We start from the raw sequence: 47,038 nt of genomic DNA on the forward strand, positions 1-47,038 counted from the left end.
GAGGAGTACCGCATCAACGGTCGCCTCTACATGGTCAAGGTGACCCCGCCGCATGGCGTACCCTACTACCTCGTCGACGAAAAGGGCGATGGCGTAATGGTGCGTTGGCAACAGGCTACGCCATCGCTGTCGGTGCCAATGTGGGTTATCCGCTCCTGGTAAGCCCCCGCGTGCAGCTTAGCTGATGTCGGTTTTCACCCCTGTCACTGCCGAGTCCCTGTCCGACTGGCTCGGTGGCTATGCCATTGGCCGGCTGGTGGAACACCAGGGCATCAGTGCCGGTGTCCAGAACACCAACTTCTTCGTCACGACCACCCTCGGGCGTTATGTGCTGACGCTGTTCGAGTCGATCCCGCGCGCCGAGCTACCCTATTACCTTTACCTTATGGCCCATCTCGCGCATCACGGCCTGCCGGTGCCGGCACCGGTCGCCGATCGCAACAACGAGTATCTGGGCACGCTGAGCGACAAACCCGCGGCACTGGTCGCGCGGCTTTCCGGGCGCTCGGTGATGGAGCCGACCGCACAGCATTGCGCCAAGGTCGGTGCGATGCTTGCCGGGCTTCACCTCGCGGGCCAGTCGTACGGGCGCCGCCAGGAGAATCCACGCGGCGCACACTGGAGAACCCGCACCGCCGCCCGCGTACGTCCCCACCTCGACGCCTCCGGGCGCGAACTGCTCGACGCGGAACTCGCCTTTCAGGCCCAACAGCGCTACGACGCCCTGCCCCGCGGCGCGATTCACGCCGATCTCTTTCGCGACAACGTGCTCTGGGATGGCGACTACATCGGCGGCGTCATCGACTTCTACTTTGCCGGAAATGACGCGCTGCTGTTCGATGTCGCGGTGACTGCAAACGACTGGTGCACTGAACCCGACGGCAGCTTCGACCCCGATCGCAGCCAGGCTCTGCTCGCCGCCTATCATGCCGAGCGCCCCTTCACCCGCGCAGAGCTCGACGCCTGGCAGCCAATGCTGCGAGCCGCCGCGCTTCGCTTCTGGCTGTCACGCGCGGAAGACTTTCACTTGCCCAAGCCAGGCGAAATGGTGCTGGTCAAGAATCCGGACGAATACCAGGACATTCTTCGTCTTCGCATCGCGCACGGCTGCCCGATGCCACCAGGCAGTTGAACACTTCGCCTCCGCCCTACTCCAACTCCGAACCCATTCGACACACTCATTCGATGCAAGCACGACAATTCCCCATGCAGCGCGGCCTGGAATGGCTGCGGGAAGGCGTAGGTCTGTGGCGCCGCAACCCGGCACTGCTGACCTTCGCCTCCTTCGGCTATCTGCTGATACTCCTCATCCTCAGTTCGGTGCCACTCATCGGCCAGGCGGCAGCGTCGCTGATCATGCCGGTGTTGTCACTCGGCGTGCTCAATACCTGCCGCACCATCGACGAGGGGCGCAAAGGCGGACCGGATCTCCTCTTCTCGGGCTTCAAGACCAACCTCGGTTCGCTCGTGGCCATCGGCGGCATCTACCTGATCGCCAGCCTGCTCGTGATCCTGATCACCTCGCTGGTTGACGGCGGCGCACTGATGAGTGTGCTGCGCAGCGCCACCATGGCCGAAGAAGGCACACCACCGCCGAATCTCACCTTCTCGTTGCTCACCGCACTGACGTTGTCCACCCCGGTGATCATGGCTTACTGGTTCGCGCCGGTGCTTGCCGGCTGGTGGCAGCAACCGGCCGCCAAGGCCATGTTCTTCAGCTTTTATGCCTGCCTGCGCAACTGGCGGCCGTTCGTCGCCTACGCAGTGACCATGCTGATCATGATCGGTGTGCTGCCCAGCCTCCTCATTGCCTTTGTCGGCACCATCGTGCCGCCGCTGTCGACGCTACTGGTGCTGGTGCTGCCACTGTTCCTGGTGCCGGTGGTTTTTGCCAGTTTCTACATCAACGCCCGAGACGTCTTCGGCCCGACCGCAGTTGATGAGCGCATTGGCGACTGAGCTCGCTCCGCTCGGCCTGCTTGGCGGCACCTTCGATCCGGTGCACTTCGGCCATCTTCGGCTCGCCGAGGAGGCACGGGAGGCGCTCGGCCTTTCCGAAATCGCGCTGATTCCCGCTGGCGACCCGCCACACAGGAGTACGCCGCTCTCGTCGGCAGAACACCGGCTCGCCCTCGTCCGTCACGCCGTCTCCGGCAACCCGGCGCTGTCGGTGGACGACGGTGAGGTACTTGCGGGGGGCAAGAGCTACACTGTGGTGACGCTCGAGCGATTGCGCGCAAAGCACGGGCGTCGGCCGCTGGTACTCATTCTTGGTGCCGATGCCTTCAACGGCTTGCACCGCTGGCATCGTTGGACCGAATTGTTCGAACTGGCGCACATTGCAGTCGCCAATCGCCCCGGCACAGCGCCTCACGGCAGGCGCTGGCCCGAGGTGCTCGACGAAACACTGGCCGCCGCCTGCGAAGGTCGAATCCAACGCGACCCGCGCTGTCTCCCCGACAGCGCGGCCGGCAAGGTCGTGCCGTTCGACATGACGCCGCTCGCCATTTCCGCATCGCTCATCCGCGATCTCATCCGCTCCGGCCACAGCGCACGCTACCTGTTGCCGGATTCCGTTCTCGACTATATTGGCTCGAAGGGGCTTTACCGCTGACCCAATGGACATTCGCAAACTAGAGAAAATCGTCGTCTCCGCACTGGAAGACATCAAGGGCGAAGAAATCGAGGTGATCAACACCTCCAAGCTCACACCACTGTTCGACCGCGTCGTGCTCGCCAGCGCCGACTCCAATCGCCAGACCCGCGCGCTTGCACGCAACGTCGCGGAGAAGGTCAAGGAGGCCGGCGGCGAAGTGCTGAGCGTCGAAGGCGAGGAAACCGGTGAATGGGTCCTCGTCGATCTCGGCGACATCGTCGTTCACGTCATGCAACCGGCAGTTCGGGCTCACTACCGCCTGGAAGAGCTCTGGACGAACACGCCAGCGTCTCGTAGCGGCGCGCGCACCGGCACCACTGGCCGCTGACCGGGCGCGCCGATGAAACTGCTCGTGGTGGCGGTCGGCACCCGTATGCCCGGTTGGGTGACCGACGGCTTCGACGAGTACGCCAAGCGGATGCCACGCGAGCTGCCTCTGCAACTCGTGGAGGTCAAGGCCGAGCCGCGCAGCGGCGGCAAACCGGTTGACGCGATGAAAACACTGGAAGCCTCGCGTGTCCGCGCAGCGCTGCCCGACCGATGTCGCCGGGTCGTTCTGGACGAGCACGGCAAGGATCTCACCACGGCCGAACTGGCACGACGCCTGACCGGTTGGCAGCAGGACAGCCTGGACGTGGCCCTGATCATCGGCGGCCCCGACGGCCTGGCAGACGACCTCAAGCGCGATGCGGACGAGAAGATCCGCCTGTCCAGCCTCACGCTGCCTCACGCAATGGTGCGCCCGCTGCTCGCGGAAGCGATTTATCGTGCATGGACGGTCACGCGCAATCACCCTTATCATCGCGAGTAGTCTTCCAAGGAATCCTAAATGGTCAACCGGATCTATCTTGCCTCGCGAAGCCCGCGGCGCCGTGAGCTGCTGCGTCAGATCGGCGTCCGCTTCGAGTTGCTCGTGTTTCGCGGCGGTGAGCGCGGAGAGGACGCGGATGTGGACGAAACGCCCTTCCCGGATGAATCGGTGGAACGCTACGTCGAGCGCATCGCCCTGTCCAAGGCCGAGGCCGGATTCCGTCGCCTGAGATGGCGCCACCTCCCTAACCTCCCGGTGCTGGCGGCCGACACCACGCTGGAGCTGAACGGCCAGATCATCGGCAAGCCCGAATCGGCCGCTGACGCACAGGCTATCCTGGAGCGCCTTTCCGGTCGCGAGCACCGTGTGCTCACTGCCATTGCAATGAGCGATGGCGAACGTACCCGCAGCGCTCTCAGCATCAGCCAGGTGCGCTTTCGGAAGCTGGAGACCGGCGAGATCCGCAGCTACGTCGCCACCGGCGAGCCGATGGACAAGGCCGGTGCCTACGGCATCCAGGGGCGGGCCGCGGTGTTCATCGAGGACATCCACGGCAGCTACAGCGGTATCATGGGTCTGCCGCTGTTCGAAACCGCACAGCTACTGGATACCTTCGGCTATCCTGTGCTGAAGTAGGCACACCACGTGCCTGCCGCTCCGGGCACGGGGCGGCAGGCACGCGATGGAGCATGCGCAATGGCTGACCACCGGACTGCCATTGCGCATTTTCCATTGAAGAGGGGCGTTCTCCAGGCCCCGCCAACAACATGAGCATCGACTTTCTGATCAACTGCACCCCGCAGGAAACCCGGGTTGCACTGGTCGAGCAAGGCGTCGTGCAGGAATTGCACGTCGAACGCACGGCCAACCGCGGTATCGTCGGCAACATCTATCTCGGCCGTGTGGTCCGTGTACTGCCCGGCATGCAGTCGGCTTTCATCGACATCGGCCTGGACCGCACCGCCTTTCTGCATGTCGCCGACATCTGGACCGAACGCGGCAACGGTGAAGCCGGGCGCCCGATCGAGCGCATTCTGAGCGAAGGCCAGAACCTCACCGTGCAGGTGCTCAAAGACCCTCTCGGCACAAAGGGCGCGCGCTTGTCTACGCAGATCAGCATCGCCGGACGACTGCTGGTCTATCTGCCACAGGAAAAACACATTGGCATTTCCCAGCGCATCGAAGACGAGGCCGAGCGGGAGTCTCTGCGCGAACGCCTCGGCCATCTCGTGCCGGAAGACGAGAACGGCGGTTTCATCGTGCGCACCATGGCGGAGACCGCTTCGGATGACGAACTCGCGTCCGACATCGCCTATCTGCGCAAGCTTTGGCGCGAGATTCAGCAGCGCGCCACAGGCCGCACGCCACCAAGCCTGCTGCACGAAGACCTGGATCTGGGTCAGCGCGTGCTGCGCGACCTGGTGACCGACGACACGAGCCGAATCCTGGTCGACTCACGCGAGAACTTCCAGAAGCTCACCGCGTTCTCGGCCGAATACAGCCCCAAGGTGCTGCCGCTCATCTCGCACTACGCCGGCGAGCGTCCGCTCTTCGACATGCACAACATCGAGGAGGAGATCCAGCGCGCGCTCGCTCGCCGGGTGGATCTGAAGTCGGGCGGTTATCTCATCATCGACCAGACCGAGGCGATGACCACCATCGACGTCAATACCGGCGGCTTCGTCGGCGCTCGCAACTTCGACGACACCATCTTCAAGACCAACCTCGAGGCCACCCAGGCCATCGCCCGCCAGCTGCGTTTGCGCAATCTTGGCGGCATCATCATCGTCGACTTCATCGACATGGAAAACACCGAGCACCGCGAGATGGTGCTGACCGAGTTCCGCAAGGCCTTGTCGCGCGACCACACGCGGATGAGCGTGAACGGCTTTACCGCGCTCGGACTGGTCGAGATGACCCGCAAGCGCACCCGTGAATCGCTCGCCCACCTGCTGTGCGAGCCCTGCCCGACCTGCGAGGGGCGCGGCGAAGTCAAGACCTCACGCACCGTGTGCTACGAGATATTGCGCGAGCTCCTGCGCGAGGCGCGCCAGTTCAACGCCCGCGAGTTTCGCGTGCTGGCTTCGCCCGACGTCGTCGACCTCTTTCTCGACGAGGAGTCGCAGGCGCTGGCAATGCTCTCCGACTTCATCGACAAGAAGATCTCGCTCCACCCGGAGGCAAGCTACACTCAGGAACAGTTCGACATCGTGCTGCTCTGAATCAACATCGAACGCAAGGTCACGCGAGCATGCCACCGCTCGAACCCAGCCGGGAGCGCTACCCGAACCCAATCGCCCGCTACGCAGCGGCAACCCGCCCCGCTTTTCTGTCGGTTACGCTGGTCGCCTGCCTGGTCGGCATCGCAAGTGCCCATGCAGGCGGCGCGGCGCTGAACCTGTTGCACGCGCTGCTCATGATCCTGGTCGCGCTGCTGGTTCACGCCGCAGGAAACGTGATCAACGACTACTTCGATCACGCCAACGGCGCCGACGCGGCCAACACCGGTCGGCTGTTTCCGTTCACGGGTGGTAGCCGCTTCATCCAGAACGGCGTGATCCCCGCTAGTCACATGGGTTTGTTCGCGCTCGGCCTCCTCGTCCTGGCGTTTCCCTTCGGGCTCTGGCTCGCGGCGTCGCAACCCGGTGTGCTGTTGATCGGCCTCGGCGGCGTGCTGCTGGCGTGGGCTTATTCCGCACCACCCTTCAAGCTGGTGTCGCGCGGTCTCGGCGAGGCAGTCATTGTCGCGTGCTGGCTCCTGGTGGTCATCGCGGCAGACCATGTTCAGCGTGGTGAATTCGCGTGGACGCCAGTCGCAGCCGGACTGTCGTATGCGCTGCTGGTCGCAAACGTGCTGTTCATCAACCAGTTCCCGGACCACGAAGGCGACGCCGCTGCCGGCAAACGCACGCTGGTCGTCAGCCTGGGGCCAGAGAGCGCGAAATGGGGCTATTTCGTGATCGCACTCGTCGCCCATGGCTGGCTCGTGGTTCAGATTGAGCGCAACGCCTTGCCCCAGGTCAGCGGGCTGGCGCTACTGACACTGATCATGTCGCTCACCGCAGCGCGTGAACTGAGAGACCATGCCAGCAAACCCACCGAGCTCGCCCGCGCGATCAAGCTCACAATCGGCGCTGCGCTCTTGCATGGCCTGTTGCTGGCCGCCACCATGGCATTCAACTGGCGCGCCTGACGCGCCGCTAAACGGAACCACCACGATGATCGGTCGCATCACTGGCACCCTGCTGGAAAAAAATCCGCCTCAAATCATCGTCGAAGCCAACGGCTTGGGCTATGAGATCGACGTACCGATGAGCACCTTCTACGGCCTGCCTGCCACCGGGCAGCAGGTCAGGCTCTACACGCACTTTGCGGTGCGCGAGGACGGCCACTTTCTCTACGGCTTTGCCACCGAGGACGAACGCGGCGCCTTCCGCCAGTTGCTCAAGGTGTCCGGCATAGGCGCGCGCACCGCGCTGGCGGTGCTCTCCGGCCTGTCGGTGGCCGATCTCGCCAGCGCGGTCACCCTGCAGGAAGCCGGGCGCCTGGTGAAAATTCCCGGCATCGGCAAGAAAACCGCCGAGCGCCTGCTGCTGGAGCTGCGCGACAAGCTCGGCAAGGCCCTGCCCAACCTGCCAGCGGCGGTCGCCATCGCCGGCGGCAGCGCCAGCGACGCCCGCAGCGACATTCTCAACGCCCTGCTCGCACTCGGCTACAACGAACGCGAAGCCCTCGGTGCGATGAAGACCTTGCCGGAGGATGTCGCGGTATCCGAAGGGATTCGCCTCGCCTTGCGACAACTGTCGAAGGTTTGAAGACAGTCTGACGTTTGCTTGACGGAATCCATTTCTGCGCTAGACTGAACATGCACAGCACATGCACAGGATTACGATTATGGCTACCGCAACTGAACGCATCCCGGTATTGGTCACACCCCAGGAGAAAGCGCGCATCGCGATGATGGCGCGTGAGGCCAATCTGTCCATGGGTGAATACCTGCGCCGTGCCGCCGCGTCTTTCAGCCCTTCCGAAGACGAAAGACTGCTGCTTGGCATGATCGACCAGATGACTGCCACCACCGCGAGCGCCAGCAAGGCCATCGACAAGGCCCTGGCTTTCGTCGCCGAGTCCGAGGCCCGCATCGAGGCGCAGGAACGCGAAGCGAGATCGAGCTGATGGGCGTCACCGAGAAGATGTGGGATGCAATCACCACGGTGATCCGCATGAACGACAAGATCGAGCGCATGGCGGACACCATGGTCAACCAGCAACGCAAGATCGAGCAACTCAACGAGCGCGTGATCCGGCTCGAAACCGCGCTCGAAATCGCGCTTTCGCAGGGCGGCAAAGTCCAACGGCGCATCACGCGGACAGACTGAAGCTTTCGGCTCATCCGAGGTGGTACTCTCCCCTTTCGCGGCTTACGCCGCTCCCACACGTGACGGACGCACACCGCGTGCGGCGGGAACCACTGCCTGTGGGAGCGGCGTGAGCCGCGAAAAAAGATCACGAACGCCACACATCCGCCTCTCGCAGACATATTGGGCGAAAATTACGCAATGGCTATCGAAACCGACAAGCTCCAGGCACCGCGCCTGATCTCCCCGCAGACCACCGACCGTCAGGAGGACGCGGTCGAGCGTGCGCTGCGCCCCAAGCGCCTCGCGGAGTATGTTGGCCAAGCCAAGGCGCGGGAGCAATTGGAGATCTTCATCGAGGCGGCGCGCAAGCGCAAAGAGGCGCTGGACCACGTCTTGCTGTTCGGCCCCCCGGGCCTCGGCAAGACAACGCTCGCCCATATCATCGCTGCCGAGATGGGCGTCAATATGCGCCAGACTTCCGGCCCGGTGCTGGAGCGCGCTGGCGACCTGGCGGCATTGCTGACCAACCTCGAGCCGCACGACGTGCTCTTCATCGACGAAATCCACCGTCTTTCACCGGTGGTCGAGGAGATCCTTTACCCCGCGCTGGAAGACTTCCAGATCGACATCATGATCGGCGAGGGTCCTGCGGCTCGATCGGTGAAACTCGACCTTCCCCCCTTCACTCTGGTCGGCGCGACGACCCGGGCGGGCATGCTGACCAACCCGCTGCGCGATCGTTTCGGTATCGTGTCGCGGCTTGAGTTCTACAGCCCGGACGAGCTCGCCTTTATCGTCTCGCGCTCCTCTCGCCTGCTCGACGTCGAGATAGACGACGCCGGTGCCTTCGAGATCGCACGCCGCGCCCGCGGCACACCGCGCATCGCCAACCGTTTGTTGCGCCGGGTGCGGGACTACGCCGAGGTCAAGGCCGGCGGCAGGATCACCGCCGACGTCGCCGATGCGGCGCTGTCGATGCTCGATGTCGACAAGCTCGGCCTGGACGTCATGGACCGCAAGCTGCTGGGCGCGATGCTCGAGAAGTTTGGCGGCGGACCGGTGGGTCTCGACAACCTCGCTGCGGCCATCGGCGAGGCGTCCGACACTATCGAGGACGTGCTCGAGCCGTATCTAATCCAGCAGGGCTATCTACAGCGCACCCCGCGCGGCCGGATGGCCACCGCATCGATCTGGCAGCACTTCGGCCTCGCCCGGCCCGGAAGCGACAACGACCTGTTCCCCGGCGGCTGATACCCCACGGTGCGTACCTTTCTCGCCTTCGTCATCGTGCTGTGTCTGATTGGCGGGTTGTATCTGCTGCAGGGCCCGGACTTCTACTGGCCTGACCGGCGCGACCCGTCTCATGCGGCTTATCTCAGCGGGACCGCCTCGCGGCTGCTCGGCGTTGCCCTGCTGCTGATTGCCGGCCTCGGGGTGATGGCGGCACGCCAGGCTTCACGCGGAACCGGCCGAGCCGCGCCACGCGGCTGGCAAATCCGTTTCTTTGTGCTGACCATGCTCGCGCTCGGGCTCATCGCCATTGCCTTCCAGATGAGCGATTACGGCCCCAACCCGGAGTCGCGCCAACACCTCGAAACGCCGCGCTGACACACCCCGATTTAGTTCAGTTCGAGGGCCAGCCCCTTGAGGTATTCGCCCTCCGGAACTGCGAGCCCAATCGGGTGATCAGCCGCGGCCGACAGGCGATGGATGATGCGCGCGTCCACACCTGCGTCCGACGCCGCACCGGCAACGATCTTCTGGAATAACTCCTGGCCAATGCCGCCGGAACACGAGTAGGTCATCAGAATGCCGCCGGGCGCCAGCAAGCGGAAACCAAACAGGTTGATGTCCTTGTAGGCGCGGGCCGCACGCTGGGCATGGGCTGCGGACGGGGCGAACTTGGGCGGGTCAAGAACGATGAGGTCGAACTGGCGGCCCTCGGCCTTGAAGGCGCGCAGGGCCTCGAATACGTCGGCCTGCATCCACTCGGCGCGCGACGCGTCCAGGCCCGGATTGAGCTCCAGGTTACGGCGCGCCGACGTCAGCGCCGGCCCGGAGGAATCGACCGAGAGCACGCTCGCTGCGCCCCCTGCCAATGCCTGTAGCGAGAAGCCGCCGGTGTAGCAGAAGCAGTTGAGCACCCGTCGGTCACGCGCGAGCAGGCCGGTGAGTTTGCGGTTGTCGCGCTGATCGAGGTAAAAGCCGGTCTTGTGGCCAGCCACCACGTCCACCCCGAGTACCACGCCGTTCTCCTCGATGGTGAGCTCACCGTCCGGCAACTCGCCATAGACGCAAGCACTTGCCGGCTCCAGACCTTCGAGCCCGCGCACTTCTGAGTCCGAGCGCTCATAGACCGCCTTGCAGTCAGTCGCCTTGACCAGCGCAGCGACGATGGCGTCGCGCCACTTGTCGGCACCCGCGCTGGTGAGCTGGATCACGACGACCTCGCCGAAGCGGTCGGCAATGAGGCCCGGCAGACCGTCCGATTCGCCATGGATCAGGCGCACACCGGCCTGCCCGGCAAGCAGCGGGTGCCGTGAGCGCCGCGCCACACACTCGGCCACCTTTCGTTTGAAGAAGGCGTGATCGACCGACTGCGCCTCATCGAAAGTCCCCACCCGGGCACGGATCTGCGAAGCGGGAGACCAGGCTCCCCGCGCGAGCCACCGGCCGTCGGCACTGTGGATGTCGACCGTGTCGCCGGGTCGCGCGCGCCCTTCCAGGCGGTCAACCGAGCCGGCGAAAACCCACGGATGCCGGCGCATCAGCGAGCGCTCCTTGCCGGCGTTCAGAATCAGTTTGGACATAGAGTGAGTGTTCTGAGGCAGCTCAGCGCTTGCGCGCCCTGGGGTGGGCCGCGTCATAGACGCGGGCGAGATGCTGAAAGTCGAGATGGGTATAGACCTGGGTGCTGCGGATGCTCGCGTGGCCCAGCAACTCCTGCACCGCCCGCAGATCTCCGCTGGACTGAAGCACATGGCTTGCGAAGCTGTGACGCAGCATGTGCGGATGGACATGCTGGCCGACACCATGGCGCAGCGTCCAGCGTGTCAGCCGCGCGCCGATCGCGCCCCGGCTCATGCGCCGCCCGTTTCGTGTGACGAACAGAGCGACCTCGTCCCCACAAGCCCATGCGTCACGCTGATCGAGCCACACACGCAAAGCCGCAAGTGCGGGCGCGCCGACCGGCACGGTGCGCGTCTTGCCGCGCTTGCCCGTGACCGTCAGCGTTTCATCGGCCGGGTCGACGCTGCCGATGACATCGAGCGAGGCAAGCTCGGAGACGCGCAGGCCGGCAGAATACATGAGCTCGAACATCGCCTTGTCGCGCAGCTCAAGTCCGTCTTCAGCCTCGGCTTCGAGCATCGCGCAGGTCTGCTCCGGCGTGAGGGTACGCGGCAATGTTCTCGGCGCACGCGGGGCACGAACCCCATCTACCGGGTTGGCTTGCGCGAGCCCCTGGCGGATCAGCCAGCGGTACAAACCACGCCACGCGGAGAGGACGCGTGCGATCGATCGGCCACTCAAGCCGCCTGCGTGGAGACGGGCGGCAAAACGTCGGATATCGTGACGCTCGAGAACGGCAGGCGCGCGACCATTGGCCAACTCGCTCAGACGCAGCAGGTCTCGGCGATAACTCTCGAGGGTCAGCGGAGCGAGCCGGCGCTGGCTGCCCAGATACGCCAGCCAGTTCTCGCAAATCTCGGGCAGCGCGCTCGGCCCCACGTCCTGCATCGGCGACTCACCCCAACTGGCGGCGCAGCGCCGACGCGACAAGGTCGCCGATGCGGTTCAGATAGAGCGTGCCCATTTCCGGATAGAAGCGGTCTTCCTCCTCGCTGGCAAGGACGAGGAGACCGAAAACCTGGGCCTCGCGACGCAAGGGCACCATCGCCACCGAGCGGATGTGGGGGGCTGTCTCGCCCATCCACTGCAGCACCTCGAGGTTGCTCGGAGCACCGCAATAAGGCTGACGCAGGTCGCCGGCGAAAAAGCGTACCGCTTCACTGACCTCGGCAAAGTCTTCGTCGTCACGCGTCAATACGCTGTTCCAGATACGCCAGGCCACATGCGGCACCCGGAAGTCGTCGCGCAGGCTTTCCACCAGCGCATGCCGCACATCTGCATAGCCATCGGCCTCGAGCAGACCGAGACACAGGCGATGAACTTTCTCGCCGATCTCGTCATTCTCCTCGCCGAAACTGATCAATTGGGCGAGCTTGATCTCCAGCGCACGAATCTTGTCCCGCAGTGCATGCAACTGCCGTTCCGCCAGCGTGATGGCCTGACCGCCATGCGGGTGCGGTACCGTGATCTCGGCGAAGATCTCGCCGTGGGCGCTGAGGAAATCGGGATGCTCCCGCAGATAACGCGCGACATCTTCTGCATTCATTTCTCAAGGACTCCTTGTGGTGCGATCGTGAACTCGCCCTCGAATACGGTTTCGGCCGGACCGGTCATGCGTACCGGCGTGCCGGCGCCCTCCCACGCGATCTGCAGCTCCCCGCCACGGGTTTCGACCGTAACCGGGCTCTTGAGCAGGCCGCGCAGCATACCCGCCACCACAGCGGCACAGGCGCCGGTACCACAGGCGAGTGTCTCACCCGCACCACGTTCGAACACGCGCAGGCGTATTCTGTGCGCATCGACGACTTCCATGAAGCCGGCATTGACCCGCGCCGGGAAACGTTCATGGCATTCGATCAGTGGTCCGGTTTCGCCCACCGCGGCGGACGCCACCGAGGCCACGACCTGCACCGCATGCGGATTGCCCATGGATACCGCGGTAATCGCGATGCGATCGCCGTTGGCCAGTTCCAATGGCTGCACCACATCATCCGAGTCTGAGACGAACGGAATCCGGGCCGACGAGAGCACCGGCACGCCCATATCCACGGTGACCAGGCCATCATCCTCCAGGCGCGGGGCAATCACCCCGGCTGCGGTATTGACGCGGATCTCGCGTTTGTCGGTCAGACCTTTGTCATGCACGAATCGCACAAAGCAGCGGGCGCCATTACCGCACTGCTCCACCTCGCCGCCATCGGAATTGAAGATGCGGTAGCGGAAATCCACACCCGGCACATCCGGCGGCTCGACCACGAGCAACTGGTCGCAGCCGACGCCAAAATGACGGTCAGCGATACGACGCACCACAGCCGGAGTCAGATCGACGGACTGACTGATGGCATCGACCACAACGAAATCGTTGCCCAGGCCGTGCATCTTGGTGAAACGGAGGCGCATGATCGGTGAAATCCTTGATTAACCCGCCGATTCTCCCTCAGGCACCCGAGCGCGTCCAGTCAGTAGCGACGAGGCTCGCCCGGCGGACGCGTCTTGAAGCGGCGGTGCACCCAATAGTATTGGTCAGGCATGGTGCGGACTATGGTCTCGATCTCACGGTTCATTCGCGCCGTGTCGGCCTCGATGTCGCCACTGGGGTAGTCCGTCCAGGCCTTGCCAAGTTCGAGCAGGTACCCACCTTGCGGCAGCATGCGGGTCGCACAGTTCACGACTGCGGCGCCGGACACCTTCGCAAGTCGCGGCAAGCCGGTGATCGTCCACGCCTGCACGCCAAAGAAGGGCGCGAAGATCGCATCGCGGGTGCGGAAGTTCATGTCCGGCAGGTAGTAGAACGGTCTTCCCGCCTTGAGCGCCTTGACGGTGGGCCGCACACCCTCATCTCGCGCAAGCAGCAGCTGATCGCCGAAGCGGCTGCGGCCATGGTGAATCCAGCGGTCGAAGACCGGGTCTTTCTGGCGCGCGTAGATACTGACGATGTCGAAGCGCATCGTGATCGCGACTCCTCCGGCATCCAGCCCGACGAAGTGAGGTGCCAGCAGAATGACCGGCCTGCCTTCGGCACGGAGCGCTTCGACATGCTCCAACCCTTCGACCCGGATGAAGCGCTCAAGCCGCTCCCGGGAACCCCACCAGAGCACGCCCCGATCGATGAAGCTTCGACCCAAAAGGCGAAAGTGCGCCTTCACCAGCCGGGTGCGCTCAGCCTCGTCCAGCTCAGGGAAGCACAGCCTGATGTTGGTCGAAGCGACATGGCGCCGGGCGCCGGCAAAGACGTAAAGCAACACGCCGAGGCCGCTGCCGACTCTCGCCAGTGCACCAAAGGGCAGCCAGTGCAACAGCCACAGCAGACCGACCAGCAGCTGGCTCATTCGGCCTCGGCGCCCGGTTCCGGCACGCCGGAAGGACGCTTGTAACGCTTGTACCCCCACAGATACTGTTCGGGACACCGCATGATGAGTTGCTCGATCTCGCGATTGACCGCGACACAGCGCGCCTCCAGGTCACCTTCGATCGGTGCGACGGGTTCGCTCAGGTGCAGCGCATAACCCCGGCCTCTCGGCAGGCGCTCGGCCCAGATCATGATCACCCGCACGCCCTTGACCTCTGACAGACGCGCGGCGAGGGTCATGGTCCACGCCGGCTTGCCGAAGAACGGCGCCCACACGCCCTCGCCCTGCTTGGGCGCCTGATCCGGCAGCATGCCGACCATCTCGCCGCTGCGCAGCGCCTTGACCAGTCGACGTACCCCGGAAACATCGGCGGGTGCGACCTGCACATTGCCACGGGCGCGCCCGGCCTCCATGATCGGTGCGAGCGACGCCTTGCGCGGCGGACGGAACAATACGGTGATCGGACCATGGGTCGAGCAATACTGGGCACACATCTCGAAGCAACCCAGATGCGGCGTCAACAGCAGCACGCTCGCCCCGTCCTGCCGTGCCTGCGCGAGCAACTCACCGCCCTCGACCTGCACGATTCGCGACAAGACCTCTTCCTGTGGTCGCAGCCAGACCCAGGGCAGCTCCAGCATCTGACGGCCGGTTTCCTCGGCGACACGCAACAGCTGCTGCCGCGACGGCTCGTGACCCAGAGCCCGTCCGAGGTTGCGACGCACCTCGTCGCGAAAGGCGGCCGACAAGAGCCAGAACACGCGACCGACCCAACCGCCGATGAGGTGCAGCATGGACAGTGGCAGGCGGGACAGGAGACGGAACAATTTTGCTAGGTTCAAGATTTCCGGGGGCGAAATCAACGGGTTTGTTGGACGCGTTCGCACTTGGTGTGCGGCGATATTCGCGGCGTAAGCCGCAAACCGGGCCGGCAGAGCACGCAACACATCGAGGGGACGGGCGACCAACCAACTCCAGACTTTGCCATTTCCTTGTTTAGACTTATAATTATGACTTACCCGCCGAGTTAACACGACAACTTGCAGGGCGGTAGCGGACTCGGTTCGCTGGAAATACTGCTAAAGCGTCGCCGCTCGACGAAATCCCCGGAGCCGGCAACGCCGGATGCTACCGGGGATTTGCGTTTTTGGAGCATGCATGATGAGCAAGGAATACCTCTTCACGTCGGAATCGGTCTCGGAAGGCCATCCCGACAAAGTCGCCGACCAGGTTTCAGACGGCATTCTCGACGCGATCCTCGCAGAAGACCCTAAGGCGCGCGTCGCCTGCGAAACCATGGTTTCGACCGGCCTCGTCGTGATCTCTGGCGAGATCACCACCACCGCCCACCCAAACTACAAGGAAATCGCGCAGGATGTCATCCGCCGCATCGGCTATGACGACTCCAGCACCGGCTTCGACTACAAGTCGTGCGCGATCCTCACCGCGATCAACCGTCAGTCGCCGGATATCGCCCAGGGCGTGAACGAAGGCGAAGGCCTCGACCTCGACCAGGGCGCGGGCGACCAGGGTCTGATGTTCGGTTACGCATGCAATGAGACGCCTGCGCTGATGCCGCTGCCGATCTACTATGCGCACCGCATCATGCAGCGCCAGGCGGAGCTGCGCAAGGACGGCCGCCTGCCGTGGCTGCGCCCGGACGCCAAGAGCCAGCTCACCGTGCGCCATGTGGGCGGCAAGCCGGTGGCCATCGACACAGTCGTCGTTTCGACCCAGCACAGCCCTGAAGTCTCCCACGCCCAGATCTCGGAGGCGGTCATCGAGGAGATCATCAAGCCGGTACTGCCCAAGGAGCTGATGCAGGGCGAGGTCCGCTACCTGATCAACCCGACCGGACGCTTCGTCGTCGGCGGCCCGCACGGCGACTGCGGCCTGACCGGTCGCAAGATCATCGTCGACACCTACGGCGGCGCAGCCCACCACGGCGGCGGCGCGTTCTCCGGCAAGGATCCGTCCAAGGTCGACCGTTCGGCTGCCTACGCATGCCGCTACGTCGCCAAGAACGTCGTCGCCGCCGGCCTGGCCGAGCGCTGCGAAGTGCAGGTTGCCTATGCAATCGGCGTCGCCAACCCGGTCAGCCTGATGGTCGACACCTTCGGCACCGGTCGCATTCCGGAAGAGCGTATCGAAGAGCTCGTCCGCGCCCACTTCGACCTGCGTCCCAAGGCGATCATCCAGACCCTCGACCTGCTGCGTCCGATCTACTCCAAGACTGCGGCCTACGGCCACTTCGGCCGCGACGAACCGGAGTTCACCTGGGAAGCCACCGACAAGGCAGCCGCACTTCGGGCCGACGCGGGGCTGTAAGCTCCGGTTGGCCGGGAGCGGTGCGTTTCGCTGCGCTCAACACACCCGATGCATCCGTGTCGCATAGGGTGTGTTGAGCCGAAGGTGAAACACATCGGCGCACCTATCCCGCGTCGAGCAACACAAACACAGGAACGGCGTTGTAGACTGCGCATTTTTGCGCTGCCGCAATCATGCTTACCCACGCCGTCTTCTTTCTCATTGGCCTGACCCTGCTCGTCATGGGGGCCGAGGCGCTCGTACGCGGCGCGTCCCGGCTGGCGCTGTCGATGGGCATCTCGCCGCTCGTCGTGGGGCTGACGATCGTGGCCTTTGGCACCAGCACGCCGGAGCTGGCGGTATCGGTGGGCGCTTCGCTCGACGGACGTCCGGACCTTGCAGTCGGCAACGTGATCGGGAGCAACATCGCCAACGTGCTGCTGATTCTCGGTATTGCCGCGCTGATCGCGCCCCTGGTCGTGCATGAGCAGATCATCCGCCAGGAAATTCCGATCATGCTCGGAGCCTCGGTGCTGGTGGTCGTGATGGCACTTGACGGACGCATCACCCGCGTCGAATCGGCGCTGCTGTTCGCACTGGTGATCGGCTACACCTTCTACCTGATCCGGCAGTCCCGGCGCGCCTCCCGCGAGACGGAAGCCGAATACAACGCCGAGATGCCGCCAGACAGCGAATGGGATCGCCACTGGAGCGTTCAGGCCGCGCTCATCGTGATCGGACTCGTTGCGCTGGTGCTGGGCTCGCACTGGCTCGTCGGCGCCGCGGTGGTGTTCGCCCAGGCCTTCGGCGTCAGCGAGCTGGTGATCGGCTTGACCGTGGTTGCGGTCGGCACCTCGATGCCGGAGATCGCCACCTCGATCGTCGCCGCCCTTCGCGGCGAGCGCGACATCGCGGTCGGCAACGTGATCGGCAGCAACGTGTTCAACATTTTTTCAGTACTCGGCTTGACCGGTCTGGTCTCAGCCGGCGGAATACCGATCCCGGAGGCAGCGCGCAATTTCGACCTGTGGGTGATGCTTGCGGTAGCGTTTGCATGCCTGCCCATCATGCTCACCGGGCGTGAAATCGCACGCTGGGAGGGCGCGGTCTTCGTCTGTTACTACGCTGCATACACCGCCTACCTGGTCCTCGCCGCGCAGCATCATGCCTCCCTGCCCATGTTCTCCAACATCATGCTCGGCTATGTGATGCCTCTCACGGTCGTCACCCTCATCATCAGCATCATGCGCCACAACGGCCGGAATTCCGCATCGGGGTGATTTTCCGGTTTCGAGTGCTTCGTATATAATTCAATTCTTTCCGAGGAGCGCTGCAAGGCGTCGAGCTGGAGTTCGTCTCCGCCCGCCCCCAGGCTCGGAAATCAGACAACAGGGGTCAGGACCTGACCCCACAAACGGCGCTCACCTGACCAACCCTGCCGGGTTTGGGACAACGGGTGAGCATGCTGCAAGACCCCTTCCCCGCCCGGCCACAAGCATTGGAGCATTCAATGAACGCTGTGGCTGATTCCAAGGATTTCGTGGTCGCCGACCTGTCGCTGGCCGACTGGGGCCGCAAGGAAATCCGCATTGCCGAAACCGAAATGCCTGGCCTGATGGCAATCCGTGAGGAGTATGCCGCAAGCCAGCCCCTCAAAGGCGCGCGCATCACCGGTTCGCTGCACATGACCATCCAGACTGCGGTGCTGATCGAGACGCTGACCGCACTCGGCGCAGAAGTACGCTGGGCGTCGTGCAACATTTTCTCGACCCAGGACCATGCCGCGGCCGCAATCGCGGCCGACGGCATTCCGGTATTCGCGGTCAAGGGCGAATCGCTTAAGGACTACTGGGACTACACCCATCGCATCTTCGAATGGTCCGACGGCGGCTACTCGAACATGATCCTCGATGATGGCGGCGACGCCACCCTGCTGCTGCATCTGGGCGCCCGCGCCGAGAAAGACATCTCGGTGCTCGCCAAGCCCGGTTCCGAAGAGGAAACTGTGCTGTTCGCGGCGATTCGCGCCAAGCTCGCGATCGACCCGACCTGGTACTCGACCCGTCTCGCACAGATCAAGGGCGTGACCGAGGAAACCACCACCGGCGTGCATCGCCTGTATCAGATGCATGCGCGCGGCGAGCTCAAGTTCCCTGCAATCAACGTCAACGATTCCGTTACCAAGAGCAAGTTCGACAACCTCTACGGCTGCCGCGAATCGCTGGTCGACGGCATCAAGCGTGCGACCGACGTGATGGTGGCCGGCAAGATCGCGGTGGTGTGCGGTTACGGCGACGTCGGCAAGGGCTCGGCGCAGGCGCTGCGCGCCCTGTCGGCCCAGGTGTGGGTCACCGAAATCGACCCGATCTGCGCACTGCAGGCGGCAATGGAAGGCTATCGCGTCGTGACCATGGAGTACGCCGCCGACAAGGCCGACATCTTCGTCACCGCCACCGGCAACTACCATGTGATCACCCATGACCACATGGCGAAGATGAAGGACCAGGCCATCGTCTGCAACATCGGTCACTTCGACAACGAGATCGACGTCGCCGGCATCGAGGGCTACGAGTGGGAAGAGATCAAACCCCAGGTCGATCACGTGATTTTCCCAGATGGCAAGCGGATCATCCTGCTCGCCAAGGGTCGTCTGGTGAACCTCGGCTGCGCAACCGGCCACCCAAGCTACGTGATGAGTTCGTCCTTTGCCAACCAGACGATCGCCCAGATCGAGCTGTTCAAGCACACTGAAAAGTATCCGGTCGGTGTCTACACCCTGCCCAAGCATCTGGACGAGAAGGTCGCACGCCTGCAGCTCAGAAAGCTCGCGGTCGAACTGACCGAGCTTACCGATGAACAAGCAGCGTATATCGGTGTCCCGAAAGAGGGACCGTACAAGACCGACCAGTACCGCTACTGAGCAAACCCGGTTTCGCGGGCACGCGTTCGTGCCCGCGAAACCGGGCGCCGGCGGAAAAGGAGACCGAACGCATGAGCAATATCACGATTCGCCACACTCGCGAGGCAGACATCGCGGAGCTGGTCGCATTGCAGAAGAAATCCTATCCGCCGGAGATGCCGCCCTGGTCACCGGTCAAGTTCGAACACCAGCTCGAGACCTTTCCGCTCGGCCAGATCATCGCTGAGCGCGAAGGGCGAATCGTCGGCTGCGCGAGCTCGCTCGTCGTGATGTGGGACGACTGGTGCGACCAGCATACCTGGAAGGAAATCACCGCCGCCGGCACCTTCCGCAACCATAACCCCGATGGCAAGACACTCTACGGGGCCGAGGTCTTCGTGGACCCTGAGGTTCGCGGCGAGGGCCTCGGGCATGCGCTTTACGAGGGCCGGCGCAGGCTGTGCAGAGCGATGAATCTCAAGCGCATCATCGCCTGCGGGCGTCTGCCCGGTTATCACAAACATGCCGCCGAGATGAGCGCCGAAGACTACGCCAAGCGCGTGGTGTGGGGCGACTTTCGCGATCCGGTGCTCGGGTTCCAGTTGCACGAGGGTTTCCACTACTGCGGCGTGATCGAGGATTACCTGCCTGAAGACCGCGAATCCGGCGGCAACGCGTCACTCATCGTCTGGCTCAATCCGCGCTACGACGCGAGCCGGGCCACCTTGATTCCCGAGGAGGACATTCTATGATCGTGAGAATTGCCGCCGTCCAGTATCTGCTGCGTCAGATCCACGACTGGTCAGGATTCGAGAATCAGGTCCGCTTCGTCATGCAGGCCGCAGGCGACTACCGGCCACACTTCGTCCTCCTGCCGGAGATCTTCACCACCCAGCTACTGTCGTTCATGGACACGCGGGAGCTACCGGCCGCAGTGCGCAACATGCACGACTACACCGCGCGCTACGTCGAGCTGATGCGCGAGCTCGCACAGTACTGGCGAGTCTTCCTGATCGGTGGCAGCCACCCCACGCTACGCGACGGCCAGCTCTACAACACCGCGTATCTGTTCACGCCCGAAGGCGAGGTACACGAACAGGACAAGATTCACCGCACCCGCTGGGAGCGAGAAATGTGGGACACCGCCGCGGGCGACCAGCTCCATCTGTTCGACACGCCCTACGGCAAGATCGCGATCCTGATCTGCTACGACATCGAGTTTCCCGAACTCTCGCGCATGGTGTGCGAGGCCGGTGCCGACATTCTCTTCGTACCGTCGTGCACCGACGACCGCCAGGGTTTTCTGCGGGTGCGCTACTGTTGCCATGCCCGCGCGATCGAGAATCAGGTCTACGTGGCAATGACCAGCACCGTCGGAAACCTGCCGGTCGAGGGGCTGGGAGTACATTACGGGCAGGCAAGCATCATCACACCGTCCGACTTTCCGTTCTCGCGCGACGGCATCGCCGCAGAAGGCACGCCCAACGTCGAGCAGATCGTCATTGCCGACGTCAATATCGACAACCTCACCCAGAACCGGGTCAACGGCACGACGATCCCGCTGTACGACAAGCGACACGACGTGTACGACAACGAAGTGCAGGTCATTCCGATCAGATGAAGCACGTCCCCCTCCCGGCATCGAGCGGTCGCCACTGACATGTCGATGAACTCATTTCATGCGCGGGCGGGACGTCCGGCGCACAAACCGGCAAAAGCCGAGAAGGCCGCCGAGCGCCCGCACGGCATGCAACGGGCCGACGCCTTGCTGGTGGCAAAAGGCCTCGCACCTTCGCGGACCCGGGCACGCCAGCTCATTGATGACGGCAAGGTGCAAGCCGACGGCGAGCGCGTCACCAAGGCAGGGCATCTCCTCCCGGGCAGTACCATGTTTGTCGTCGAGGACGACGAGCAGAGTCGTTTCGTCTCGCGTGGGGCGCTCAAGCTAGAAGCCGCGCTCGATGCCAGCGAACTCGACGTGACCGGCATGACCTGCCTCGACGTCGGGCAAAGCACGGGCGGATTCTCCGACTGCCTGCTGCAACGCGGCGCAGCACGGGTGGTCGGCGTCGAGGTTGGGCACGGTCAACTCCACCCCAGACTGGCCGCCGACCCACGCTGCATCACTCTTGAGGGCATCAATGCTCGTCAACTGAGCGCGGACCTGCTTGCAGAGCATTTCCCCCCCGGGGGCTTCGATTTGATCGTCTGCGACGCGAGTTTCATTTCCCTGCGCCTGCTGATTCCGCGCTGGCCGGCACTGCTCGCCCACGGCGGCCAGATCCTCGCACTCGTCAAGCCACAGTTCGAGGTCGGCCCCGACAAGCTCGCCAAGGGCGGCGTGGTGCGAGACCCATCGCTTTTCGAATGGGTTGAAGACGTGACCCACAAGGCCGCACATGAGGCAGGGCTGGCGGTGCGCGGCTGGTTCGAATCCCCTCTCATCGGCGGCGGCGTCGGCAATATCGACGGCAACCGCGAATTTCTCATCTGGATGCAAAAAGCATGACCCGACCCGAACTCTCGATCGAATTCTTTCCGCCTCAGACACCCGAGGGTGCCGAGAAATTGCGCAGTGTGCGCGAGCAACTGGCGACGCTTGAGCCCACCTTCTTCTCGGTAACCTATGGTGCCGGAGGGTCCACCCGGGAGCGCACGTTTGCCACCGTCCGCGAGATCGCTTCCGCCGGACATGAGGCGGCGCCGCATCTGTCGTGCATTGGTTCGACACGCGACAATATCCGCGAGATTCTCGCAGAGTACGCAGAGGCGGGCATACGGCGAATCGTCGCGCTGCGAGGCGATTTGCCCTCTGGTGTCGGCGCCTCGGGGGAGTTCCGCTATGCCAACGAACTGGTGGAATTCATCCGCTCGGAGACCGGCGACCGGTTCATCATCGAGGTGGCCGCCTATCCGGAGTGGCATCCACAGGCGCGCACGCCGCACGACGACCTGCTTGCCTTCAAGCGCAAGGTCGACGCCGGGGCGAACTCCTCGATCACCCAGTACTTCTACAACATCGACGCCTACCGCCACTTCGTGGACGAGGTTCGCGGCCTCGGTCTGGAGATCCCGGTCGTGCCGGGGATCATGCCGATCAGCAGCTTCGCCAAGCTCGCCCGGTTCTCCGATGCCTGCGGCGCCGAGATCCCGCGCTGGATGCGTCGCAAATTCGAGAGCTTCGGCGATGACAGCGACTCGATACGCGCCTTCGGTCTCGACGTGGTCACCGAGCTGTGCGCACGCCTGATCGACGACGGCGTGCCCGGCTTGCACTTCTACAGCATGAACCAGGCGGGCCCTACGATGGAAATCTGCAAGCGCCTTGGGCTTCAACCCGGTGCGTGAGGTCGGTTGTTGCCGCACAAATGCGACATAGTGCACTCATGCGCACAATGCAATGAGTGCGAATTCCGTGAAAAGCAGGATAATTGTCGCAAAAAACTACAATCGTCGCATTTGACAAAATGGCTCCACACATCCCATCCGACGACGCACGCCGCCATCTCGATGAAGGTCGTCATGCCCTCCTCGAAATGCTCGAGCGTTTCGCACGTCAGCACGGCATGAGCGACCCCGACGGACTCGCCTTCATGCGCACGGCCGCGGAACAGGCTCACGACGTCCGGGCCGGGTTACGGGGTGCGCGCGGATTCGAGCAGGCGCGGGATCTCACCTCGTCTCGAATCACCTTGGTGGACGACGCGGAACTTGAATTCGGGCTCGAACTCGAGCGGTTTACTCGCGACGTCAAGGAAGCAACCGAAGCAGGTCTCGCTCATCTGCACCTGCGCTACCTGAGTTTACTCAGCGCCGACGCCGAAGCGTTCAACGAGACACCGGTGGGACCGGAAACAGTCTGCAGCGCCCTGAGCGCGCTCGTTGATTCACAGGTGCTTGCACCTGACGAACGCAGTCAATTGCTGGAGGCCTGGCGCCAGGATCTGATCTCGGAGTTGAAGGCCTTTTACACAGCGCTCGACAAACAGTTCGACGCAGCTGGCATCAGGCCGAAGGCGCTCAAGATCATCACGAAGCCTGGCACCGCACCAGTTACCACCACGCTCAACTCAAGCGCCAACAACAATCTGGACTCTCTTCGCAATGCCCTCGCCGGCCAGCAAGCAGGGCCGCAAGGCACACCGACTTCGGCCATGCCGCCAGGTGTCGACGCCGGCTGGGTTCTCGCGCAACTACGCGACTGGGTGTTGTCGCATGCGCGCGAGCAACGCGAGAATCCACTGGCGCTGCTGTCCAGCGATACGTTCAGATTGCTCGCCCCGGACACCGCTACCAGTGTCGAAATGATCGAACGTATCTTCGAGCGCCTCGCGGCGGATGCCTCGCTGCCCGAAGCGGTGCGCAGCATCCTGCAGCGTTTGCGCGTGCCGCTGATCGACCGCGCCCTCGAAGGCGAGGATCTGTTCTGCGGACCAGGTCAGTCGGTACAGAAGCTTATCGACGGCGTGGGTGCCATCGCGGATACCGTGCCAATGGACGCCGATGCCTCACACCCTGCGATCCGCACGCTGGAAGGCATCTTCGCGGAGCTGCTTGCGAGCGGATCGCTCCACCACGCCTCGCTTGTCCGCGCGGCCGGAGCGGTCGGCGCCTTTCTCGACCGCCGCAACGCGGCGGCACATTCGCGACTGGATGACGCCGAGCCGCTCGCGACCAAGGCCGAGCGGCGCGAAGCGGCACGACTTCTCGCATCGAGAGCGCTACACGTTCTGCTCGGCGACGTGAAGTCGTCCAATGCGATGGCGTTTCTGAGCCGCCATTGGATACATGTACTGGTCAATACACTGTATCGAAAAGGGGACAAACACCCGGATTGGCGGACCAACCTCGGCATTGCCAATGAAATCAGCCTGCTCGGCGACAAGCCCGCTGCGCAAGATCTGACAACGCGAGTCGAATCTGCGCTGCGCAGCGCCGGACTCGACGAAACTTCGGTGCAGTCGGCAATGGACTGCCTGACAAGCGCGCTTTCACCGTCAGAGTCCGCTGCATCGCCAATCGAAGCCGCGAAAGCCGAATTGTCGGTCTCAGTCGCGAGAGACAACGACGCATTGCTGATGGTGCATCATCGCGGTCTCGCCGATACGAGTACGCGCACCGACTCCGATACCATGCCGACCGTCGGCACTTGGGTGGATCTGAAGCTCCCCTCCGGCACGGCGATAACGGGTCGCGTGCAGTGGGTCGGCAGCTTGCGCAACGCCGGGCTGATCTGCGAACCGGACCAAGGGCGCTGCGCCATCGTCACTCGTCGTGCCATCGACACCCTTGAGAGCCAGCGCGACTATCGGATACGAGGCGGTACGACGCTGCTCGAACGCGCGACCAAGGCGGCGCTCGAGCAGCTCGGACGCTGAAGCGACTCAGCGCCTCGAAGAATCCAGTTCTATTCTGCCCCTCGTCTCTTGAAGGGCAAGTGGCACGTGCTTGTCACGCCTTGCCAATTCCGCCCATGACGACGCGCATCTGCACACGCGGCCGTGGCGGTGTGCGAAATGCGGACTAACGCTTGCCGCCGCCTCCAAGCAGGGACCCCAGGAGTCCCCGGGCAATCTGCCGCCCGATGGTGCTGCCGATCGTGCGCGTGACCGTTTTTGCCGCCACGGCGGCCACCGCGCGGTCCGGTCGACCCGAACAACATGGCCTGAACCGCGCCGCCGCTTCTGGCAGGTGCAGAAGCAGCCGCCTTTCTCGCTTCGGCTTCCGCTTTCGCCTGCTCCGCGGCCGCCTGCTGCTCGGCGGCACGCGCCGCTGCTGCCTCGGCTTGCGCTCGCAGCATTTCGTAGGCGGATTCGCGATCGATCTCCTGCTCGTAGTGACCGTAGATCAGTGACCCCTTGATCGCACTCGTGCGCTCCTGGTCATTCATGGGGCCCATGCGCGATCCGGGTGCAATGATGTTGGCGCGCTGGACGACTTCAGGCCGCCCCTTCTCGTCGAGGAAGGACACCAGCGCCTCGCCAACGCCCAGTTCGGTAATCACCTGGGCCGCGTTGAACTCGGGGTTGGCACGCATGGTATCTGCGGCACTGCGAACCGCACGCTGGTCGCGCGGCGTGAAAGCCCGCAATGCGTGCTGAACCCGGTTGCCGAGTTGCCCCAGAACGGACTCCGGCACGTCGAGCGGGCTCTGGGTGACGAAATAGACGCCGACACCCTTGGATCGGATCAGGCGGACCACACGTTCGATCTTGTCGACCAGCGCCTTCGGTGCATCCTTGAACAGCAGGTGCGCCTCATCGAAGAAGAACACCAGCTTGGGCTTCTCCGGGTCGCCGATCTCGGGCAGCTGCTCGAACAGCTCTGCCAGCATCCACAGCAGGAAGGTCGAGTACAGCTGTGGTGAGTTGTAGAGTCTTTCGGCCGCGAGCAGATTGATCACCCCACGCCCGCTCGAATCGGTCTGGATCAGGTCGGCGAGGTCAAGCTGAGGCTCGCCGAAGAACAGGTCGCCGCCCTGCTGCTCGAGCACCAGCAGTCCGCGCTGGATGGCACCGACGGATGCAGCCGAAACGTTGCCATATTCGGTCGTATAGCTGCGCGCGTTCTCGCCGACATGTTGCACCATCGCCCGCAGGTCCTTGAGATCGAGCAACAGCAACCCGTTGTCGTCGGCGATCTTGAACACCAGCTGCATTACGCCGGCTTGGGTATCGTTGAGGTTGAGCAGGCGGCCGAGCAACATCGGCCCCATGTCCGACACTGTGGCGCGCACCGGGTGACCGCGCTCGCCGAATACGTCCCAGAACACCACGGTGTTCGCCACCGGCTCGAATTCATTGACTCCGATCGCGGCGAGTCGCTGCATGAGGCGCTCGGACGCGGTGCCCTCCGCGCCGACACCCGACAGATCGCCCTTGACGTCCGCAACGAACACAGGCACGCCGATCGCGGCGAAGGATTCGGCCATCTTCTGCAAGGTCACGGTCTTGCCCGTGCCTGTCGCGCCCGTGATGAGGCCGTGACGGTTCGCCAGGCGGGGCAGCAAGTGGCATTCGCTGTCCGTGGTGCGGGCAATCAGCATCTGCTCGGTCATGTCGGCTCCAGCTCAAGCGGTATCAGGTTTGAACTTAGAGAGTCTAGCAAGCGCGGAGATGGATTTTCAGCGCGGAAACCTGAATTCACACTCGGCCACACATTCGCGATAGGCGGGCATGCACGGCTCGCATTCGCCGCCGCCACAAACACGGCGCTGGCAGGCGAACAAGGTGTCGCCACAACGCCGGGTGCAGGTATTCCAGTCATTCTGGCTCGCCGCCGGATGCAGCAATGAAGGTCGCGCCGCGCTTTCACGATAGCAGGCCTGCAGGTCGAAACCCCGCGGCGGTTCCGGAACCAGCATCCATTCGTCAAGCGAGAACGACAGTTGGTCTTGCACCGTCTCGATATCGCTCTGGCTCAGGTGACCAGCGCGAAGCAAGGTCGTCACTGCCCAGCAGTCCGCCCTGCGTGCATCTGCGAGCATGCGAGGAGCTTCCGGCGCCATGCCGAGGTTCAGGCGGGCGCACTCATATGCGAAAAGAAACATGCGCGTTTGCGCGCCCAAGCGGGGGAGAACTGCCGGGTTGTAACGAATCACCGCCCTGCCGTCTTCGAGTCTGCTATCGAAGGTGACATCAAGTGTCTCGTCGAGTATGGAGCGCACTTGTTGTCCGCGCGAATCCACGCACCCATCGAAGGTCATGACCCCTTGGGCTGAGGTTGCGCCCGCCTGCAACGCGAGGAACAGAACAAGAACGTGCAAGAGGCGATTCATGAGTACTCCCGGAGGTAGAAGAAAACAGTCAAACGTCATTGATACTACAAACCATCGTGGATGGATAGCTTTCCGTGATCAGGCCAATTGCATACACAAGCACGCTGGGCCCTGTCACGCTGCCAACCGGAGACGCGGCCCGCCTCGCAACTGTATAATCGTGACTTTATTCTCCAGGGCGAGAATCAGAGGACTCTTATGGCAGGTCATTCCAAGTGGGCCAACATCCAGCATCGCAAGGGACGGCAGGATGCCAAGCGCGGCAAAGTGTTCACGAAGCTGATCAAGGAGATCACGGTCGCCGCGCGCATGGGCGGTGGCGACCCCAACTTCAACCCGCGCCTGCGCCTTGCAGTCGATAACGCCAAGGGTGAAAACATGCCCGGCGAGAACATCGAGCGTGCGATCAAGCGCGGCACGGGCGAACTCGAAGGCGTCAACTACGAGGAAGCGCGCTACGAGGGCTACGGCATCGGCGGTGCCGCAGTCATGGTCGACTGCCTCACCGACAACAAGACCCGCACCGTCGCCGACGTGCGCCACGCGTTCTCGAAGCACGGTGGCAACATGGGCACCGATGGCTGCGTCGCTTTCCAGTTCTCCCACTGCGGCCAACTGATGTTCGCGCCCGGCGTCGATGAGGACGCGCTGATGGAGGCTGCACTCGAGGCAGGCGCCGAAGACGTCGTCACCAACGACGACGGCTCCATCGAGGTCATCACCGCTCCGAACGACTACTCCACGGTCAAGGAGGCGCTGGAGAAGGCTGGCTTCACCGCGGAATTCGGCGAGGTCACGATGAAACCGCAGAACGAAACCGAGCTCGCTGGTGACGATGCGGCAAAGATGCAGAAGCTGCTCGACGCCCTCGAAAACCTCGACGACGTGCAGCAGGTCTATACTTCGGCGGTGTTCGGGGACTGACTTAGGGCCTGTTCTCATCCGCCATGGCGGTCGCGCTCGCAGCAAATGGCTCGCAGATCAAGGCGCGCCGACGCAGCAAGACTGGCTGTCTTGCAAGGAGGCGCAACGCCGAGATGCGGGCCATTTGGTGCGAGCCCTTCGGGTGGGCCAGTCTGGCCGCGCCGGCGGCGTTGCGCTCGTGGTCAAGGGGGCGGCCATTGACTGCCTCGCGCGCCTTGCCGGCTCAGCCAGACTGACCCACGCGATCCGCCAGCGCGAATGAGAACAGGCCCTAACGAACCACCGGACTCACCCAAACCCCCGAACGGCGGCGCCGATAGATTGGCCCCGCCGTTTCGCTTTTCGATCACACCCATGCCACCAGAGATGCTCCAGCGGATCATGCCGCTTCTTTTCGTTCTACTGTGGAGCACCGGCTTTCTCGGCGCCAAATTCGGTCTGCCCTATGCCGAACCGCTAACCTTCCTGTCGACCCGCTATGTGCTGGTGATCGGCTTGATGGTGCTGATTGCGCTGGCCATGCGTGCACCCTGGCCGCGCGACTGGCGACAGGTCTTTCACATCGGGGTGACCGGTCTGCTGGTGCAGGCGACGTACCTCGGCGGGGTGTTCATGGCGATCCACCTTGGTCTGGCCGCAGGCGTGACCGCGCTCGTCGTCGGCTTGCAGCCGCTGCTCACTGCAGTCGGCGCCGGATGGTTGCTCGGCGAGCGGGTATCCCGCACCCAATGGCTCGGTCTGGCGCTTGGCTTCATCGGTGTGGCACTCGTCATCGCAGGCAAAAGCGCCGAGGAGGGAACCGACATGCCGCAGATCGGCACGATGCTGCTGCCGGCCCTCGTCGCGCTGATCGGCATCACCCTCGGCACCCTTTACCAGAAGCGTTACTGTCCGGGCTTCGATCTTCGCACAGGTTCGGTGATTCAGTTTGTACCGTCGCTGATCATCACCGCCGCGATCGCGAGCCAGACCGAGACGATGCACATCGACTGGAGTGGCGAATTCGTCTTCGCGCTCTTGTGGCTCGTCATCGTGCTGTCGCTCGGCGCGATCAGCCTGCTCAACCTGCTGATCCGCAGTGGTAGTGCGGTGAACGTGGCGAGCCTGTTCTACCTGACGCCACCCACCACCGCGCTGCTGGCCTGGTTCCTGTTCGGCGAGACGCTGACCGGCATCGCCTTCGTCGGCATGGCAGTCGCGGTCGCCGGCGTCTGGCTGGCACGAAAGTAACTGGCCTGCCAGCCTGTCGGACTTGAGACTGATCTGCTGCGCCAGTGGGAGAAGCGGTCCATATTCGCCCGTTTTCCCACCTCGCGAGCGACGATCGCTCAAGCCCGACAGACTGCTAGAATCCAGCCATGCGTGCCGCCAGCCAAATCGTCGCCAGTCGCATCCTCGGTCTCGACCCGGGGCTCCGGGCGACCGGCTTCGGGCTGGTCGACAAGCTCGGGCAACAGTTGCGTTATGTCGCCAGCGGTTGCATTCGCACCGAGGGCACCGAACTGCCGGGTCGTCTCAAGACCCTGCTCGAGGGCGTACGCGAAGTCATCGCGACCTACGAACCCGATCTCGTGGCGGTCGAGAAAGTTTTCGTCAATGTCAATCCGCAATCGACGCTGCTGCTCGGACAGGCTCGCGGCGCGGTGATCTGCGGCGCAGTGTCCTGCGACCTGCCGGTGCATGAATACACCGCGCTGCAGGTCAAGCAGGCGGTGGTCGGTTACGGCAAGGCCAACAAGGACCAAGTGCAGCACATGGTCCAGCGTTTGCTGGGTCTCGAAGTGAGTCCGAAAGGCGATGCCGCCGACGCACTGGCCTGCGCCATCTGTCATGCCAACGGCGGTGAGGGCGCACTTGCCACGCTCGGAAATCGCCGGCGCGCAGGCCGCATCCTTTGAGACCGTAGGGCATGAGCCGGCCGGGATTAATCCACCCGCGGGCTGTGGCACTATAGCGGCAACACGCCAGACGCGGCTGCTGCGAGTCATGCGCGCCCAGGCACAACCATGACCGCAGTCCGGGCCAGCCACTGACACCAATCCATGCCCCGAACCCGCCTGATCATACTCGCCCTGATTCTGTCCGCGCTGGCATTCGGCCTGCATACCAGTGCCGAAGCCACCGAGATCGCCGCCGGCGTGGCGATCTTCCTGATCGGCATGATGGCGCTGGAGAACGGGTTCAAGGTGTTCACTGGCGGCACCCTCGAGCGCCTGCTCCAGCGATCCACTGACAAGCTCTGGAAGAGCCTTTCCTTCGGCGTCGTGGCAACCACTGTCACGCAATCGAGCTCACTGGTGTCGGTGATCACGATCAGCTTTCTCAGTGCCGGCCTGCTCGGCCTGACACAGGGCGTCGGCATCATCTTCGGCGCCAACCTGGGCACCACCACCGGGGCCTGGCTGATCGCCGGCCTCGGGCTCAGGGTCAACGTCGCCGCCTATGCCATGCCGATGCTGATATTCGGCGTAGTGCTGAGCTTCACTTCGTCGAAAACCCTCAAGGGACTGGGCAACGTACTGACCGGCCTCGGCTTCCTGTTCCTCGGCATCCACTACATGAAGGAGGGCTTCGAGACCTTTGGCCAGAGCATAGACCTCGCCGAGTATGCAGTGCCGGGCCTCGCCGGCCTGATGTTGTTCACCGCAATAGGCGTCTTTGCGACGGTGGTGATGCAATCGTCCCACGCGACCCTGGTGCTCATCATCACCGCGCTGGCAGCCGGCCAGATCACTTATGAGAACGCGCTTGCCCTGTCGATCGGTGCCAACGTCGGCACCACCATCACCGCCATCATCGGCTCGATCAGCGCCAACATCGCCGGCCGACGCCTGGCGGCAGCGCACCTGATCTTCAACCTGACTACCGGCATTCTCGCGCTGGTGTTCATCCGGCAGTTCGTGGTCGCGGTCGAACTCGGCGCCGACTGGCTCGGCATTGCGCCGAACGACCACACGCTCAAGCTGGCGCTGTTCCATTCGCTCTTCAATCTCACCGGCATCGCATTGATGCTGCCGCTGATGAGCCGACTGGTCGTTTTTCTCGAGACGCATCTCAAGCCGGCACCGAGCACGGTCAGCAGCCCCAGGTTCATCAACGAAACCATGATGCAGATGCCCGACGCCGGCCTCGAGGCCGCGCGCAAGGAGATCGGCCACCTTTTCGCGAACGTATTCGACATCATGGCACTCGTACTGCACGCCGACCCGATCCGTCTGCGCAAGGGTGAGCAACTCGAACTGCTGGCAAATGCACCCGAGCGTGTGCGGGAAATCGATGTAGACGACTACTACCGGCGCCGCGTCAAACCCCTTCATGCCGACATACTGGATTTTCTCGCACGTCTGCCGACCGAGGACAAGCAGTCACGACAGGCTTTCGTGCTGCGCGCCGCAACCCAGCATCTCATCGAAGCGCTCAAGGATCTCAAGCACCTGCAGAAGAACATGGTGCGTTACCTGGTCTCGCCCAACCCCTATCTTCGCAAGGAATATGTCGCGATCCGCCAGCACCTCGCGCTCATTCTCCATCACCTGCACAGGCTTGCAACCGGCGAGGAGGAGAACCCGACGCTCGCCTTCGATGTACTCGCAGCCAGCATGCAAAGTCACGATATCGTCGGCAATGGCACGCTCGACAGGCTGATCAGGGAGAAACGGATCAGCCCTGAAGTGGCCAGCTCGCTGATGAACGATAATGGCTATGCTTACGATATTTCCCGCAACCTGCTCGCGCTGGCTCGCACCGCGTTCATGCCGCACGAGTATGTAGACAAGCAGCTCGAGAACGCGCTGCATCTCGACAAGCAGGAGCTCGAGGCGATTCTTGCCACGACCTCCCAAGCCGGCTCCACGGAAAACGAAGGGTCCAGGATATGAACTTCAAGCGGATGATAGACAAGCTCGGCCTGCTTCTCTCCGCAGACCGTCGCATGCAGGAAGAAAAGAAGAAGAAGCTCAAGGAACTGCTGAAGAAAATGAAAGCTGAGCAAAAGCGTTTGAAGATCGCGATCGCCCACTGCAACGATCCGGATGCTCGCGCCGACTTCGAACTGAAGCTGCAGATTCTCACCGAACAACGCAAGAAGGGCGTCAATCTGCGAAAGCGTCTGGCCGGAAAAGCTTAGGGCCTGTTCTCATTCGCCATGGCGAATGAGAACAGGCCCTAGCCTCGCCGCAACTGCTCAGCGCGACGGTTCATCCTTGGTCACCGCGTCAGCGGCAGACGAAAGTTCGCGCAGCAAATGTCCCGCCACCAACCCATTCACCAAGCCGAAGACCGTCGCCGCAAGGGCGAACACTGGCACCAGATAGAATACGCCGTCGTGCGGCACCAGCCACAGCCGGGCCAGCACAAGCTGTCCGCCGATATGGGCAAAGGCTGCGAGTATGCTCAGCGTAATCGGGCCGAACCATCGCCGCGGCAGATGCATGGCGAGACCCAGCGTGGCAAGGCTGGCGAGCGACCCGGCCAGCGCGAGAAAGAAACCCGGCGCAAAAAACTGCCCGAGCAGCAGACTGCCGGCAAACACCCGCAACAAGGCCACCCAGACCGCATCCCGCCACCCCCATTGCAGCAGTACGATGAGGATGACGATGTTGGCCAGCCCGGGTTTGACGCCGGGCAAGGGCAGCGGAATCGCTGCCTCTGCCACGGCAAGCACGATCGCCGCTGCCGCAAAGCGGGCGATGCGGGCGTCGTCCGCCGTCGGTCGAATCTCAATAGTTGAGGGAGTCATAAGTCGAGGCGCCGCCCGAAAGCATCAGGCTCACTTCGTTGGGTGCACAGATCGCGGCCGCCCCGGAACGCGTAAGCCAGCCCTGGCGCACGCAGTATTGTCGCGGGCCCGGATCGGACACGACACGAGCCCGGCCCGGCTCGACTTCGATCACGGTGATCCCCAGGGGGCCTGGAACTTCGATACGCTGCGATCGCGAAAGGCCTGTCTCGGCATACAACTGCCCGCCCGCACGGATCACCACTTTGTCGGGCGCACCGCCGCGCCACAGCGTCGCCGCCGAGGCGATGCAGACGAAAAGCGCCAAACCGATCACGAGCACATCACCTGGGCGGACGAGAGCAAACCACTGGGACGGCTTTCCGACAGGCATCAATCCGAGGCCCGCCTCACTGAGGAGCGGTGCCGGACCAGCACCCGCGCCTGGTCGCGGAAGCGTTCCCCGAGCAGCTCGGCGAGATAGACCGAGCGGTGTTGCCCGCCGGTACAACCGATCGCCACGGTAAGATAGCTCCGGCTGTCACGCGTGTAGCTGGGCAGCCAGTTCGCGACGAATTTGCCGATGTCGTCGGCCATGCGACCGACCTCGGGAATTCTGCGCAGGAAATCCGCCACCGGCGCATCCCGACCGGTCAGCGGGCGCAGCTTGGGGTCGTAGTGCGGATTGGGCAGACAACGTACATCGAACACGAGGTCGGCATCCAGCGGAATGCCGTACTTGAACCCGAAGGATTCGAACATCAGGGTGAGACCTTCGGCCGGCGCCAGCTCCAGAAAATCCTTGACCCAGACACGCAGTGCGTTCGGGTGTAGCTCGCTGGTATCGATCTGGTGGCCGAGCTGTGCGATGGCCTCGAGCGCGTCGCGCTCCCGCTGGATCGCCTCCTCAAGCGAGACGTCGTCGCTCGCCAGTGGGTGGCGACGCCTGGTTTCGGAGAAACGCGCAATCAGCGTGGCGTCGCGGCTGTTGAGAAAAATCATGCGCAGGTCGTCGACCATGCCGCGCAACTGCTCCAGCAACTGCGGCAAGGCGGAAAGACTCGCGCCCGAGCGCACATCCACGGCTACGCCAATCCGCTTGTACCCGCTGCCTCGCAAATGGCTGACCAATTGCGGCAGCAGGGTCGCGGGAAGATTGTCGACCACGTAGTAGCCGACATCCTCGAGCACATTGAGGGCAATGCTCTTGCCTGAACCGGACAGCCCGCTGATCAGTACTATTTGCATTGGCTTATCGATTGAACAACGCATATCTCGTGCGAGCATTATCACACGATCCCACTCGCACTTTTGGCAAAGACCTGCGGTGGGAGTTCATTCCCGCTCGACCTGCCTGACTTCGCGTCAGGGGTTGGCGGCGTCTGTCAATTCGGCAATTTCGGCCAGTACCGTCGTTGCGTAGCCACCAGGCGGTAGCTCAAAGGTCAGCACCAAGGTCCCGCCATCGAGCCACCGGCATGCAAGCCCGTGCACCGGCATGCGCAGCACGCGACGCTCATGCTTGAGGCCGGCCGCAATCAGGCCTTGCGCGAGTTCAGGGTCATCGTCAGCCACAGCCTGTTCCAGCGCTGCGACCACACCCCGGCTCTCCAGTGTGCCCGCTCCCCAGAGCGGACCGGTCGGATGCACGTCCTGCTCCTTCACCCGCTGTTCCAGAGCGGCATCCACGGTTTCAGCCAAAAAGTGGCTGCGGCTGCCGTTGAGGTTCATGAGATCGCCCGGCTGCGCATGACACCAGGTGCCGTCTTCCACCCGCCTGGCGAGCAGACGATTGAAGAGGGCCGACCGCGCCGCTGACAGATACAGGCCGCGCAGGTTTCGGTCACGCACACGCAGCCGTCCCTGAAACAACGCGCGCGCCTTGACCAGGTTGCCACCCTCTCGGCCGAAACGTTGCGGGCCGAAATAGTTGGGCACACCTTCGCTGCGGATGCGCTCGAGCCGCCTTTCCAGCGACGCCAGGTCACCCACGCAGTCGCGCAGGGTCAGACGGAAACGGTTGCCTTCGAGAAACCCTGTCTTGAGTTTGCGCCCGTGGCGGCCGCTTTGCAGCACGCGCATGCCCGATTCGAGCACTGCATTCCAGTCGGGGGCCTCGCGCCCGGGCATCTGCACGCTGAACCATTGTGTGGTCACCGCATGGCGATCCTTCAGACCTGCGTAGCCGACCGCACTGCTCGGCACCCCGGCCACACGGGCGAGACACGCCGCGACATGGTCGGTGTTGCAGCCGATCTTTTCCAGCCACAACCAGACATGTTCGCCCTGTCCATCCAGTTCAACCGCAGAAAGTTCATCAACGACAAAGTCCTCGGACGACTGGCGAATCCGCGCTCTGAATAACGGGGGGCTGGCGGGCATACCGACTGGATCGATCATAGTCTCCTCATTGGTCTGGCCGGCTGCGGCGGCACAAAGCCTGACTGCTACAGGGAATCGTCCTGCCGCGAGGCTGCAAACCTTCGTCACGCGGCAAGCAATCGGTCGCCTTCGCGCCGAGCCACTCCGGCACGCACCAGATCGCCTACCAGCCAGTCAGCCAGTTCGCTCGCGCTCAACCCCAGAAAGCGTGCGTTGGCTTCCCGATAAAGAGCTACCTCGCCGAGGTGTTGCGACAGAGCTTCGATATCCATTGCGCGACGATCCAGCAGGGTGAACGTAATGCAGGCTCGGATCGCGTTGCGAGCGATTCTCGCGCCATCGGCCTCGAAAGCGGCCAGACGCCCGAAGGCGCGCTCGAGCGCGTCATCGAATTCCACGAAGGGCGCGCCATGCCCCGGAATCACGACATCGACCGAAAGGCGGGCAATCGCCTCCAGCGTGCTGCGGGTCGCGCCGACGCCGTCACCGGTGCCGAGCACGTCGGCGAACAGAATGCCGAAACCGTCGCGCCACAATGCGTCACCCGAGATCAGAATACGCCGGTCAGGGTCGTGAAACATGACCGCATCCATGTCGTGTCCGGGTGCCTCGAGCACATGCCACTCGCCCCCACCCATCGCCAGACGTTCGCCGGCTTCGACGGTTGCATCCACCGGAAACCGCTCGCCCACCTGGTCGGCAATGCTGAGCAGAAGCGCATCCTCATCCCAGCGCTCGACCGCGCCTGCCATGCCGGCCGGCACGACAATGTCGCAGGCGAAGGCACGCCGCACCGCGGCGTTGCCACCGATGTGGTCGGAGTGGGAATGGGTATTGACGAGATGCGCGAGGCGGCGCCCCCCGAGCGCGGTGCGCAGCAGCGCCACCGTCTGCTCGGCGTGGCTCTGGTAGCCGCTGTCGATCAGCGTTGCCTCGGCACCGTCGAACAACAACACATTGTTCGACGACAGCCAGCCCCTCTCGATGACCTGAACGCCTTCAGGCAGTGTCACGCTCATTCTGTCCCTTCACCCACGTGTTCGGCGACGTTGGGCGGAAGTGGCGGCTGAGCCGGCTTTTGTTCGGGCTGCGGGGTCGCGACCGGCACGCCGTCGATCTCCTCGGGCGTACGACCGCAGCCCAGGCAGATGCCGGAATCCCAGTCGATCATGCACACGCCGACACAGAGGGCATCACTCATGCGCGCGCTCCTGGCGCCACGCCGGACGCAGGACGCTGGATCTGGGCGCGGCGCGCATCGACCGCTTCGAGCACCCAGAGCCGGGTCTCGTCATCGTAGGCGCTCCAGCCGGCGATCTCGTCGAGGGTGCGCAGGCAGCCTTCACAGTAGCCGGTATCCGCGTCAATGCGGCAAACGTTGATGCAGGGGGAAGAAACACTCATGGCTGTCGGGGTAAATCATCATGTAATTATCTGATTATTTTAACAGGCCATCGCAAAGTCCGGAGAACCGGCTGGTCTGCCAGGTCACGCTGTCGATGGCAGGCGCATCAGGTTGCATGGCTTGTTCGCGGCTGACACCGCTCCCACAAGAACACCAAGCACAGGAGCCCATGCAGGAGCGCTGTGAGGTGCGAACCCCCGTCTCACACCCCCAATCGCTTTATCCGGTACACGCCGCCTTCGCCCGTTTGGCGAGCAAGGCCCGCGCGACCTTGGAGGCCGGTTCCCGTCCGAGCTGGCTGCTGATCCAGGCCGCGGTGTCGACCAGTGCATTCAGATCGATACCGGTATCGACGCCAAGCGAATTCATCAACCACACCACGTCCTCAGTGGCGACGTTGCCCGAAGCGCCCGCGGCATACGGACAACCCCCGAGCCCGGCGACCGAGGCGTCGAACACGCTCACACCCGCCTGCAAGGAGGCATGGATGTTGGCGACTGCCATGCCGTACGTGTCGTGATAGTGCCCGGCAAGCTGATGCACCGGCACCCTGCGCTGGACCGCCTCGAGCATGCGCTGGATCGAAGCGGGATTGCCGCTGCCGATGGTGTCTCCCAACGACACCTCGTAGCACCCCATGTCGAGCAGCGTTCCGGCGACTTCGGCGACCGCCTCGGGCGCGACCGACCCCTCGTAAGGGCAGCCGGCCACGCATGAGACATAGCCGCGCACCCGCACGTCAGCCGCTGCAGCGGCTTCCAGCACGGGGCGGAAGCGTTCCAGAGATTCAGCGATCGAGCAGTTGATGTTCTTCTGGCTGAACGACTCTGACGCTGCGCCGAATACCGCAACTTCTCGCGCACCGGCGGCGAGTGCGGCCTCGAAACCCTTCATGTTGGGGGTCAGGACCGGGTAGTCGACACCAGGCGCGGCCTCGGCCAGCACCCGAGTGAGCACCTCGGTGTTGTCGCCCATTTGCGGCACCCACTTGGGCGACACGAAAGAGGTCGTCTCGATGGCCTTGAGTCCGGCGGCCTCGAGGCGACGGATCAGCGAAACCTTGGTATCGGCCGGGATGACCTGCTTCTCGTTCTGCAGACCATCGCGCGGCCCGACCTCGACGATTCTGACCTTGGCGGGTAACGTCATCGCGAATCTCCTCAGGCCGGTTGGACCGCTTCGGCCGCCTCGAATTCCACCAACTCGGCGCCATCGCCAACCTGATCGCCCACGCCGAAACGGAAGGCCTTGACCGTGCCGGCGGCCGGCGCGGTGATGGTGTGCTCCATCTTCATCGCCTCGAGAATCAGCAGCGGCGCCCCCTTCTCGACCTTGGCGCCCTCCGCGGCAACCAGCGCAATCACCTTGCCCGGCATCGGGGCGAGCAAACCGCCTTCGGCACCACCACCCTCGCCCGAGTGATACAGCGGATCGACATTCGCAAGTTGCCAGGCACGGCCATGCAGGAATACATGGCGCTTCTCGCCGGCGGCGATCACGGTCGCATCCATGCGGGTGCCATCGAGCTCGACGCGCAACAGGCCGCGCGGGTTGAGCTCCCCACGTGCCGCGACGCTGCGTTCATTCACCGCCAGCGTGTAGCCGTCGGCCCGGTAGCCGACGCGGACGGTGGTCTGCGCGTCGCCGCTGCGCAGGATAAGGTCACGCTGGGCGCGGGCATTGAGCCGCCAGCCGTCGCGCGAGTGCCAGGGCGAAAGAGGATCCTGGTCGCGACGCGCGGTGGTCCGCGCCCGCTCGGCTTCGCGCTCGAGCTCGGCCAGCGCGGCCACCAGCCAGACCTCGTCGGGCACCTTCTGCTCGCCGGGAAAGAGGTAGTCCTTCTCCCGCTCGATGAGCCCGGTATCCAGGTCCGCACCGGCGAAGGCCGGGCAGGCGGTCAGCCGCGAGAGAAAGGCGATGTTGTTGGATACACCCACGACGCGATACTCGGCCAGCGCCTGCAGCATACGTGCGAGCGCCCGGTCCCGATTGACGTCCCAGACGATGAGCTTGGCGATCATCGGGTCGTAGTGCGGGCTGATCTCATCGCCCTCCTCGACGCCGGTATCCACCCGCACATGCAGGCTCTCGGCCGGCGGCGCGAGGTGTAGCAGCCTGCCGGTGGATGGCAGGAAGCCCTTGTCCGGGTCTTCGGCGTAGATGCGCGCCTCGAGTGCGTGCCCGCGCAACTGCAGTTGTTCCTGGGCAAGCGGCAGGGGCTCGCCGGAGGCCACGCGAAGCTGCCACTCGACCAGATCCAGACCCGTGATCATCTCGGTGACCGGATGCTCGACCTGAAGCCGGGTGTTCATCTCCATGAAATAGAAACTGCCGTCCTGGTTGGCGATGAACTCCACGGTGCCGGCACCGACGTAGCCGACCGCCTTGGCCGCGGCGACCGCCGCCTGTCCCATCGCGGCACGACGCTCGGGGGTCATGCCGGGCGCGGGCGCCTCTTCCAATACTTTCTGGTGGCGACGCTGCACCGAGCAGTCCCGCTCGAACAGATAGACGACGTTGCCCTTGGTGTCACCGAAAACCTGGATCTCGATATGACGCGGCTTGACGATGTACTTCTCGACCAGCACGTGCTCGTCGCCGAAGCTCGAGGCCGCCTCGCGCTTGCACGAGGCAAGCATGTCGAGAAAGTCCGCGCTCTTTTCGACCAGGCGCATGCCCTTGCCACCACCGCCGGCCGCGGCCTTGATCAGCACCGGATAACCGATCGCATCGGCCTGCTGGTGCAGGTAGGCCGGATCCTGGTCATCTCCGTGATAGCCCGGCGTCAGCGGCACGCCCGCCGCGTCCATCAGTTTCTTGGCCTCGGACTTGGAGCCCATCGCGCGAATCGCGGCCACCGGCGGGCCGATGAAGACGATGCCCTCGCGCTCGCAAGCGTGGCAGAAAGCCTCGTTCTCGGACAGAAAGCCATAACCGGGGTGGATCGCCTGCGCACCGGTCTGTTTGGCCGCGGCGATGATCTTGTCGACCACCAGATAGCTTTCGCGCACAGCCGCCGGCCCGATCAGCACTGCCTCATCGGCCATGCGGACATGGCGCGCGTTGGCGTCGGCCTCGGAATACACCGCGACGGTCTTCACACCCATGCGGCGTGCAGTCTTGATGACGCGACAGGCGATTTCGCCGCGGTTTGCAATCAGGATTTTTTCAAACATGAGTTGCCTCCACGCTCAACTGCCCGGTCTTCGCGGCGAAATCGCCTGAGCATGCTGCGCATGCAAGGCAATGTGACTGCGTCGCTGCGCCGCTTCGCGGCTGGTCACCGCGGTTTGCAATCAGGATTTTTTCAAACATGAGTTGCCTCCAGCCTCAATACCCATGAGCCACTGCTCAGGGATGCGATCGGTTTTTCGCCCTCCCCTTGAAGGGGGAGGAACCCTGCTCACTGCGGCCCGGACTCCGGCACCCACGCCGCCGGACGCTTGGCGAGGAAGGCGTCCAGCCCTTCCCTGGCCTCCGGTGTGGCGCGCAGTTGCGAAATGCGACGTGCGGTGTCCTCGACCACGGAGTCGTCGATCGGGCGGTTTGCCACGTTGCGGATCAGGTCCTTGGCGGCCGCCTGCGACAACGGACCGCCCTGCAACAGGGCGTCGATGATTTCGGCGACCTTGGCGTCCAGTGCATCGGCGGCGACCACTTCGTGCGCGAGGCCGATTTCGACGGCCCTTTGCCCGCTGATGCGTTCCGCCGTCTGGAAGTAGCGATAGGCCTGGCGCTCGCCGATCGCTCGGATCACGTAGGGGCTGATCGCCGACGGGATGATGCCGAACTTGACCTCCGAGGTCGCGAACACTGCCTTCTCGCTGGCCACGCAGATGTCGCACGCGCTCGCAAGTCCCATGCCGCCACCAAGCGCTGCGCCATGGACCCGCGCGATGGTCGGTTTGCTCATCTCGGCCAGGGTGCGCAGCATGCCCGCAAGCCGCATCGCGTCAGCGAAGTTCTCACTCTCGCTCGCGGCACCTGCAGCCTTCATCCAGTTGAGGTCCGCGCCAGCGGAAAAGCTCTTGCCGCGGCCGGCCAGCACCACCGCGCGCACCGACACATCCTCGTCCAGCGCCTTGCAGGCGGCGGTCAGGTCGGCGATGACCCGTGCGTTGAAGGCATTATGAACATCCGGCCGATTCATCCAGACGGTGGCGACACCACCGACTCGCTCGATTTCGAGTGTCTCGTACATCGTCTCGCCCCCGTTTACATCCGGAACACACCGAACTTGGTCTCGGGAATCGGCGCGTTGAGCGCGGCCGACAGACTCAGGCCAAGTGTGCGCCGGCTCTGCGCCGGATCCAACACGCCATCGTCCCACAGCCGGGCGGTGGCGTAGTAAGGATGGCCCTGCACTTCGTACTGCTCGCGGATCGGGGCCTTGAAGGCTTCCTCTTCCTCGGGGCTCCAGGTGCCGCCCTTGGCCTCGATGCCGTCACGACGCACGGTGGAGAGCACGCTCGCGGCCTGTTCACCGCCCATTACCGAGATGCGCGAGTTCGGCCACATCCACAGGAAACGCGGACTGTAGGCGCGGCCGCACATGCCGTAGTTGCCGGCACCGAAGCTGCCGCCGATGATCATCGTGAGCTTGGGTACCTGGGCCGTGGCCACCGCAGTCACCATCTTCGCCCCGTCCTTGGCAATGCCGCCGTTCTCGTACTTGCGGCCGACCATGAAGCCGGTGATGTTCTGCAGGAAGAGCAGCGGGATGCCGCGCTGAGCGCACAGTTCGATGAAGTGAGCGCCCTTCTGCGCCGATTCGCCGAACAGGATGCCGTTGTTGGCGACGATACCCACCGGGTAACCATAGAGTTGGGCGAAACCGGTCACCAGCGTGGTGCCATAGCGCGCCTTGAATTCGTCGAAGCGCGAGCCGTCGACGATGCGCGCGATGATCTCGCGCACATCGTATGGTTTGCGCGAATCCGCCGGAATGATCCCGTAGATTTCCTCCGGGTCATAAAGTGGATCGTCACCGATACCAAGCTCCAGCGACATCGTCTTCTTGCGGTTCAGGTTGCCTACGATCCGCCTCGCAAGATAGAGCGCGTGATTGTCATTCTCGGCCAGGTGATCGGCGACACCGGACAGGCGGGTATGTACGTCACCGCCGCCCAGATCCTCTGCGCTGACGACCTCTCCGGTCGCGGCCTTGACCAGTGGAGGACCGCCGAGGAAGATCGTGCCCTGATTGCGGACGATGATCGCTTCGTCAGACATCGCCGGCACATAAGCACCACCCGCCGTGCACGATCCCATCACGACAGCAATCTGCGGAATGCCGCGTGCCGACATGTTCGCCTGATTGAAGAAGATTCGGCCGAAATGATCACGGTCTGGAAACACTTCATCCTGGGTGGGGAGATTGGCCCCGCCCGAGTCGACGAGGTAGATGCACGGCAGATTGTTCATCTGCGCGATCTCCTGCGCGCGCAAATGCTTCTTGACCGTCATCGGGAAGTAACTGCCGCCCTTGACGGTCGCGTCGTTGGCAACGATCATGCACTCGACGCCCTTGACCCGACCGATGCCGGTGATCACGCCGGCACTCGGGGCTTCGTCGCCATACATGCCCAGCGCAGCGAGCTGGCCCACTTCGAGAAACGGCGTGCCCGGGTCGAGCAGGTGGCCCACCCGGTCGCGCGGCAGCAGCTTTCCACGTGCCACATGCTTGGCACGAGCCGCCTCGCCGCCACCGAGACTGACCCGTTCTACCTGCTCGCGCAAATCCGCCACCACTCCGCGCAAGGCCTCGGCATTGGCCTGAAACTCGGCACTGCGCGTATTGATGCTGCTCTTTATCGTACTCATGTCTCCCCGTCCTGTGCTGGTTCGAACCAAGGCTGAAGCCTAGCCCCGATCACTGTTTCGCGCGTGCCAACAAGGTTGCAAATCCTGCCACACGAACGCACTATTCATCTGCATGCATACCCTTCTTCCAACGCCTGCCGATCTCACCCGCGGCCTTGCTGCGACTCCGATCGCCTTCATCCGGGCGATCGTGCTCGGGTACCGAGCGCGGGGAATGGATCCGGCCAGCGTGCTGAGGCAAGCGCAGATTCCACCACACCAGCTTGAGGACCCCGCCAGCCGCGTCACCGCTGCGCAAATGGAAACCCTCTCGGCGCTAGCCATGCAGGAACTGGACGACGAGGCCCTGGGCTGGTTCTCACGCCGCCTGCCCTGGGGCAGCTACGGAATGCTCGCCCGCGCCTCGCTGACGTCGCCGACGCTCGAAATCGCCATCAAACGCTGGTGCCGCCACCACCACCTGCTCACGGACGATCTTACTCTCGACTTCAGCCACACCCGCAATACCGCGACCCTTCGCATCGCCGAAACGCGGGATTTTGGAGAGATGCGGGAGTTCTGCCTGGTCTCGATGCTGCGCAACCTGCTTGGCTACGCCTGCTGGCTGATCGACTCGCGCATCGCGCTTACGGAAACCAGGCTGCCCTTCCCAGCCCCTGCGCACGCCGACGCCTACCCCTATCTCTTCTCCGGACCGCTGCACTTCGACGCCGAAGCCGCCGGCTTCAGCTTCGACGCCCGCTACCTCGCCCTGCCGTTGCGCCGTGACGAGACCGCCCTGCGCACCATGCTGCAGCGCGCCCTGCCGCTCACGGTCCACCAGTACCGACGCGACCGCCTGCTGATCCACAGCGTCAGCCAGATCCTGTCGGCTACGTCCGCTCGCGCCCACACTGCCGAAGACGTCGCCGCCCAGTTGAACATCTCGGCACGTACCCTGCACCGGCAGTTGAAGGAAGAAGGGGTATCGCTGCAGAAGCTGAAGAACGAAGTCCGCCGCGAGCAGGCGATCAGGCTGCTGTTGCAGACCCGAAAGCCATTGAAGCAGATTGCCGCAGCGGTCGGGTTCGACAGCGAGAAGAGTTTTTCCCGGGCTTTCCGGGAATGGACCGGTACCGCACCGAGTCGCTACCGGGAACGGTGAGCGCGGTGCGGAATGGAGCGTTGCAGACCGCACTGCCGGGGCAGCGCAATTCTCTGCTGCGCCAGGAGCAGCGTGACCAAGGCGCCGTGCGCGCGCAAGCTACTTGCCCCGCCCTAGCGCAGCATGCACGAGGACGACCGCAGCGTCGCAGGGTGCTGCGCCCCGCAGGTCGATGTTGCCTGCCGGCATCACGATAGTCTCCCAGCCCCCAGCCCGTACGAAGACCACAGTCCAACGGCCGGCAAGACGGCTGACCAGGTCGGGGGCGGACCTTCGCCCCATTCGGTTTGCCTTACGGCCCGTCGACGGGTATCCTCGTCAGCGGCGTCATCCAGGTCGTGTAGTTGTTGTGTCGGATTAGTACCCGCGGTAGTGCGGTGGCATTCCCCATTTTCACCTCGCCTTCTTGATCTCGCCCCAACCAGGGGCTATCCCCTTTTATTCTTCAGGAGTTTCAAGATATGGCAGTAAAGTGGTTCAACGATGCCAAGGGCTTTGGTTTCATTACCCCGGACGACGGAGGCGATGACCTCTTCGCCCACTTCTCGGCGATTCAGTCCCAAGGCTTCAAGAGCCTCGCCGAAGGTCAGCGCGTAACGTTCGACGTCACGAACGGCCCCAAGGGCAAGCAAGCAAGCAACATCCAGATCGCCTGATTCCAGCGGTCTGTCGGTCTCAAGCCCGACAGACCGCCAAGGCGTCTCGCCAGGTGGCGGCGTTGTGCTGCCGCCTGTGCCACTCTTGCCGGCACTGCAGCCGGAATCGGCGATCGCGATCAACCGCCAAGAGACCAAGCAAATCCGGACCAACATCGAGCCAGCCGGTATTTCTCACGCGGGCCAGTAGCCTGTGAGGCTTGAGCGATCGTCGCGAGCCGAGCGGCAAAGCGAGGCCGGATATGACCTTTTCGCGGCGCATAGCGGCTCTATGCAACAAAAAGGCGGGCGAATCTGCACCGTTTCTCTGACTGGCGCAGCTGATCAGCCCCACATTTGACAGGCTGTTGGAGCCCGGCGGTTCTGCGCCGACTCGACATCGCAGCGTTCCGGCAAACCCGGCAACGAGCATCGAATATGGCTCGACCATCGCCGGCGACATCACCGCCCACAGCCCGGCAGGTTTGCACTCGCGGGCGGTGTCTCACCGCAACAAGGAGTCCATCATGACCAGCGCCATCCAGCGAACCGAACTCAAGACGCACTACTACACCCCTGTGCATTGTCCCTTTTGCGGCACCCGGGTGATGGGCGCCGACCCCTCCGACGAAACACGCATTACCGCTTGCTCGCACACCTTGTTCATCGCCCACGACATGGCTTTCGAATACCGCTCCGAACGCTTCAACAAGAGCCTCAATCTCAACGGCCTGAGCGACCGCGAGGTCGAAGAACGCTTTCTTCGCGAGGACGGCGGGATCGACGCCTTCACCGATCAGGTCAGGCTGGCAGACGCGATCAAGGTCGCCGCTTACGCGCCGGCTCCGTCGGCCTACGGTTCCTACTACGGCTTTGCCCCGAACGAATGAACCACGTCACGCTGCCCTCTGGCCCTGGATCCCTCTCCGAGTGCTTGTTGTCTGCACTCTCGGCACGTCGCGCGCTGATTGAACGCAGCGCTGCCGAGCGCACAACCGCGTATCGCCTTTTCCATGGCAGCGCGGAGGGATGTGGCGGGCTGACCATCGATCGTTACGGCGACGTACTGCTGATTCAGACCTTCCATCGCACACTCGAGGACGACGAACTGGCAGAAATCGTGGCCTTCTACGCGGCCGCACAGCCGGGGCTGCTGCCAATCTATAACGACCGCAGCAGCGCCAATTCGCGCGTCACAAATACGCTCCCGGCGGAGACCATGCAGTTGGCCGAGCAGCCCCGCATGGTCAGCGAGTGCGGGATCAACTACCGATTTCGAGCCCGCCATGCCGGGCAGGACCCTTGGCTGTTCCTGGATCTTCGGGCGGCGCGCAAGCGCGTCATGCAGGACGCCAAAGACAAGAGCGTACTCAATCTCTTCGCCTACACCTGCGGCGTCGGCATTGCTGCCGCGGTAGCCGGCGCACGCGAAGTGATCAATATCGATTTTTCCGAATCAGCCCTGGCGGTCGGCAAGGAAAATGCCGGCTTGAACCGGATTCCGATTTCCGTGCGCTTTATCAGGAGCGACTTCTTTCCCGCAGCACGGCAGTACGCGGGGCTGGGCCAGAGTCAGATCGTTCGTCGAAAGAAGCTGCCCGACTTTCCGAAACTCGTCGCGCAGAAGTTCGACGTCGTTTTTCTCGACCCTCCCCGGCATGCCAAAAGCGCCTTCGGCGTAGTCGATCTGGTGAACGACTACGCCGCAGTGTTCAAGCCTGCATTGCTGGCGACTTCGGAAGGCGGGACGCTTTACTGTTGCAACAACGTCGGGCAGGTCGACCGGCTGGCCTGGCTCGACCAGTTGGAACGTAGTGCGCGCAAGGCCGGACGCCCGATCCGTGAGGCGGAGTGGATTGAGCCCGAGGAGGACTTCCCAAGCTACGACGGCAACCCGCCGCTCAAGGTCCTGCGCCTGTCCGTCTAGTGCAGTGATGGGACAAGACTAGTCCTGACCCAGGACCTTGCCCCGCATCGCATTCACTGATCCGCGCCTTGTCTTGCTGTCCAGTCGCCGGGTAACCGAGGCGCGAGTCGGTCGGGTGGCTCGGCGAGCCTTGGGCGGGACGGCAACCCGGTTGATGAGTTCCTCGAGGCGACGAATCGCCTCGGCGCGGTTTTTCTCCAGACTGCGAAACTTTTGCGCCTTGATGATCACGATGCCGTCCTTGCTGATGCGGTGGTCACCAAGCTTCATCAGCCGCTGACGCACTTCCTCGGGCAGACTGGAGGCCGCAATCTCGAAGCGCAGATGCACCGCATTCGACACCTTGTTGACGTTCTGTCCGCCAGCGCCCTGCGCACGGATCGCGCTGATCTCGATTTCGTCGGCGGAGACGGTGAGCCAGGGATGCATGATGCTGGGCTCCGCAAGCGTCAGGGCTCGTTGGCGGCCAGCCGGCCGGCCTGGCGCGCACCTTCTTTCCGGCGCGACGCCGGGGCGCCCTCCTCGTCGGTATCCACAGTTTCGAGATACAGGGCCTCGACCTGCTCGCGCGCCCAGGGCGTGCGTCGGAGAAACTTGAGACTCGACGAGATGCTGGGCTCGTACGTAAAGCAGCGAATACGGACCCTTCGCCCAAGCTCTGCCCAACCGAGCCGCGTTACAAGATCGTTGAGAATCCGCTCCAGAGTCAGACCGTGTAGCGGATTGTTGGGCTGGGGCGTCGACATCGTGTTCTCGTGGGTTCGGACCGCGGGTTGTGCAGAGGGACGCCGCTCAAATCAATGAGCCGGCCCCACCTATTGATCGCACATCATAGTCGAACAGGGGGCGGATTCACTCCCCAGTCAGGATGCGCTCGACGCTCGCGATCTTGTCATCCATGGACTGATCCCGGTCGACCCGGGTGCCAAGACGAATGGAGGTGGTAATGCGGGGCGCACCCAGGTCGTGCACCACCTCATGGCAACGTTTGACCGCGGCCATGACCTCGTCCCATTCGCCTTCGATGTTGGTGCCGTAGGCGTGCAGTTGCGATTTCAGCCCGGCTTCGG

52 protein-coding genes, 1 pseudogene and 1 riboswitch are annotated in these 47,038 nt (G+C 63.6%); of the genes and pseudogenes, 31 read left to right on the forward strand and 22 right to left on the reverse strand.

Translation table 11 applies throughout. From position 1 onward, the window contains the following. From GPA21_RS03005 to GPA21_RS03070, 14 genes are all read left to right on the forward strand, one after another. On the forward strand, positions 1–162 hold a 162-nt coding region (locus tag GPA21_RS03005; protein WP_168986734.1), incomplete at its 5' end, for a DUF2782 domain-containing protein. Positions 163–184: 22 nt separating this feature from the next. Beyond that, positions 185–1,132 carry a homoserine kinase gene (locus GPA21_RS03010; RefSeq protein ID WP_168986735.1) on the forward strand — a complete coding sequence of 316 codons (948 nt, stop codon included), beginning with the start codon at positions 185–187 and terminating at the stop codon, positions 1,130–1,132. Positions 1,133–1,185: 53 nt separating this feature from the next. Further along, on the forward strand, positions 1,186–1,959 hold the full coding sequence (locus GPA21_RS03015; RefSeq protein WP_211163399.1) for a BPSS1780 family membrane protein: 774 nt from the start codon (positions 1,186–1,188) through the stop codon (positions 1,957–1,959). After that, a complete protein-coding gene (nadD, locus tag GPA21_RS03020) occupies positions 1,940–2,614 on the forward strand; it encodes a nicotinate-nucleotide adenylyltransferase (protein ID WP_168986736.1) in 675 nt (224 codons plus the stop codon). The genes GPA21_RS03015 and nadD overlap by 20 nt, the downstream gene beginning before the upstream one ends. A 4-nt stretch (positions 2,615–2,618) precedes the next feature. Further along, the gene (rsfS, locus tag GPA21_RS03025; RefSeq protein ID WP_168986737.1) at positions 2,619–2,984 is read left to right on the forward strand and encodes a ribosome silencing factor; all 366 of its coding nucleotides are present in this window, start codon (positions 2,619–2,621) and stop codon (positions 2,982–2,984) included. 12 nt (positions 2,985–2,996) lie between these two features. Next, entirely contained in the window at positions 2,997–3,467 is a 471-nt protein-coding gene (gene rlmH, locus GPA21_RS03030; protein WP_168986738.1) for a 23S rRNA (pseudouridine(1915)-N(3))-methyltransferase RlmH, read from the forward strand. An 18-nt stretch (positions 3,468–3,485) separates the two neighbouring features. After that, the gene (locus tag GPA21_RS03035) at positions 3,486–4,103 is read left to right on the forward strand and encodes a Maf family protein (protein WP_168986739.1); all 618 of its coding nucleotides are present in this window, start codon (positions 3,486–3,488) and stop codon (positions 4,101–4,103) included. A gap of 131 nt (positions 4,104–4,234) precedes the next feature. Continuing rightward, positions 4,235–5,689, forward strand: coding sequence for a ribonuclease G (rng, locus tag GPA21_RS03040; RefSeq protein ID WP_168986740.1), 1,455 nt, complete (start codon positions 4,235–4,237; stop codon positions 5,687–5,689). Between the two features lie 29 nt (positions 5,690–5,718). Next, positions 5,719–6,660: a prenyltransferase gene (locus tag GPA21_RS03045; protein WP_168986741.1), complete on the forward strand. Its 942-nt coding sequence runs from the start codon at positions 5,719–5,721 to the stop codon at positions 6,658–6,660. Positions 6,661–6,685: 25 nt separating this feature from the next. Next, the gene (ruvA, locus tag GPA21_RS03050) at positions 6,686–7,282 is read left to right on the forward strand and encodes a Holliday junction branch migration protein RuvA (protein ID WP_168986742.1); all 597 of its coding nucleotides are present in this window, start codon (positions 6,686–6,688) and stop codon (positions 7,280–7,282) included. Between the two features lie 79 nt (positions 7,283–7,361). Then, positions 7,362–7,643, forward strand: a complete 282-nt coding sequence (locus GPA21_RS03055; RefSeq protein ID WP_168986743.1) for a plasmid mobilization protein — start codon at positions 7,362–7,364, stop codon at positions 7,641–7,643. Further along, complete coding sequence (locus GPA21_RS03060) at positions 7,643–7,846, forward strand: hypothetical protein (protein ID WP_168986744.1); 204 nt, start codon at positions 7,643–7,645, stop codon at positions 7,844–7,846. Before GPA21_RS03055 ends, GPA21_RS03060 begins: the two co-directional genes overlap by 1 nt. 180 nt (positions 7,847–8,026) lie before the next feature. Further along, positions 8,027–9,079 (forward strand): Holliday junction branch migration DNA helicase RuvB, encoded by a 1,053-nt coding sequence (ruvB, locus tag GPA21_RS03065; protein WP_168986745.1) that lies wholly within the window; start codon positions 8,027–8,029, stop codon positions 9,077–9,079. A 9-nt stretch (positions 9,080–9,088) separates the two neighbouring features. Next, the gene (locus GPA21_RS03070; protein WP_168986746.1) at positions 9,089–9,436 is read left to right on the forward strand and encodes a hypothetical protein; all 348 of its coding nucleotides are present in this window, start codon (positions 9,089–9,091) and stop codon (positions 9,434–9,436) included. A gap of 11 nt (positions 9,437–9,447) precedes the next feature. On the opposite strand, the gene GPA21_RS03075 is transcribed toward GPA21_RS03070, so the two are convergent. The 6 genes from GPA21_RS03075 to GPA21_RS03100 are packed head-to-tail and all read right to left on the reverse strand — an operon-like array spanning position 9,448 to position 14,870. Continuing rightward, on the reverse strand, positions 9,448–10,638 hold the full coding sequence (locus GPA21_RS03075; protein WP_168986747.1) for a class I SAM-dependent rRNA methyltransferase: 1,191 nt from the start codon (positions 10,636–10,638) through the stop codon (positions 9,448–9,450). Between the two features lie 22 nt (positions 10,639–10,660). Then, complete coding sequence (locus GPA21_RS03080; RefSeq protein ID WP_168986748.1) at positions 10,661–11,566, reverse strand: tyrosine recombinase XerC; 906 nt, start codon at positions 11,564–11,566, stop codon at positions 10,661–10,663. A gap of 7 nt (positions 11,567–11,573) precedes the next feature. Beyond that, entirely contained in the window at positions 11,574–12,224 is a 651-nt protein-coding gene (locus GPA21_RS03085) for a DUF484 family protein (protein ID WP_168986749.1), read from the reverse strand. Next, on the reverse strand, positions 12,221–13,078 hold the full coding sequence (gene dapF, locus GPA21_RS03090; protein WP_168986750.1) for a diaminopimelate epimerase: 858 nt from the start codon (positions 13,076–13,078) through the stop codon (positions 12,221–12,223). Before dapF ends, GPA21_RS03085 begins: the two co-directional genes overlap by 4 nt. Before the next feature lie 59 nt (positions 13,079–13,137). After that, a complete protein-coding gene (locus GPA21_RS03095; RefSeq protein WP_168986751.1) occupies positions 13,138–14,007 on the reverse strand; it encodes a lysophospholipid acyltransferase family protein in 870 nt (289 codons plus the stop codon). Further along, on the reverse strand, positions 14,004–14,870 hold the full coding sequence (locus GPA21_RS03100) for a lysophospholipid acyltransferase family protein (RefSeq protein ID WP_281355901.1): 867 nt from the start codon (positions 14,868–14,870) through the stop codon (positions 14,004–14,006). Before GPA21_RS03100 ends, GPA21_RS03095 begins: the two co-directional genes overlap by 4 nt. A 319-nt stretch (positions 14,871–15,189) precedes the next feature. Between GPA21_RS03100 and metK the strand changes: the two genes are divergently transcribed. The 8 genes from metK to GPA21_RS03140 all read left to right on the forward strand — a co-directional run bounded on the left by metK (position 15,190) and on the right by GPA21_RS03140 (position 24,612). After that, positions 15,190–16,356 carry a methionine adenosyltransferase gene (gene metK, locus GPA21_RS03105; RefSeq protein ID WP_168986785.1) on the forward strand — a complete coding sequence of 389 codons (1,167 nt, stop codon included), beginning with the start codon at positions 15,190–15,192 and terminating at the stop codon, positions 16,354–16,356. A 173-nt stretch (positions 16,357–16,529) separates the two neighbouring features. Next, positions 16,530–17,615, forward strand: a complete 1,086-nt coding sequence (locus tag GPA21_RS03110; protein WP_168986752.1) for a calcium/sodium antiporter — start codon at positions 16,530–16,532, stop codon at positions 17,613–17,615. 36 nt (positions 17,616–17,651) lie between these two features. Beyond that, a riboswitch (S-adenosyl-L-homocysteine riboswitch) is annotated at positions 17,652–17,765 on the forward strand. Positions 17,766–17,845: 80 nt separating this feature from the next. Continuing rightward, positions 17,846–19,255, forward strand: coding sequence for an adenosylhomocysteinase (gene ahcY, locus GPA21_RS03115; protein WP_168986753.1), 1,410 nt, complete (start codon positions 17,846–17,848; stop codon positions 19,253–19,255). A 71-nt stretch (positions 19,256–19,326) separates the two neighbouring features. Continuing rightward, entirely contained in the window at positions 19,327–19,986 is a 660-nt protein-coding gene (locus GPA21_RS03120) for a GNAT family N-acetyltransferase (protein ID WP_168986754.1), read from the forward strand. Continuing rightward, complete coding sequence (locus tag GPA21_RS03125; RefSeq protein WP_168986755.1) at positions 19,983–20,855, forward strand: carbon-nitrogen hydrolase family protein; 873 nt, start codon at positions 19,983–19,985, stop codon at positions 20,853–20,855. The genes GPA21_RS03120 and GPA21_RS03125 overlap by 4 nt, the downstream gene beginning before the upstream one ends. A 45-nt stretch (positions 20,856–20,900) precedes the next feature. After that, on the forward strand, positions 20,901–21,743 hold the full coding sequence (locus GPA21_RS03130) for a TlyA family RNA methyltransferase (protein ID WP_246261722.1): 843 nt from the start codon (positions 20,901–20,903) through the stop codon (positions 21,741–21,743). Continuing rightward, entirely contained in the window at positions 21,740–22,582 is an 843-nt protein-coding gene (gene metF / locus GPA21_RS03135; protein WP_168986757.1) for a methylenetetrahydrofolate reductase [NAD(P)H], read from the forward strand. The genes GPA21_RS03130 and metF overlap by 4 nt, the downstream gene beginning before the upstream one ends. Before the next feature lie 119 nt (positions 22,583–22,701). After that, positions 22,702–24,612: a DUF1631 family protein gene (locus tag GPA21_RS03140; RefSeq protein ID WP_168986758.1), complete on the forward strand. Its 1,911-nt coding sequence runs from the start codon at positions 22,702–22,704 to the stop codon at positions 24,610–24,612. A gap of 145 nt (positions 24,613–24,757) precedes the next feature. Here GPA21_RS03140 and GPA21_RS03145 read toward each other — a convergent pair. After that, a pseudogene (locus GPA21_RS03145) lies at positions 24,758–26,291 on the reverse strand (helicase HerA-like domain-containing protein). Between the two features lie 66 nt (positions 26,292–26,357). Further along, the gene (locus GPA21_RS03150; protein ID WP_168986759.1) at positions 26,358–27,011 is read right to left on the reverse strand and encodes a hypothetical protein; all 654 of its coding nucleotides are present in this window, start codon (positions 27,009–27,011) and stop codon (positions 26,358–26,360) included. A gap of 198 nt (positions 27,012–27,209) precedes the next feature. Here GPA21_RS03150 and GPA21_RS03155 point away from each other — a divergent pair, with 198 nt between their 5' ends. The 5 genes from GPA21_RS03155 (at position 27,210) to GPA21_RS03175 (ending at position 32,061) form a co-directional block, all read left to right on the forward strand. After that, positions 27,210–27,935, forward strand: a complete 726-nt coding sequence (locus tag GPA21_RS03155; protein ID WP_168986760.1) for a YebC/PmpR family DNA-binding transcriptional regulator — start codon at positions 27,210–27,212, stop codon at positions 27,933–27,935. Between the two features lie 354 nt (positions 27,936–28,289). Continuing rightward, on the forward strand, positions 28,290–29,165 hold the full coding sequence (locus GPA21_RS03160; RefSeq protein ID WP_168986761.1) for a DMT family transporter: 876 nt from the start codon (positions 28,290–28,292) through the stop codon (positions 29,163–29,165). Between the two features lie 128 nt (positions 29,166–29,293). Continuing rightward, positions 29,294–29,833: a crossover junction endodeoxyribonuclease RuvC gene (gene ruvC / locus GPA21_RS03165; RefSeq protein ID WP_168986762.1), complete on the forward strand. Its 540-nt coding sequence runs from the start codon at positions 29,294–29,296 to the stop codon at positions 29,831–29,833. A 144-nt stretch (positions 29,834–29,977) separates the two neighbouring features. Beyond that, positions 29,978–31,813, forward strand: coding sequence for a Na/Pi cotransporter family protein (locus tag GPA21_RS03170; RefSeq protein WP_168986763.1), 1,836 nt, complete (start codon positions 29,978–29,980; stop codon positions 31,811–31,813). Next, a complete protein-coding gene (locus tag GPA21_RS03175; RefSeq protein WP_168986764.1) occupies positions 31,810–32,061 on the forward strand; it encodes a hypothetical protein in 252 nt (83 codons plus the stop codon). The genes GPA21_RS03170 and GPA21_RS03175 overlap by 4 nt, the downstream gene beginning before the upstream one ends. A 57-nt stretch (positions 32,062–32,118) precedes the next feature. On the opposite strand, the gene GPA21_RS03180 is transcribed toward GPA21_RS03175, so the two are convergent. From GPA21_RS03180 to GPA21_RS03230, 11 genes are all read right to left on the reverse strand, one after another. Then, positions 32,119–32,673 (reverse strand): Gx transporter family protein, encoded by a 555-nt coding sequence (locus tag GPA21_RS03180; protein ID WP_168986765.1) that lies wholly within the window; start codon positions 32,671–32,673, stop codon positions 32,119–32,121. After that, positions 32,654–33,046: a NusG domain II-containing protein gene (locus GPA21_RS03185; protein ID WP_168986766.1), complete on the reverse strand. Its 393-nt coding sequence runs from the start codon at positions 33,044–33,046 to the stop codon at positions 32,654–32,656. The genes GPA21_RS03180 and GPA21_RS03185 overlap by 20 nt, the downstream gene beginning before the upstream one ends. Further along, a complete protein-coding gene (gene rapZ / locus GPA21_RS03190; RefSeq protein WP_168986767.1) occupies positions 33,046–33,900 on the reverse strand; it encodes an RNase adapter RapZ in 855 nt (284 codons plus the stop codon). Before rapZ ends, GPA21_RS03185 begins: the two co-directional genes overlap by 1 nt. A gap of 117 nt (positions 33,901–34,017) precedes the next feature. Further along, complete coding sequence (gene truD / locus GPA21_RS03195; protein WP_168986768.1) at positions 34,018–35,052, reverse strand: tRNA pseudouridine(13) synthase TruD; 1,035 nt, start codon at positions 35,050–35,052, stop codon at positions 34,018–34,020. An 86-nt stretch (positions 35,053–35,138) separates the two neighbouring features. After that, a complete protein-coding gene (locus tag GPA21_RS03200; RefSeq protein WP_168986769.1) occupies positions 35,139–36,053 on the reverse strand; it encodes an MBL fold metallo-hydrolase in 915 nt (304 codons plus the stop codon). Then, on the reverse strand, positions 36,050–36,235 hold the full coding sequence (locus GPA21_RS03205) for a DUF1289 domain-containing protein (RefSeq protein WP_168986770.1): 186 nt from the start codon (positions 36,233–36,235) through the stop codon (positions 36,050–36,052). The genes GPA21_RS03200 and GPA21_RS03205 overlap by 4 nt, the downstream gene beginning before the upstream one ends. Then, the gene (locus tag GPA21_RS03210; RefSeq protein ID WP_168986771.1) at positions 36,232–36,438 is read right to left on the reverse strand and encodes a DUF1289 domain-containing protein; all 207 of its coding nucleotides are present in this window, start codon (positions 36,436–36,438) and stop codon (positions 36,232–36,234) included. Before GPA21_RS03210 ends, GPA21_RS03205 begins: the two co-directional genes overlap by 4 nt. Before the next feature lie 220 nt (positions 36,439–36,658). Next, positions 36,659–37,588, reverse strand: a complete 930-nt coding sequence (locus GPA21_RS03215) for a hydroxymethylglutaryl-CoA lyase (protein WP_168986772.1) — start codon at positions 37,586–37,588, stop codon at positions 36,659–36,661. A gap of 11 nt (positions 37,589–37,599) precedes the next feature. Continuing rightward, entirely contained in the window at positions 37,600–39,615 is a 2,016-nt protein-coding gene (locus GPA21_RS03220; RefSeq protein ID WP_168986773.1) for an acetyl/propionyl/methylcrotonyl-CoA carboxylase subunit alpha, read from the reverse strand. Positions 39,616–39,842: 227 nt separating this feature from the next. Next, positions 39,843–40,640 (reverse strand): enoyl-CoA hydratase/isomerase family protein, encoded by a 798-nt coding sequence (locus GPA21_RS03225; RefSeq protein WP_168986774.1) that lies wholly within the window; start codon positions 40,638–40,640, stop codon positions 39,843–39,845. A gap of 14 nt (positions 40,641–40,654) precedes the next feature. Then, a complete protein-coding gene (locus GPA21_RS03230; protein ID WP_168986775.1) occupies positions 40,655–42,262 on the reverse strand; it encodes a carboxyl transferase domain-containing protein in 1,608 nt (535 codons plus the stop codon). A 112-nt stretch (positions 42,263–42,374) separates the two neighbouring features. Here GPA21_RS03230 and GPA21_RS03235 point away from each other — a divergent pair, with 112 nt between their 5' ends. The 4 genes from GPA21_RS03235 to GPA21_RS03250 all read left to right on the forward strand — a co-directional run bounded on the left by GPA21_RS03235 (position 42,375) and on the right by GPA21_RS03250 (position 45,968). Further along, positions 42,375–43,406, forward strand: coding sequence for an AraC family transcriptional regulator (locus GPA21_RS03235; protein WP_168986776.1), 1,032 nt, complete (start codon positions 42,375–42,377; stop codon positions 43,404–43,406). 461 nt (positions 43,407–43,867) lie between these two features. After that, positions 43,868–44,062: a cold-shock protein gene (locus tag GPA21_RS03240; RefSeq protein ID WP_168986777.1), complete on the forward strand. Its 195-nt coding sequence runs from the start codon at positions 43,868–43,870 to the stop codon at positions 44,060–44,062. Between the two features lie 506 nt (positions 44,063–44,568). Continuing rightward, the gene (locus GPA21_RS03245; protein WP_168986778.1) at positions 44,569–44,931 is read left to right on the forward strand and encodes a hypothetical protein; all 363 of its coding nucleotides are present in this window, start codon (positions 44,569–44,571) and stop codon (positions 44,929–44,931) included. Between the two features lie 47 nt (positions 44,932–44,978). After that, a complete protein-coding gene (locus GPA21_RS03250) occupies positions 44,979–45,968 on the forward strand; it encodes a class I SAM-dependent rRNA methyltransferase (RefSeq protein WP_246261724.1) in 990 nt (329 codons plus the stop codon). An 18-nt stretch (positions 45,969–45,986) separates the two neighbouring features. Here GPA21_RS03250 and arfB read toward each other — a convergent pair whose 3' ends face one another. From arfB to GPA21_RS03265, 3 genes are all read right to left on the reverse strand, one after another. After that, positions 45,987–46,397 carry an alternative ribosome rescue aminoacyl-tRNA hydrolase ArfB gene (gene arfB, locus GPA21_RS03255; protein WP_168986780.1) on the reverse strand — a complete coding sequence of 137 codons (411 nt, stop codon included), beginning with the start codon at positions 46,395–46,397 and terminating at the stop codon, positions 45,987–45,989. A 20-nt stretch (positions 46,398–46,417) separates the two neighbouring features. Then, complete coding sequence (locus tag GPA21_RS03260) at positions 46,418–46,714, reverse strand: VF530 family protein (RefSeq protein ID WP_168986781.1); 297 nt, start codon at positions 46,712–46,714, stop codon at positions 46,418–46,420. Between the two features lie 106 nt (positions 46,715–46,820). Then, a partial coding sequence (locus tag GPA21_RS03265) for an MTH1187 family thiamine-binding protein (RefSeq protein ID WP_168986782.1) occupies positions 46,821–47,038 on the reverse strand: 218 nt, incomplete at its 5' end.

Origin of the sequence: Azoarcus taiwanensis (assembly GCF_012910885.1) — a bacterium.
In the GTDB taxonomy this organism is placed as follows: domain Bacteria; phylum Pseudomonadota; class Gammaproteobacteria; order Burkholderiales; family Rhodocyclaceae; genus Azoarcus_F; species Azoarcus_F taiwanensis.

Excerpts from the sequence above, each read along its gene's own strand:
- GPA21_RS03010 (WP_168986735.1), top strand. The coding sequence starts at position 185 with ATGTCGGTTTTCACCCCTGTCACTGCCGAGTCCCTGTCCGACTGGCTC.
- GPA21_RS03015 (WP_211163399.1), top strand. The coding sequence starts at position 1,186 with ATGCAAGCACGACAATTCCCCATGCAGCGCGGCCTGGAATGGCTGCGG.
- nadD (WP_168986736.1), top strand. The coding sequence starts at position 1,940 with ATGAGCGCATTGGCGACTGAGCTCGCTCCGCTCGGCCTGCTTGGCGGC.
- rsfS (WP_168986737.1), top strand. The coding sequence starts at position 2,619 with ATGGACATTCGCAAACTAGAGAAAATCGTCGTCTCCGCACTGGAAGAC.
- rlmH (WP_168986738.1), top strand. The coding sequence starts at position 2,997 with ATGAAACTGCTCGTGGTGGCGGTCGGCACCCGTATGCCCGGTTGGGTG.
- GPA21_RS03035 (WP_168986739.1), top strand. The coding sequence starts at position 3,486 with ATGGTCAACCGGATCTATCTTGCCTCGCGAAGCCCGCGGCGCCGTGAG.
- rng (WP_168986740.1), top strand. The coding sequence starts at position 4,235 with ATGAGCATCGACTTTCTGATCAACTGCACCCCGCAGGAAACCCGGGTT.
- GPA21_RS03045 (WP_168986741.1), top strand. The coding sequence starts at position 5,719 with ATGCCACCGCTCGAACCCAGCCGGGAGCGCTACCCGAACCCAATCGCC.
- ruvA (WP_168986742.1), top strand. The coding sequence starts at position 6,686 with ATGATCGGTCGCATCACTGGCACCCTGCTGGAAAAAAATCCGCCTCAA.
- GPA21_RS03055 (WP_168986743.1), top strand. The coding sequence starts at position 7,362 with ATGGCTACCGCAACTGAACGCATCCCGGTATTGGTCACACCCCAGGAG.
- GPA21_RS03060 (WP_168986744.1), top strand. The coding sequence starts at position 7,643 with ATGGGCGTCACCGAGAAGATGTGGGATGCAATCACCACGGTGATCCGC.
- ruvB (WP_168986745.1), top strand. The coding sequence starts at position 8,027 with ATGGCTATCGAAACCGACAAGCTCCAGGCACCGCGCCTGATCTCCCCG.
- GPA21_RS03075 (WP_168986747.1), bottom strand. The coding sequence starts at position 10,638 with ATGTCCAAACTGATTCTGAACGCCGGCAAGGAGCGCTCGCTGATGCGC.
- GPA21_RS03080 (WP_168986748.1), bottom strand. The coding sequence starts at position 11,566 with ATGCAGGACGTGGGGCCGAGCGCGCTGCCCGAGATTTGCGAGAACTGG.
- GPA21_RS03085 (WP_168986749.1), bottom strand. The coding sequence starts at position 12,224 with ATGAATGCAGAAGATGTCGCGCGTTATCTGCGGGAGCATCCCGATTTC.
- dapF (WP_168986750.1), bottom strand. The coding sequence starts at position 13,078 with ATGCGCCTCCGTTTCACCAAGATGCACGGCCTGGGCAACGATTTCGTT.
- GPA21_RS03095 (WP_168986751.1), bottom strand. The coding sequence starts at position 14,007 with ATGAGCCAGCTGCTGGTCGGTCTGCTGTGGCTGTTGCACTGGCTGCCC.
- metK (WP_168986785.1), top strand. The coding sequence starts at position 15,190 with ATGAGCAAGGAATACCTCTTCACGTCGGAATCGGTCTCGGAAGGCCAT.
- GPA21_RS03110 (WP_168986752.1), top strand. The coding sequence starts at position 16,530 with ATGCTTACCCACGCCGTCTTCTTTCTCATTGGCCTGACCCTGCTCGTC.
- ahcY (WP_168986753.1), top strand. The coding sequence starts at position 17,846 with ATGAACGCTGTGGCTGATTCCAAGGATTTCGTGGTCGCCGACCTGTCG.
- GPA21_RS03120 (WP_168986754.1), top strand. The coding sequence starts at position 19,327 with ATGAGCAATATCACGATTCGCCACACTCGCGAGGCAGACATCGCGGAG.
- GPA21_RS03125 (WP_168986755.1), top strand. The coding sequence starts at position 19,983 with ATGATCGTGAGAATTGCCGCCGTCCAGTATCTGCTGCGTCAGATCCAC.
- GPA21_RS03130 (WP_246261722.1), top strand. The coding sequence starts at position 20,901 with ATGAACTCATTTCATGCGCGGGCGGGACGTCCGGCGCACAAACCGGCA.
- metF (WP_168986757.1), top strand. The coding sequence starts at position 21,740 with ATGACCCGACCCGAACTCTCGATCGAATTCTTTCCGCCTCAGACACCC.
- GPA21_RS03140 (WP_168986758.1), top strand. The coding sequence starts at position 22,702 with ATGGCTCCACACATCCCATCCGACGACGCACGCCGCCATCTCGATGAA.
- GPA21_RS03150 (WP_168986759.1), bottom strand. The coding sequence starts at position 27,011 with ATGAATCGCCTCTTGCACGTTCTTGTTCTGTTCCTCGCGTTGCAGGCG.
- GPA21_RS03155 (WP_168986760.1), top strand. The coding sequence starts at position 27,210 with ATGGCAGGTCATTCCAAGTGGGCCAACATCCAGCATCGCAAGGGACGG.
- GPA21_RS03160 (WP_168986761.1), top strand. The coding sequence starts at position 28,290 with ATGCCACCAGAGATGCTCCAGCGGATCATGCCGCTTCTTTTCGTTCTA.
- ruvC (WP_168986762.1), top strand. The coding sequence starts at position 29,294 with ATGCGTGCCGCCAGCCAAATCGTCGCCAGTCGCATCCTCGGTCTCGAC.
- GPA21_RS03170 (WP_168986763.1), top strand. The coding sequence starts at position 29,978 with ATGCCCCGAACCCGCCTGATCATACTCGCCCTGATTCTGTCCGCGCTG.
- GPA21_RS03175 (WP_168986764.1), top strand. The coding sequence starts at position 31,810 with ATGAACTTCAAGCGGATGATAGACAAGCTCGGCCTGCTTCTCTCCGCA.
- GPA21_RS03180 (WP_168986765.1), bottom strand. The coding sequence starts at position 32,673 with ATGACTCCCTCAACTATTGAGATTCGACCGACGGCGGACGACGCCCGC.
- GPA21_RS03185 (WP_168986766.1), bottom strand. The coding sequence starts at position 33,046 with ATGCCTGTCGGAAAGCCGTCCCAGTGGTTTGCTCTCGTCCGCCCAGGT.
- rapZ (WP_168986767.1), bottom strand. The coding sequence starts at position 33,900 with ATGCAAATAGTACTGATCAGCGGGCTGTCCGGTTCAGGCAAGAGCATT.
- truD (WP_168986768.1), bottom strand. The coding sequence starts at position 35,052 with ATGATCGATCCAGTCGGTATGCCCGCCAGCCCCCCGTTATTCAGAGCG.
- GPA21_RS03200 (WP_168986769.1), bottom strand. The coding sequence starts at position 36,053 with ATGAGCGTGACACTGCCTGAAGGCGTTCAGGTCATCGAGAGGGGCTGG.
- GPA21_RS03205 (WP_168986770.1), bottom strand. The coding sequence starts at position 36,235 with ATGAGTGATGCCCTCTGTGTCGGCGTGTGCATGATCGACTGGGATTCC.
- GPA21_RS03210 (WP_168986771.1), bottom strand. The coding sequence starts at position 36,438 with ATGAGTGTTTCTTCCCCCTGCATCAACGTTTGCCGCATTGACGCGGAT.
- GPA21_RS03215 (WP_168986772.1), bottom strand. The coding sequence starts at position 37,588 with ATGACGTTACCCGCCAAGGTCAGAATCGTCGAGGTCGGGCCGCGCGAT.
- GPA21_RS03220 (WP_168986773.1), bottom strand. The coding sequence starts at position 39,615 with ATGTTTGAAAAAATCCTGATTGCAAACCGCGGCGAAATCGCCTGTCGC.
- GPA21_RS03225 (WP_168986774.1), bottom strand. The coding sequence starts at position 40,640 with ATGTACGAGACACTCGAAATCGAGCGAGTCGGTGGTGTCGCCACCGTC.
- GPA21_RS03230 (WP_168986775.1), bottom strand. The coding sequence starts at position 42,262 with ATGAGTACGATAAAGAGCAGCATCAATACGCGCAGTGCCGAGTTTCAG.
- GPA21_RS03235 (WP_168986776.1), top strand. The coding sequence starts at position 42,375 with ATGCATACCCTTCTTCCAACGCCTGCCGATCTCACCCGCGGCCTTGCT.
- GPA21_RS03240 (WP_168986777.1), top strand. The coding sequence starts at position 43,868 with ATGGCAGTAAAGTGGTTCAACGATGCCAAGGGCTTTGGTTTCATTACC.
- GPA21_RS03245 (WP_168986778.1), top strand. The coding sequence starts at position 44,569 with ATGACCAGCGCCATCCAGCGAACCGAACTCAAGACGCACTACTACACC.
- arfB (WP_168986780.1), bottom strand. The coding sequence starts at position 46,397 with ATGCATCCCTGGCTCACCGTCTCCGCCGACGAAATCGAGATCAGCGCG.
- GPA21_RS03260 (WP_168986781.1), bottom strand. The coding sequence starts at position 46,714 with ATGTCGACGCCCCAGCCCAACAATCCGCTACACGGTCTGACTCTGGAG.